Origin of the sequence: Vibrio sp. 1751, from assembly GCF_033339895.1 — a bacterium.
Taxonomy (GTDB): domain Bacteria; phylum Pseudomonadota; class Gammaproteobacteria; order Enterobacterales; family Vibrionaceae; genus Vibrio; species Vibrio alginolyticus.
Genome location: NZ_JAWOVM010000003.1, coordinates 1 through 57,671 on the forward strand (window position 1 = coordinate 1; position 57,671 = coordinate 57,671).

At 44.0% G+C, this 57,671-nt stretch carries 48 protein-coding genes and 1 riboswitch (1 of these 49 running past the window's edge); of the genes, 23 read left to right on the forward strand and 25 right to left on the reverse strand.

Features of this window, described 5'->3' with window-relative positions; genetic code table 11:
- Nucleotides 1-109 precede the first annotated feature (109 nt).
- On the reverse strand, nucleotides 110-1,657 hold the full coding sequence (locus tag R7041_RS01940) for a DUF3360 family protein (protein ID WP_005378441.1): 1,548 nt from the start codon (nucleotides 1,655-1,657) through the stop codon (nucleotides 110-112).
- A 454-nt stretch (nucleotides 1,658-2,111) separates the two neighbouring features.
- Between R7041_RS01940 and R7041_RS01945 the strand changes: the two genes are divergently transcribed.
- From R7041_RS01945 to R7041_RS01970, 6 genes are all read left to right on the forward strand, one after another.
- Nucleotides 2,112-3,587, forward strand: a complete 1,476-nt coding sequence (locus R7041_RS01945) for a hypothetical protein (RefSeq protein WP_017820023.1) — start codon at nucleotides 2,112-2,114, stop codon at nucleotides 3,585-3,587.
- Nucleotides 3,588-3,851: 264 nt separating this feature from the next.
- Entirely contained in the window at nucleotides 3,852-4,622 is a 771-nt protein-coding gene (locus R7041_RS01950) for an ABC transporter ATP-binding protein (protein WP_005378438.1), read from the forward strand.
- Between the two features lie 83 nt (nucleotides 4,623-4,705).
- On the forward strand, nucleotides 4,706-5,476 hold the full coding sequence (locus R7041_RS01955) for an ABC transporter substrate-binding protein (protein ID WP_005378437.1): 771 nt from the start codon (nucleotides 4,706-4,708) through the stop codon (nucleotides 5,474-5,476).
- A gap of 81 nt (nucleotides 5,477-5,557) precedes the next feature.
- On the forward strand, nucleotides 5,558-6,298 hold the full coding sequence (locus R7041_RS01960; RefSeq protein ID WP_005378436.1) for an ABC transporter permease: 741 nt from the start codon (nucleotides 5,558-5,560) through the stop codon (nucleotides 6,296-6,298).
- Nucleotides 6,299-6,301: 3 nt separating this feature from the next.
- Nucleotides 6,302-6,979 (forward strand): ABC transporter permease, encoded by a 678-nt coding sequence (locus tag R7041_RS01965; RefSeq protein WP_053303243.1) that lies wholly within the window; start codon nucleotides 6,302-6,304, stop codon nucleotides 6,977-6,979.
- A gap of 154 nt (nucleotides 6,980-7,133) precedes the next feature.
- Nucleotides 7,134-9,857 carry an ImpA family metalloprotease gene (locus R7041_RS01970; protein WP_064367977.1) on the forward strand — a complete coding sequence of 908 codons (2,724 nt, stop codon included), beginning with the start codon at nucleotides 7,134-7,136 and terminating at the stop codon, nucleotides 9,855-9,857.
- Between the two features lie 91 nt (nucleotides 9,858-9,948).
- Here R7041_RS01970 and xthA read toward each other — a convergent pair whose 3' ends face one another.
- The 5 genes from xthA to dinG all read right to left on the reverse strand — a co-directional run bounded on the left by xthA (nucleotide 9,949) and on the right by dinG (nucleotide 14,432).
- On the reverse strand, nucleotides 9,949-10,755 hold the full coding sequence (gene xthA / locus R7041_RS01975) for an exodeoxyribonuclease III (RefSeq protein WP_005378433.1): 807 nt from the start codon (nucleotides 10,753-10,755) through the stop codon (nucleotides 9,949-9,951).
- 95 nt (nucleotides 10,756-10,850) lie between these two features.
- Nucleotides 10,851-11,015, reverse strand: a complete 165-nt coding sequence (gene rsmS, locus R7041_RS01980) for a pleiotropic regulatory protein RsmS (protein WP_005378432.1) — start codon at nucleotides 11,013-11,015, stop codon at nucleotides 10,851-10,853.
- A complete protein-coding gene (locus R7041_RS01985) occupies nucleotides 11,015-11,560 on the reverse strand; it encodes a primosomal replication protein (protein ID WP_005378431.1) in 546 nt (181 codons plus the stop codon). Before R7041_RS01985 ends, rsmS begins: the two co-directional genes overlap by 1 nt.
- On the reverse strand, nucleotides 11,557-12,342 hold the full coding sequence (locus R7041_RS01990; protein ID WP_005387866.1) for a sulfite exporter TauE/SafE family protein: 786 nt from the start codon (nucleotides 12,340-12,342) through the stop codon (nucleotides 11,557-11,559). Before R7041_RS01990 ends, R7041_RS01985 begins: the two co-directional genes overlap by 4 nt.
- Nucleotides 12,343-12,356: 14 nt before the next feature.
- Complete coding sequence (gene dinG, locus R7041_RS01995; RefSeq protein ID WP_064367979.1) at nucleotides 12,357-14,432, reverse strand: ATP-dependent DNA helicase DinG; 2,076 nt, start codon at nucleotides 14,430-14,432, stop codon at nucleotides 12,357-12,359.
- Nucleotides 14,433-14,949: 517 nt separating this feature from the next.
- Between dinG and R7041_RS02000 the strand changes: the two genes are divergently transcribed.
- A complete protein-coding gene (locus R7041_RS02000) occupies nucleotides 14,950-16,029 on the forward strand; it encodes a porin (protein ID WP_005378424.1) in 1,080 nt (359 codons plus the stop codon).
- Between the two features lie 76 nt (nucleotides 16,030-16,105).
- Nucleotides 16,106-16,783 carry a DUF2057 family protein gene (locus R7041_RS02005; protein WP_017634732.1) on the forward strand — a complete coding sequence of 226 codons (678 nt, stop codon included), beginning with the start codon at nucleotides 16,106-16,108 and terminating at the stop codon, nucleotides 16,781-16,783.
- A gap of 85 nt (nucleotides 16,784-16,868) precedes the next feature.
- Here R7041_RS02005 and R7041_RS02010 read toward each other — a convergent pair whose 3' ends face one another.
- Entirely contained in the window at nucleotides 16,869-17,570 is a 702-nt protein-coding gene (locus R7041_RS02010; protein ID WP_064367982.1) for a pseudouridine synthase, read from the reverse strand.
- Nucleotides 17,571-17,881: 311 nt separating this feature from the next.
- Here R7041_RS02010 and R7041_RS02015 point away from each other — a divergent pair, with 311 nt between their 5' ends.
- Nucleotides 17,882-20,107 carry an NADP-dependent isocitrate dehydrogenase gene (locus R7041_RS02015; protein WP_064367983.1) on the forward strand — a complete coding sequence of 742 codons (2,226 nt, stop codon included), beginning with the start codon at nucleotides 17,882-17,884 and terminating at the stop codon, nucleotides 20,105-20,107.
- Between the two features lie 183 nt (nucleotides 20,108-20,290).
- Here the strand turns inward: R7041_RS02015 and cspD are convergent, their stop codons facing one another.
- Nucleotides 20,291-20,509, reverse strand: coding sequence for a cold shock domain-containing protein CspD (cspD, locus tag R7041_RS02020; RefSeq protein WP_005378407.1), 219 nt, complete (start codon nucleotides 20,507-20,509; stop codon nucleotides 20,291-20,293).
- Between the two features lie 704 nt (nucleotides 20,510-21,213).
- Between cspD and clpS the strand changes: the two genes are divergently transcribed.
- The gene (gene clpS, locus R7041_RS02025) at nucleotides 21,214-21,534 is read left to right on the forward strand and encodes an ATP-dependent Clp protease adapter ClpS (RefSeq protein WP_005378419.1); all 321 of its coding nucleotides are present in this window, start codon (nucleotides 21,214-21,216) and stop codon (nucleotides 21,532-21,534) included.
- A gap of 50 nt (nucleotides 21,535-21,584) precedes the next feature.
- The gene (gene clpA / locus R7041_RS02030) at nucleotides 21,585-23,852 is read left to right on the forward strand and encodes an ATP-dependent Clp protease ATP-binding subunit ClpA (protein ID WP_005387879.1); all 2,268 of its coding nucleotides are present in this window, start codon (nucleotides 21,585-21,587) and stop codon (nucleotides 23,850-23,852) included.
- 133 nt (nucleotides 23,853-23,985) lie between these two features.
- Here the strand turns inward: clpA and infA are convergent, their stop codons facing one another.
- The 3 genes from infA to aat form a co-directional block, all read right to left on the reverse strand.
- A complete protein-coding gene (gene infA / locus R7041_RS02035) occupies nucleotides 23,986-24,204 on the reverse strand; it encodes a translation initiation factor IF-1 (protein WP_001040192.1) in 219 nt (72 codons plus the stop codon).
- Nucleotides 24,205-24,285: 81 nt separating this feature from the next.
- On the reverse strand, nucleotides 24,286-24,987 hold the full coding sequence (locus tag R7041_RS02040; protein WP_005378346.1) for an arginyltransferase: 702 nt from the start codon (nucleotides 24,985-24,987) through the stop codon (nucleotides 24,286-24,288).
- Nucleotides 24,984-25,691: a leucyl/phenylalanyl-tRNA--protein transferase gene (aat, locus tag R7041_RS02045; protein WP_005387881.1), complete on the reverse strand. Its 708-nt coding sequence runs from the start codon at nucleotides 25,689-25,691 to the stop codon at nucleotides 24,984-24,986. The genes R7041_RS02040 and aat overlap by 4 nt, the downstream gene beginning before the upstream one ends.
- Nucleotides 25,692-25,730: 39 nt before the next feature.
- Here aat and R7041_RS02050 point away from each other — a divergent pair, with 39 nt between their 5' ends.
- Together R7041_RS02050 and aroA are read left to right on the forward strand one after the other, a co-directional pair.
- The gene (locus R7041_RS02050) at nucleotides 25,731-26,207 is read left to right on the forward strand and encodes a glycine zipper 2TM domain-containing protein (RefSeq protein WP_005378348.1); all 477 of its coding nucleotides are present in this window, start codon (nucleotides 25,731-25,733) and stop codon (nucleotides 26,205-26,207) included.
- 289 nt (nucleotides 26,208-26,496) lie between these two features.
- Complete coding sequence (gene aroA, locus R7041_RS02055) at nucleotides 26,497-27,777, forward strand: 3-phosphoshikimate 1-carboxyvinyltransferase (protein ID WP_005387883.1); 1,281 nt, start codon at nucleotides 26,497-26,499, stop codon at nucleotides 27,775-27,777.
- A gap of 63 nt (nucleotides 27,778-27,840) precedes the next feature.
- Here the strand turns inward: aroA and R7041_RS02060 are convergent, their stop codons facing one another.
- The gene (locus tag R7041_RS02060; RefSeq protein ID WP_005387884.1) at nucleotides 27,841-28,089 is read right to left on the reverse strand and encodes a YciN family protein; all 249 of its coding nucleotides are present in this window, start codon (nucleotides 28,087-28,089) and stop codon (nucleotides 27,841-27,843) included.
- 434 nt (nucleotides 28,090-28,523) lie between these two features.
- On the opposite strand from R7041_RS02060, the gene topA reads away from it, so the two are divergent.
- The 4 genes from topA to R7041_RS02080 all read left to right on the forward strand — a co-directional run bounded on the left by topA (nucleotide 28,524) and on the right by R7041_RS02080 (nucleotide 35,340).
- A complete protein-coding gene (gene topA, locus R7041_RS02065; RefSeq protein WP_005378351.1) occupies nucleotides 28,524-31,154 on the forward strand; it encodes a type I DNA topoisomerase in 2,631 nt (876 codons plus the stop codon).
- Nucleotides 31,155-31,762: 608 nt separating this feature from the next.
- Nucleotides 31,763-32,980 (forward strand): glucose-1-phosphate adenylyltransferase, encoded by a 1,218-nt coding sequence (gene glgC / locus R7041_RS02070; protein WP_017634726.1) that lies wholly within the window; start codon nucleotides 31,763-31,765, stop codon nucleotides 32,978-32,980.
- Nucleotides 32,970-34,427, forward strand: a complete 1,458-nt coding sequence (gene glgA / locus R7041_RS02075; protein ID WP_064367985.1) for a glycogen synthase GlgA — start codon at nucleotides 32,970-32,972, stop codon at nucleotides 34,425-34,427. Before glgC ends, glgA begins: the two co-directional genes overlap by 11 nt.
- Nucleotides 34,428-34,536: 109 nt before the next feature.
- Nucleotides 34,537-35,340 (forward strand): alpha/beta fold hydrolase, encoded by an 804-nt coding sequence (locus R7041_RS02080; protein ID WP_017820032.1) that lies wholly within the window; start codon nucleotides 34,537-34,539, stop codon nucleotides 35,338-35,340.
- A gap of 31 nt (nucleotides 35,341-35,371) precedes the next feature.
- Here R7041_RS02080 and R7041_RS02085 read toward each other — a convergent pair whose 3' ends face one another.
- The 5 genes from R7041_RS02085 to torD form a co-directional block, all read right to left on the reverse strand.
- Nucleotides 35,372-35,692, reverse strand: a complete 321-nt coding sequence (locus tag R7041_RS02085) for a DUF2007 domain-containing protein (RefSeq protein WP_017820033.1) — start codon at nucleotides 35,690-35,692, stop codon at nucleotides 35,372-35,374.
- A 20-nt stretch (nucleotides 35,693-35,712) separates the two neighbouring features.
- On the reverse strand, nucleotides 35,713-36,399 hold the full coding sequence (locus R7041_RS02090; RefSeq protein WP_005378366.1) for a TVP38/TMEM64 family protein: 687 nt from the start codon (nucleotides 36,397-36,399) through the stop codon (nucleotides 35,713-35,715).
- 114 nt (nucleotides 36,400-36,513) lie between these two features.
- Nucleotides 36,514-37,104: a TfoX/Sxy family DNA transformation protein gene (locus R7041_RS02095; RefSeq protein WP_005378367.1), complete on the reverse strand. Its 591-nt coding sequence runs from the start codon at nucleotides 37,102-37,104 to the stop codon at nucleotides 36,514-36,516.
- Nucleotides 37,105-37,220: 116 nt separating this feature from the next.
- A riboswitch (cyclic di-GMP riboswitch) is annotated at nucleotides 37,221-37,310 on the reverse strand.
- A gap of 287 nt (nucleotides 37,311-37,597) precedes the next feature.
- A complete protein-coding gene (gene purR / locus R7041_RS02100; protein WP_005378368.1) occupies nucleotides 37,598-38,602 on the reverse strand; it encodes an HTH-type transcriptional repressor PurR in 1,005 nt (334 codons plus the stop codon).
- A 468-nt stretch (nucleotides 38,603-39,070) separates the two neighbouring features.
- Nucleotides 39,071-39,718 (reverse strand): molecular chaperone TorD, encoded by a 648-nt coding sequence (gene torD, locus R7041_RS02105; RefSeq protein WP_206949124.1) that lies wholly within the window; start codon nucleotides 39,716-39,718, stop codon nucleotides 39,071-39,073.
- A 266-nt stretch (nucleotides 39,719-39,984) separates the two neighbouring features.
- Between torD and torR the strand changes: the two genes are divergently transcribed.
- Nucleotides 39,985-40,695 carry a two-component system response regulator TorR gene (gene torR / locus R7041_RS02110; protein WP_005378370.1) on the forward strand — a complete coding sequence of 237 codons (711 nt, stop codon included), beginning with the start codon at nucleotides 39,985-39,987 and terminating at the stop codon, nucleotides 40,693-40,695.
- A gap of 72 nt (nucleotides 40,696-40,767) precedes the next feature.
- Here torR and elyC read toward each other — a convergent pair whose 3' ends face one another.
- Nucleotides 40,768-41,553, reverse strand: a complete 786-nt coding sequence (elyC, locus tag R7041_RS02115) for an envelope biogenesis factor ElyC (RefSeq protein ID WP_005387893.1) — start codon at nucleotides 41,551-41,553, stop codon at nucleotides 40,768-40,770.
- Nucleotides 41,554-41,667: 114 nt separating this feature from the next.
- Between elyC and cmoM the strand changes: the two genes are divergently transcribed.
- The 4 genes from cmoM to mukB are packed head-to-tail and all read left to right on the forward strand — an operon-like array spanning nucleotide 41,668 to nucleotide 48,971.
- Nucleotides 41,668-42,459, forward strand: coding sequence for a tRNA uridine 5-oxyacetic acid(34) methyltransferase CmoM (gene cmoM, locus R7041_RS02120; protein ID WP_033905340.1), 792 nt, complete (start codon nucleotides 41,668-41,670; stop codon nucleotides 42,457-42,459).
- A 2-nt stretch (nucleotides 42,460-42,461) separates the two neighbouring features.
- Nucleotides 42,462-43,799, forward strand: coding sequence for a chromosome partition protein MukF (mukF, locus tag R7041_RS02125; RefSeq protein WP_005378378.1), 1,338 nt, complete (start codon nucleotides 42,462-42,464; stop codon nucleotides 43,797-43,799).
- Nucleotides 43,780-44,505 carry a chromosome partition protein MukE gene (mukE, locus tag R7041_RS02130; RefSeq protein WP_005378379.1) on the forward strand — a complete coding sequence of 242 codons (726 nt, stop codon included), beginning with the start codon at nucleotides 43,780-43,782 and terminating at the stop codon, nucleotides 44,503-44,505. The genes mukF and mukE overlap by 20 nt, the downstream gene beginning before the upstream one ends.
- A gap of 2 nt (nucleotides 44,506-44,507) precedes the next feature.
- Nucleotides 44,508-48,971 (forward strand): chromosome partition protein MukB, encoded by a 4,464-nt coding sequence (gene mukB, locus R7041_RS02135; protein WP_064369083.1) that lies wholly within the window; start codon nucleotides 44,508-44,510, stop codon nucleotides 48,969-48,971.
- A gap of 143 nt (nucleotides 48,972-49,114) precedes the next feature.
- On the opposite strand, the gene R7041_RS02140 is transcribed toward mukB, so the two are convergent.
- The 7 genes from R7041_RS02140 to R7041_RS02170 all read right to left on the reverse strand — a co-directional run bounded on the left by R7041_RS02140 (nucleotide 49,115) and on the right by R7041_RS02170 (nucleotide 55,724).
- A complete protein-coding gene (locus R7041_RS02140) occupies nucleotides 49,115-49,267 on the reverse strand; it encodes a hypothetical protein (protein WP_005378381.1) in 153 nt (50 codons plus the stop codon).
- 227 nt (nucleotides 49,268-49,494) lie between these two features.
- A complete protein-coding gene (locus R7041_RS02145) occupies nucleotides 49,495-50,463 on the reverse strand; it encodes an alpha-L-glutamate ligase-like protein (RefSeq protein ID WP_005378387.1) in 969 nt (322 codons plus the stop codon).
- 3 nt (nucleotides 50,464-50,466) lie between these two features.
- Nucleotides 50,467-51,972, reverse strand: a complete 1,506-nt coding sequence (locus R7041_RS02150) for an inactive transglutaminase family protein (RefSeq protein ID WP_005378389.1) — start codon at nucleotides 51,970-51,972, stop codon at nucleotides 50,467-50,469.
- Nucleotides 51,973-51,983: 11 nt separating this feature from the next.
- A complete protein-coding gene (locus R7041_RS02155; RefSeq protein WP_005378391.1) occupies nucleotides 51,984-52,730 on the reverse strand; it encodes an ATP-dependent zinc protease in 747 nt (248 codons plus the stop codon).
- Between the two features lie 276 nt (nucleotides 52,731-53,006).
- A complete protein-coding gene (cmoB, locus tag R7041_RS02160) occupies nucleotides 53,007-53,978 on the reverse strand; it encodes a tRNA 5-methoxyuridine(34)/uridine 5-oxyacetic acid(34) synthase CmoB (RefSeq protein ID WP_005387902.1) in 972 nt (323 codons plus the stop codon).
- Nucleotides 53,979-54,059: 81 nt separating this feature from the next.
- Nucleotides 54,060-54,797, reverse strand: coding sequence for a carboxy-S-adenosyl-L-methionine synthase CmoA (cmoA, locus tag R7041_RS02165; RefSeq protein WP_017635063.1), 738 nt, complete (start codon nucleotides 54,795-54,797; stop codon nucleotides 54,060-54,062).
- A gap of 93 nt (nucleotides 54,798-54,890) precedes the next feature.
- The gene (locus tag R7041_RS02170; RefSeq protein WP_225455363.1) at nucleotides 54,891-55,724 is read right to left on the reverse strand and encodes a DUF72 domain-containing protein; all 834 of its coding nucleotides are present in this window, start codon (nucleotides 55,722-55,724) and stop codon (nucleotides 54,891-54,893) included.
- Nucleotides 55,725-56,030: 306 nt separating this feature from the next.
- On the opposite strand from R7041_RS02170, the gene aspS reads away from it, so the two are divergent.
- A protein-coding gene (gene aspS, locus R7041_RS02175; RefSeq protein WP_064353747.1) for an aspartate--tRNA ligase crosses the window boundary here: on the forward strand, nucleotides 56,031-57,671 show its 5' portion. Its footprint extends 138 nt past the window's final position; 1,641 of the gene's 1,779 nt are visible here — the first part of the coding sequence; its start codon is at nucleotides 56,031-56,033; its stop codon lies off the right edge, out of view.

Here is a 57,671-nt window from a genome sequence, read left to right on the forward strand (position 1 = left end):
TTAAACTAAAATTTTTTTGCAAACCTTAAACTAAATCAATAAATCCTCAAAAATCTCGATAAAAATGGGGTAGCGACGAGCGCTACCCACAAATTTCTAGACTGCTAGCTTATAGCCAAGCTTGGATGCCATACTGGCCTTCAAGCATACCAACTGCAAGCATAGCAACTAAACAGATAACAAGTACGCTTACTGGGATCACAATCTTGTCTACAAATGATAGGCGAGACGCGCGCTCTTTATCTCCAATTAAACCGTTGTTATCTAAAAGCATAGTTAGTGCCCAAGCTAGAACTGGGTTAACAACGGCAGAACCAAAGATACAGATACCTGCTGCTTGTGAGTCTTTCGAGTCCTTCACCATCTGCATGCCAGCTTCAAGCAGTGGTAGAGATACACCAACGAGAAGAGCAACGCGCATAACTGGAGGCCATACTGCAACGTCCATAGGAAAACCAAGGATTGCAACAATAATACATAGAGAGCCTAGTAAGATGGCACCAGCAGGAATAGGGCGTTTCGCGATTGCAGCAGGGATCATGTAAGTCCCCCAAGATGATGTGATGTTACCACCACCCACTGCAGTACCGACCATTTGGCGAACGGAACACATTGTCATTGTGTCATCAACGTCCATCAGCACTTTCTCACTCTTACGTGGGTAGTTCATCTCTTGGAAGATACGGTGACCCAAGAAGTCAGGTGACCACATTGCTACCGCAAGAATGGCGAATGGTAGTGAAGCGATGAAGTGTTCCATATTAGGAAGACCAAGCATCCAACCTTCTTCTGTTGAACCCCACCAGTAGATTGGATTTAGGTTTGGAAGGCCTGTCTCGGTTACGAATTTAATATCGAAGCCTGCGCCAAGAGCCAGTGCGATTGCAAGCCCAGTGAAGGCACAAACAGGGATCGCTAGCCAGCGTTTGTTCACTTTAGCAAGGAACGCGTATAAGCCAATGGTAACCGCAAGAACAATCAGACCGATGTAACCCATGCTACCAGCGGCAACCGTATCGGATTGCAAACCAACAGCCCAAGCTTGAATAGAGTTAATTTGGCTCATGGTTCCGGTTAAACCTAGGAAAATAAGAAGGCCACCAGCCGTACCTTCAGAGGTGAGGTTAACCAGTTTTGACCCACCTTTTAAGAGGCTCAAAATCAAACCAAACACACCAATGAGAATTGCTAATGCAAGAGGGTGAGCACCAGCAAGAGCGATGGTACCAATAAGAGGGATCATTGGGCCGTGGTTGCCTGCTAGGTTGGCTTTAGGGTTAATAAAACCAGAGGCAAGTACACAGAAAAGAAGTGCAGGGATGAGCATTTCTACACGCGCAACTTCGATAGCAAAGTCCTTGCCTAAGTTTACGTGGTCCCATGCTGCAGTAAGACCTTCAGCCCAAGACATCATTACCGCAGAGTACATTGCGATAATACCGATAGTACCAGCAAGTGCTGGAACAAGGTCTTCAAGCTCAAAGCGGAAGTCACGACCTGGTAAGTTCAAGCCAAAACGACGTGGCTTCATGATTTGTAGTTCGTGGTCTAGGTAGTCTGAACGGCTTGCGAACTCAGATGCTGGACGATGAAGCTCACGGTAGCTCTTGGTCTCGATATCTGAATCAGAGTGCGTTTTGTTAACTGCGTCTGACATAGATTCCTCATATATTTAAAAGTTATGAATTCTTCATTCAATTGTGTTAATCCGCATCCTGCGGGCACGCTTATGCTAGCTATTGTTAGATTTGTTACACGTCGACACTGTGCCTAAGCATAGCTAATAACTTATTGTGTTGAGGCACAAAAAAAGCCTCATCTTTTGGCAGGAGTCTAGCAAGATAGCCATTTAGGGTGATTGATTTAGATCACTTTAAGAATGGTTGTGAAATAAAACTACAGAAAGTTTCTGGCATGCGAATGAGATGCGGAGATCTTGTGTAATTTCATTACACAAGTTGCATAAAATTAGAACTTTTTGTCCTTTTGCACGAGATGCAGATTAAATGTCAATATTCACGATGATTATATAAAGCTGGCTTTATTCTTGCTTTGGACAGAGCAAAGACAATTTTTTGGCTAATCATTGCCGCTCAGTTTAGGAAAAAGACATGAAACAGCTTAAAGTACTGCCACTAGTGGCAATCATCTCAGGGTTAATGGTCGGTTGCGGCGGCGGTGGCGGCGGTGGCGGTGGTGCAGCGCCGAAAACTGCGTTTACTTTTGATTTTGCTATACCAGCAACAATGACTGAAAGTGAAGCAACTACGAAAGGTTGTACTGTATATGACCACAAAACTGAGCTGAACGGCGATAAAACGGTTTTAACCTATAGTGCAGCGTCAAAAGAGCAAGTGACCAACTATGTTATCGGTTACTACTCTGATGCCGATGGCAAAAGATCCGGAGACATTATCAAACCTACCACTGATAACTTTAAGTTTTATCTTGAAGATATCCCTGACGGCGGCTTTGTAACGTTTCAAGCAATAGAATTTAACGGCAAAGAAGCTCGCGTAAACACGTTTTCAAAAGAGTTCTTGCAAGATAAGAAACTACGTAATGCTACTTTTGCACTAAACCGAGACTCTTTGAACAAATGCTTTACTGGCGGTAACTTAGCAAGCAATAAGTTTACTAACTTAGATTACCGAAACGCTGAATCAGGTGGCGGAGATTACAACTTTGTCTCGCAAACCGATATTTTCACGTCTCCGAACCCTGATATGTTGCCTACTGATGAACTGATGGGGCTTAAAGGTGAACCAACGGCATTGTTTCAGTATGAATCAGGTTCAAGCGACAAAGCGCTTTACCAATATGGTATTGGTTCGTGGGGAACTGGTGAGATAGCCTTAGTTAGAGCGGATAATACGTCAAACATTTATTCGTCTTCTGACTATACTTACGACTCGCTTAACATTGGCTTTGTTACTAACGGCTTTGCATATGACGCGTTGAAGCTGGATAAAACGGCCGTTGAATATAATCGCCCTAGTGCAACGAATAAAGAAACTTGGGTATACATGGCGTTCTCAGAGAATCAAGTTAATGGTTGGGAGTCTCTACTTAACGAAACGATCTCTGACGGATGGGATATTGACGTTGATCCGAGTGCTTACTTAAATATTGATAACCTGCCGAACACAAAACCAAGTGTATCAACGCAAGGAAGTGCAGAGTCCGTGATTGATCTGGACATGGGCTTAACATCGTCTACTGAAGGCTTTACTCGTGTCGCTTACTTTGCAACTTCAGGCGACTACAGAGTCACACATCGCATTTTCACAACAAGTGATAGTGATTCTGTTGTTGTTCCTGAATTGCATTACTACAACTTCCCAACATCGGCCGTTAACGGTTTGAAGGTTTCAGCTTCGGACGATTTTAATCGCACTGCTTTAGTAGTGAATGAAGATAGTAATATTGATTCTAAAGTTTTCATGAGCTTCTTCTCCAATGGTGAAGCGTCAGAGCCTGAACTAGATGAAGACCTAGATGGCATCATTACTTCTGAAAAAGAAGGCTTAGAAAATGAGGTGACATTACGTACTTCAAACTCGTTGGTAGTCAGTCGTTTTAATTAATTCATTGCGACCTCGAATAGGTTTCAATTAACACTTTTGTAAATTTATTAAGCCCCTTTGAAAGGGGCTTTTTTATATTTAATATTCAACTTTTGAAGAATATGTTGCTATATATTGCATATTAATTTGTCTATCGTATCTTTCTATTCGAATTATTTAGGTTAATAATTTGTTGCAAGTTTCAAGGGGCGGTGCTAATTTGTTCCGAATTAGAGAGGGCGGAGTCCCTTAATTGCAGTGACAAAAACACAGGGAGTAGGGCGCATGAATGATGTACCAGCGCTAGATATAAAAGACCTGCACAAAACATTTGGACAAAATGAAGTTTTAAAAGGCATTTCACTTGCCGCGCACAAAGGAGATGTTATCTCCATCATTGGCTCTTCCGGCTCAGGTAAGAGTACCTTTCTCAGATGTATCAACTTGCTAGAAACGCCTACCGCGGGCGAAATTTGGGTAAATGGTGAATTAATCCAAATGAAGAACAACAGAGCAGGTGAATCTGTTCCTGCTAATGAAAAGCAAGTCCAACGTATTCGTTCACGCCTGGCAATGGTTTTCCAAGGTTTCAACCTCTGGTCTCACCTAACCGTACTAGAAAACGTGATTGAGGCGCCTGTTCATGTCCTAGGCGTGCCAAAAGCTCAAGCGATTGAAAATGCAGAAGTCTTGCTTAAGAAAGTAGGCTTGTATGAGCGTAAAGATTATTACCCTGGGCACTTATCTGGCGGCCAGCAGCAACGTGCAGCTATTGCCCGTGCGCTAGCAGTTGACCCAGAGGTGATGTTGTTTGACGAGCCAACTTCTGCGCTTGACCCAGAACTTGTAGGAGAAGTTCTGGGGGTAATGAGAGATTTGGCAGATGAAGGGCGAACTATGCTGGTGGTCACGCACGAAATGGCGTTTGCACGTGACGTATCAAACCATGTGATGTTTTTACATCAAGGCTTAGTGGAAGAACAGGGAAATCCAGCTAAGCTATTTACAAACCCGGATTCAGAACGATTACAGCAGTTTATCTCATCCATTTACTAATATTTGTTAGGCGGCAGACTATTGCCTCCTAAGCCAACACAACAAACAAAACGAAATAAAATAGCAATCACAGGAGTATGGAAATGAAAAAGTGGTTATTAGCAGCAACGATTGCTGCAACGGCAGTATCAGGTGTTGCCCAAGCGAAAGAATGGAAAACAGTTCGCTTTGGTATCGAAGGTGCTTACCCTCCGTTTAGCTGGACAGAAACTGATGGCTCAATAAAAGGCTTTGACGTAGACATGGCAAATGCACTCTGTGAAGAGATGCAAGTGAAGTGCAAAATCGTCGCTCAAGATTGGGATGGTATTATTCCTTCTCTGCTTGCACGTAAGTACGATGCCATCATCGCAGCAATGTCTATCACTGAAGAGCGCAAGAAAAAAGTCGATTTCACTGGCAAGTACGCACAAATTCCAAATAAATTTATCGCTAAGAAAGGTGCGGGTCTAGATTTTGATAATCTTAAAGATGTCAAAATTGGCGTGCAACGTGCGACGACACATGACAAGTACTTAACTGACAACTACGGCGATGATGTTGAAATTGTGCGTTATGGCTCTTTTGATGAAGCGTATCTTGATCTAGAAAATGGTCGAATTGCTGCCGTTTTAGGTGATGCGTCTGCTCTAGAAGAGGGTGTGATCAACAAAGCAGGTGGCGAAGCTTATGAGTTTGTTGGACCGTCGTTAACCGATCCAAAATGGTTTGGTGAAGGTATGGGTATCGCTGTTCGTAAACAAGACAAAGATCTGACGAAGAAACTCGACGCAGCAATTATTTCACTACGTGAGAAAGGTGTTTACCAAGAAATTGCTGGTAAATACTTTAACTACGATGTGTACGGTGAATAAACCGTAATTAAGCGACCGTTGGCTTGTTCCTAGAAGTAGTCAACGGTCGATTTTTTGAGTTTAGGGATTAGGAACTCACCTATGCTAGATTTACAAGGATACGAAGCTTCGATTTTGAAAGGAGCTTTAGTAACAATAGAAGTTGCAGTGCTTTCACTCATTCTCGCCATGGTCTTAGGCATGCTTGGCGCATTAGCTAAGTTAGCACCTTACAAATGGGCAAGGGCGATTGCCACTCTTTACACCACCGTCATTCGCGGTATTCCAGATTTGGTTCTGATGATGCTGATTTTCTTTGGTGGACAAATACTTTTAAATAACAGCCTTTACTCCATTAACGAAACGCTCAACGAGTGGTTTGCCTCGAGTGATCCAAACCATGAATGGACGTCTTACTTACCTGATTATATTGATGTCAGCCCATTTATTGCTGGTGTACTCACGATTGGTTTTATCTTTGGCGCCTACATGGCGGAGACTTTTCGTGGAGCGATCATGGCGGTGGACAAGGGTGAATTAGAAGCGGCGAAAGCTTATGGGATGAGCTCTGCTTTATCGTTTAGAAGAATCTTGCTTCCTCAGATGATTCGTCATGCATTACCTGGATTTGGTAATAACTGGTTAGTGTTACTTAAGACCACTGCGTTAGTTTCCATTATTGGTCTGGATGACATGGTGAGAATGAGCTCATTGGCAGCAGGTACGACCAAAATGCCGTTCACCTTTTACATGGCTGTCGCGCTCATCTTTCTATTTTTTACCAGCGTTTCGACCGGGCTACTCAAGCTTGTTGAGCGTAAGTTCAGTATTCATGCGAGGTAAGTTATGGACTTTTCTTTGATTATTGAAAGCTTTCCAACTTATCTTCAGGGACTTTGGACAACAGTTTGGTTAGTGGGATTAGCGTTGGTTATTGGCTTGTGTGTCTCTATCCCATTAGCCGTGGCACGCAATAGTACCAATTACGCTCTAAGCTTACCTTCTTGGGGATTCATTTACTTTTTCCGTGGAACGCCGCTATTGGTTCAGCTGTATTTGATTTACTACGGCATGGATCAGTTTTTCCCTGTGAAAGATACCTTGTGGGAGAACGCTTGGTTCTGTGCTTTGGTCGCTTTTATTCTGAATACATCGGCTTACACCGCAGAAATTATTCGTGGTGCGATTAATGGTTTGCCGAAAGGTGAGGTGGAAGCTGCGAAAGCCTATGGCATGAGTAAGTTTATGACATACAGACGTATTATCTTGCCGAGTGCATTGCGTCGAGCATTACCAGCTTATTCCAACGAGGTCATATTTATGCTGCACGGAAGTGCAGTCGCGGGCATCGTTACCATCATGGATTTAACTGGTGCTGCGCGTCTAGTTAACTCGCGCTACTATGCACCATTTGAGTCTTTCCTGACGGCGGGGCTGTTCTACATGGCACTGACGTTTATGATTTTGTGGTGTTTCAAAGTGGCAGAGAGGCGTTTCTTAGCTTATCTACGTCCTTTAAGCTAATTATCAATAGAGGCAATAGCACCGGAATGGGTGCTATTGCTTTTGATAATTTTGTTATCTTCATTCCTATTTTTCCAGCCGATATAAAAGACTCTTTCTTATTATTCATTAACTTACATTAACATTCGGTAAACTCATTGTTTAGTAAGTAAAAATGAAAAAAACAACTCTATCGTTGGGCATTGCCGCCTTAGCCACAGGATGTGGTGGGGGAGAGGGAGAATCACAACCTAATGCTCAAGTAAAACCAACGCCAGCTCCAGTTCAACAAGCTCTGGAAACGGGTAATGCACTGCTCGTTTCTGACCCGAGCGATTTCATTCGTAAAAGTCATCAGGTTGTGGAAGCTCACAAGATGCAGTCGAATACGATCAAATCTGCAATTGCGAAAAGCCTTTCAGGTCTTTATTGGGATCCAACCCATGATGCCGCGATCTTGGCACCTCAGTATGGCTTCAACGACACCATCTTGATGACCAATAAGGCCATGGCAAGCGGTTACAAAGATCAAGCGCTGTCAATTGGCGTTGCCGGGGAAAAGTCTAATGGTCAACGTTACGCACTATTAGGTAGTAACCCATTTAGAACGGCACAACGTTTTCCCGACTCTTCCAACGCAGCGATGACGAAATGGTTAAGTAACCTGGTCACTTGGTTGTCGGGCGGAGTTACTTCAAACGTCGTCATCGCGCAAATGGATCAGTCTTATTACTTTCCGGATGAGCAAGCGACTCGGAATTGGCTGAAAGACAATGTTTCACAAGAGTTGGCGTTTAACGAGGCCAACCTATGCGATGGTTCGAAGCTACTTAGCTGCTTGCAAACCAATACTCCAAACTTATTGATCTTGTCACAGCATCTGCAATCTGGAGATACCAACAAACCAGTACTCGAAGCTTTGGAATACGCTAAGCAAGCCCAAATTCCTGTTCTATACCTGCATTGGGATGGAGGACTAACTGAACTTGGCCAAGACATTTTGGAAAAATTCCATGTTGATTATGTGGGAGATAACTATTGGCGTAAGTTAGGCTTGGTCGACTGGGAACCTTCATCGTTGATGAACGTTGTGCCGGACTCTGTCATCACACAACAAGCGCTGTTGTCTCGTTTTGAATCTCAAAATTTCAACGTTGACTTGTCAAAGTGTGATGACAAATCCTGCCCTGACACTGCGAATATGGACAGTCAATTTTATGCAGGGGCAAACAGCATTCGCCATTGGTTGCAAAAGCTTGATGAACAAAAAGTAGATTTGTTTAATCAAAACGGCTACCAATACGAAAAACTCATGGTATTGCTGGCCGATCATTATCGTCAAACGGTTGTCTTCCCGATGGACAAACAGTCAACCCAAACGACCGAATTCCTAAAGTCGTACTTTGCCGATTACGTGCAATACAACGGCCGAAGCGTAAACCCAAAACAACCAAATATGGGGAACTTCAGCCGTAGTGAGTTTAGCCCTGAAATAAAGAGAATCAGTGCAACGATTAATATGGAATCAAAGCGTAACTTCCGTTCGGCTGGTGTGTATGCGCTTCCTGGGGAAACCTTTACGGTTAAACGTAATGACAGCAATGATGTGGCGACTAAGATTGTCATCAACACTTTAAGAAGTGGTGCAACTCATGAGTTCAGCAAAGATGGATACACACGACCAAAACTGCTGACTTCATTCGGCTATGAAGTGAAGCCGGGTGAAACCATCACGCTGACTTCTCCTTATGGTGGTCCAGTACAGGTTCACTTTGACAAAAATGATGTTCCGGTTGAACTGAAATTTAATCATGTGGCACAGCATCCAGTTTGGAGAAGTGAGAAGGACAACGACGCTTTTATTCAACAGTTAGAAGCCAATTTATTCGATTGGGCTGAGCTGATCACTCCTGGGTTTGAAGTACACTCAAAGCGCGACAAAATGTTGGAGTCGGTCAACGATGAAATGTGGTCTACCCCTTCGGAAATGGCGCTTGCAACAGAAGAATATGTTCACAACTACCCGCATGTGCTGGCAGGTTTCCAAGGGCCGGGTATCGATGAGGTTCCGGAAATTATCCAGTATGCCAAAAATCAAGGTTGGGAAATCGCTAATATTGATATAGTTAAGCACATGAACGCTGACCAAGCGACGTGTGGTTATGGTTGTTCGGGTAACCCTTACGATGCTTACTGGTCATTCAGCCCACTCGGTCACGGTGATTTACATGAGCTTGGCCATGGTTTAGAAAAAGGTCGATTCCGATTTTCAGGCTGGGAAGGGCATTCAACGACCAATTACTACTCGTATTATAGTAAGTCTCGTTTCTTCCAGAATACGGGGAAAGTTTCAACTTGCCAAAGCTTGGATTTCAAAGGCCAGTTTGAATTATTGCAAGCTAGCCGAACTCAAGCGGATCCAAACGCATACATGGCTGCGCAAAATCAAACCAGTTGGGGTTGGGGCGCTCGTGTTTACATTCAAATGATGATGGCGGCGCAGCATGAAGGTGTGCTTAAAAATGGTTGGCATTTATTGGCGCGCTTGCACCTGATTGAACGTGAGTTTAACCGCTTAAAATCGGACGATGCGCTTTGGGATGAGAGACGATTGAGTATTGGTTTCGCCAACTACTCTCGGGAAGAAGCAAATAGCATCTCGAACAACGACTGGTTGCTTATTGCTCTGAGCTACATTTCTCAGCGAGATATGACTAACTATCTCGATATGTGGGGGTTCTCGTTCACAGAAAAAGCGAAACAGCAGGTTGTGGCGCTGAATCTACCGCCGATGCCGCTCACTTACTTTGCAAGTAGTAATACAGGCTACTGTCTGAACGAATTTGCTCAAACACCGATAACTATTGATGGTCAAACGGTTTGGCCGCTGAATCAGTGATTAACTGGTAATTTGTATGAAAAGGGAGACTGAGTCTCCCTTTTTATTGGACAAGCTTAGCGTTGAGTCTCGCTTATAGCTTTGCAATATATTACTTAAATGTTGACCAGATTGGTGCGTGATCTGAAGGCTTCTCGATACCACGAAGCTCATAGTCGATACCAGATTCAATACACTTTTCCGCTAGAGAAGGGGTTGCCAAAATGACATCAATTCGTAGGCCACGGTTATCATCAAAACCGCGAGAACGGTAGTCAAACCACGAAAATTGATCGTTCACCTCTGGGTATAGCTTACGGAAGGTGTCCACAAAGCCCCAGTCTAGTAAGGTTTTCAACCATTCGCGCTCTTCAGGTTGGAATGAACATTTACCTGTTTTTAGCCAACGTTTACGGTTTGGCTCGCCGATACCGATATCTGCATCAATAGGGCTGATGTTGATGTCACCCATAACAATCAATTGCTCGTCGTTATTGTGATGATCGTTTAGGTAGGTCATCAGATCTTTATAGAATTGGCGCTTGTATGGGAATTTGGTTTCGTGGCTGATGTTATCCCCTTGAGGGAAATAGCCGTTTAGCACAGTGACCTTTTCGCCGTTTTCATTTAAAAACGTTGCCATGATCATGCGCTTTTGATGTTCCTCGTTATCCGTCGGGAACCCTTTTTGTACGTGTAGAGGCTCTTGCTTACAAAGCATTGCTACGCCGTAATGTGCTTTTTGACCATGAAAATACACTTTGTAGCCCATGGCTTCGACAGCTTCAATCGGGAATGCTTCATCGTGAACTTTAATTTCCTGAAGACCAATCACATCAGGTTGGTGTTTGTCGATTAGCGCTTGGAGTTGGTGCAGTCGCGCACGTAGTCCATTGATGTTAAAGCTGATTACTTTCATTATTTATCCTTTTTGGGGCGTACTTTTGTATGAATAGTATCATTGTGTAAGAGCACTGAAAACGAGTCTCGGTGAAAGGAGTGAAACGCTCTGAGCTACTTTGCTTTTAATTTGTTTTCTAAGTCGTTTTGCACGATCTTTAAAGCGTTAAGCGCAACTTCTGGATCTATCTCATTGCTCTCAAGCAAATAGATTAAATCGACAGCCAGTTTGATCTCTTCAGGTGCGTCATCTAAAGGCGAGGTTGGTTGATCAGCCATTATTGATGTTTTTCCCTATGTGTAATTTGGTTCTCTAGCTTAAGAAGTGCTGCTTCACAACGCGCTAAACGTTGCTCGGTTGCTAGTAATACTTTTTGAGCGTCGGCACGCATAAAACTAGGAGCGCTTTCGACAGCACGTTCTTTTTCTAACACCATCTCGCGCAAGCGTCTTGCCCACTCTTGATGTTGAGCGAGCTCCTGATAAAGCACGTTGATAGGCTTACGGAAATGGCTGCTATGTTTGATTTCATTCTTACGAATTTTAGTGGTAGAAATCTCGCGTTGAATCGCACCGATTTGCGCCACTAACCGTTCAGTGAGGTACTCAGCACGCAAAGCGGTGAGCTTACCTTCATTTTGCTCACGCACAATCGCATCCAGCGTGGCTTTTGCTTCTTTTACGCAAGGAGTAAGTAAGCGAGAGCGGCAACCAAATAAACGCTCATCAAAAAGCGGAACATGATGTTCGCCTCTTTGACGGTCAAGAACAGCGGCTTGCTTCGCCATTTGTTCTAGATTTTCCTGGAGTTGAGAAATGTTCATGACAAACCTACAAACCATGCGTCATAAGCCAATTTAATAGCTAGTATGCTGACGACAGTAACAAATACAGGACGAATGAATTTAGAACCAAATCTAATAGCGGAGTGCGCGCCAACAAAAGCACCAGCCATTAAACATACTCCCATTGTTAAGCCTAGCACCCAGTTGATATGTCCGAGGAATGCAAAAGTGATCAAAGAGGTAAAGTTACTGGTAAAGTTCATTGCTTTTGCTAAGCCAGAGGCGAGCAAGATATTCAGCCGGTACAGGGCCATTGAACTTACTGTCCAAAAAGCCCCAGTTCCAGGCCCTGCGAGTCCGTCGTAGAATCCTATGGATAAGCCTTGCATGTACTGTTTTTTATGAAGTTTTGGGCAAGGCTCGGGTATTGGACTTTGATGAGCAGAGTGGGGTGTTTTATGAAAAACGGTATACAACGCTGCCGCCAAAATAACAAGCGGCAATCCTTTTTCCAGCCAATCCGTACTAATCGCATCTACAAATAGCGTACCTAATGTCGCTCCGACGAGTGTTGCCACGAATGCACGCCGCCAGCATTGAGGTTTGAATAGACGTTTTTTGTAGTACGTAAATGCTGCAGTAGAAGAAGCAAAGGTAGCGGCAAGTTTATTGGTGCCTAGTGCAATATGAGGCGGCAAGCCTAGCGAAAGTAGAGCAGGTACGGTAAGCATGCCACCACCACCGGCAACTGCATCAATAAATCCTGCGACAAAAGCGACAAGCGCCAACACCAACAGCATGGTTGGCTCAATCATTTCCATAAATGGTGATTCTTCTAATATTCTATTTTACGTTTAAATGGAGGTAGTGAGTCGATTAAGGCTTGTCCGTATCGCTTAGTGACTAGGCGTCGATCAAGAATCGTTACTCTACCAGAATCTCTCTCTTTACGCAGTAAGCGACCTACGCTCTGGATCAGCTTTTTGCTTGCGTCTGGTACAGTTATTTGCATAAACGGGTTTCCTCCTTTTTTCTCAATGTATTCGGAATGAGCCTGCTCAACAGGGGAGGTTGGAACGCCAAATGGAATTTTTGTAATCACCAAGTTTTCAAGTAATTCGCCAGGTAAGTCTAGTCCCTCAGAGAAACTGCCAGTACCAAATAAGACGCTGGTTTTATTTGATTCTATTAGCTTTTTATGTTTTTTTAGAATTTCTTGACGTGAGCTTTCACCTTGAACTTGCAACGCCCAGCCTTTTTTTATGAACTCCGAAGAGAGTGCCTTCGCGACTTGGTTCATCTGCCAATAGGATGAGAATAATACTAAGTTGGCTTTCTTGTCTTCCAAGTACTTAGGCAAGATCTCAATAAGATATTCAGTAAATTGAGGCGCTGGTGGTTCATATTTCATCGCAGGGATGAGTAATTCTGCCTGGTTTTGGTAATCGAATGGTGACGCAAGCGCTAAAAACTGAGTGCCTGATTCTGGTTTTCCATCAATACCAACCTGATGGCAAAAGTAATGGAAAGAGTTTAATGCACGCATCGTTGCGGAAACCAAAATGGCGCCAATACATCTGCTCCAAATCTGTTGGTCGAGTTGCCATCCAATTTCAAGTGGCGAAACACTCACAATGAAATCACCCTCGCGATCGGGGTGGGTTTCTAACCAGCGAGCTAAAGGCGCACCTTTTTCACGAGTTGGTTCTGCCATTAAATGCCATACTTGCGCTAGGTTTTCTAACCTTTGAATGTAGAAACCGAGCTCTGCAAGCGCTGGTTCAGCCAACCTTGTCGCAAGCTCCCCGTCTTTTACTCTTTCCGCAATAAGGTCGGCAATTTTTGCCACGCTCTGATTTGCTTTTTTACTGAACTGTTTTAGTTCTTTGGATTGGTTCTCTAGCCACTCAGGTAGTTCACCGTGTTCGAAGCGGTAGACACCCTCTTCAAATTGAGCTGGGTCGAACTGTTTGGGCAATTGAGTCAGTGCCGGTATCAAGTTCTGAACCGAGTCTTGAAGGTCGTTGCGAAATCGAGCTACGCGTTTCTCGTCTGCGAGTGATGAAAACTTACTAATCGACTGATTTAACTTCTCAAGCCATGCTGCCGCGCCTTTTAAACTCGCAGATGCTGAAGCATGGTCACGAGCGACGTGAGGTAAGTGATGTGCCTCGTCGAAGACGTATATTGTATTTTCTGGCTCAGGTAAAATCACGCCGCCACCTAAATCTGCGTCTGCCATGACGAGAGAGTGGTTAGCAATGATGACATCGTTTTTATCCAACTCTGAGCGCGCTTTTTGGAATGGGCAGCCGCGGTGGCCAGGTAAACTGTTATTGCAACTGTGTTTATCACTGACAATCAGTTGCCAAAGCTTATCGTCGATGGGTTTAGGCCAAGAATCACGGTCACCGTCCCATTTACCTTGCGCAAGAGAGCGATGCATTGTTTCTAACAGCTCTATATCTTTTTGCTTAGGTTTGGTTTCAAACATGGCTAACTGGCCACCATCAGCACCGCTAGCAGTCGCGAGCTTTTCTGTACAACAATAGCGTTGACGGCCTTTTGCCAAAATAAAAGAAAACTCTCGGTCGGTAATCCGACGAAAAAGAGGGAGGTCTTTATTTATGAGCTGCTCTTGCAGAGCGACGGTCGCCGTTGAGATAACCACTTTTCTATTGTTATGTACAGCCACGGGAATGGTCGCCATTAGATAGGAGAGCGATTTACCAATTCCAGTCCCTGCTTCTGCAACGAGTATTCGGTTAGATTTGTGATACTGACCGCACAGCGTTTTTGCAATCTCTGCAACAAGGTAGTTTTGTGCTCTTCTAGGCACAAAGTTATCAAGTTGATCTTGAAGGTTTTGATAGCTATTACGAATCGATTTTTGAATGTTACTGGTCAGCATACGGGCCTCAAATGCGTTGGAGGCGAATAGTAGCACACATCACTAGTTGTACAGTAGTTCACAAAACGGAATGCTTTTATAAGGAATGTAGATCTCCTTCACAAAAAAATATTGAACCTAATCTTAATGAAATTAATTTCATTATGTGAAAAATATAAAACTCCAACTTGGTCTGATTTGTGGGTTTTTATTCTTTTTTTTTTGTTTTTTTAAATTTACTTATTGGATTAAAAAACCATTTGTTAATAATTTTGTAAATTACAAATAATAATGGAGATTGGTTAGATGTTCGTCGAATAAATAAAGGTAAACTTATCAAGTTGTTGTTTTATAATGGTATTTTGTTTTTTTTACATTGGTATTTAGAAAATTTGACAGCCAGAATAATCTTTTGCACTCTTAGCTCCAGATTTTGAGGAGGTGCTGTATAACGTTTTGTTAACGCTCTACCTCAAACATATAAAAAAAGGGAACCGGACAAGGATATCCCGAACTAAGAAAAGGCAGTGGATTAATTATGAAAAAAACTCTATTAGCACTAGCTGTAGTTGCGTCTGCAACTTCAGTGAACGCAGCTGAAGTATTCAAATCTGAAGAAGGTTCTGTAGATTTCTACGGTCAGCTACGTCCAACTCTTCTATTCACAGAAAAAACTGATCACACAGCAGAGCTAAACACTAGCTCTTCTCGTACTGGTGTGAACGCGGTTTACGTTGTTGACGAAAGCCTAAAAGTTCTGGGTGAAGTTGAAATCGGTGTTGCTCTAGGTGACAACTACGACGCAGGTGCTGATTCAAGCGAGCGTACAGATGACTCTGTATACGTACGTCGCCACATCATCGGTTTTGATATGGGTGATATGGGTACTCTTCGCTTCGGTAAAGAAGGTACTTGGGCTGATGACGTATACTTCGCAGATTACTCTTACTTCTTCGGTGGTAACGCAGCGGAAACTGCATACGGTCACGCTTGGAACAACGATTCTCAAATCAAATACGCTTACGAAAATGACGCGTTCTGGCTAAAAGCTGGTTACGCGCTAGGCGAAAAAGATTCTAACGAAGAAGTACTAGAAGTATTCGTTGGTAAATCTTTCAACGACCTATCTCTACACGCTGGTGTACTTACTGCGAACAACGACATCAACGTAACTAAAGAGAAAAAACTAGTTCTTAATGGTGTAGAGCAAACAGTTTCTCACACAGAGCGTACTGATAACGAAAACCTATCTTTTGAAGTAACTGCTGAGTACGCACTAAACGAGCACACTCTAGGTGCTACGTACTACTACAACGAAAACGAAGATAAGCTAGGTAAATCAACAGTTGATTCACACTACATCGTTGTAGCTGGTATGTTCGCTGTTGCTCCTAAAACAACTCTATACTCTGGTTACGAGTACCTAGCTCAGTCTACTGACGAAGCAGGTAAAGTAGACGCAGACTCTTCTTGGTTCTACGCTGGTGTTGAATACAAGTTCTCTAAATGGGCACGTGTATTCGCAGAAGCGGGTTACACTTTCGAAGGTACTGACTTCGACAACAAAGACACAGACGACGCAACTAACTTCGGTGTTGGTGCTCGTTTCTACTGGTAATCAATACCCAGTTTGATATTGTAAGACCCAGCTATATGCTGGGTCTTTTACTATGAAGATAAGGATGAAAAATTCTATGCAGTTATCATTAAAAGTGGCAATGGCACTGTCTATTTTTGCCAGTACAAACCTCTACGCTGCAACGACTTTAGTGGTTCCAGAAGACGTGAAGTTATTGGCCGTCAACATGGAGAAGCCAGATCTAGAAGGTGGTCTTTTTTCTAGTGAGAAGACAATCGAACTACCTGACGGAACGAATCAAATTGTCTTCAAATATCAACCTACATTCGAAATTAACGAAAACCTTAAGACGGTTTACAGTGATGTAATCGTTGCTAAATTTGATGCTGAAAACGAAAAGCTAACGTTTGAACTGCCAGAGTTTAAAACTCTTCGCCAAGCGCAAAACAACATCTCGCCTCTAGATTGGCAATTACTGGATACCAAAGGCCAACCTATTGCTTTGGTCGAAGATGTATTAGAGTCAGATGGTGTTCAAATTGGTCGTAATTACCCTCAAGAATCTCGCAACTACAATATTGCTGGCGGTATCGCGAGTGTTGCCGTTAGTTATGTAACTGTGAATCAGCATCAACAATCAGTAAGTGATATCGAGCCTCGAGTTGAGACTAGTGATACCCGTTCAACAGCCGCATCGAACGACAGCCCAATGGTTGATGTATTAAAGACGATGTACCAGAAAGCGTCTCCGGCGGAAAAAGAGGCATTTAAAAACTGGCTTGCTGAGCAGTAATCCCTTAGTTCATTAGATAGGGCTTAACTGAAAAAGTACGAATCTAAAAAGCAGGCTTTAAGCCTGCTTTTATCTTTTCTGCTTATTAGAGAGAGATTTCTCTCCATTCACCAGGCATTAGGTTGTTAAGGACGATATCACCCATCGAATGACGAATGAGGCGCAAAGTAGGGAAGCCAATGTGCGCAGTCATGCGACGTACCTGACGATTTCTTCCTTCAATAATGGTAATGGCTAACCAAGTTGTAGGGATATTTGCTCGAAAACGGACCGGAGGGGTTCTGTCCCAGACTTGTGGTTCTGGAATTACTTCAACTTCGGCCGGTAGAGTCATACCATCTTTTAGCTCTACTCCCTTTCTCAATTTTTCAAGATCTTGCTCCTGAGGATCGCCATCAACTTGAACCCAATAAGTCTTCGGCGATTTTGACTTTGGCTGCGTTAGCTTCGCCTGCAAGATGCCATCGTTAGTGAGTACCATCAAACCTTCGCTGTCTCGGTCCAATCGGCCAGCCGCATAGACATTTTTGATTGGGATATAGTCCGCTAACGTTTTGCGACCATCGCCATCGGTAAATTGACTGAGCGTATCGTAAGGCTTATTGAAAATAATGACTTTACGATCTTTAGGGGCCACTTTTGGCTTTTGGCTTTTTGTTGGGCGATTAGGGCGGCGGTCTTGCTGAGTACGAGTCTTCGAGCCATTGCGAGCTCCTGAGTGTTTAAAATGGCCCGTTTTAGACTGGTTACGACTGCGACCTTTTTCCTGACCTGTACGAGATGACATGTTAACTACCCTGCAAAAATGTAAATGAACTGTGTTTGAAAGTTTTAAGTTTTCTCATGATCGGATATGATTTGCGCGCCTAAAACTAACAAACGCGCACAGAATGATAGACTAATTCGTGTTATTTGTTTAATTATATCAGTGCACTCATGGATTCAGAGCTTAGAGCTTCAAACTACAACAAAGAGTGCGAACCGCATGTGGCGTTAGTGAGGAGACATGTACTGCTAACGTGCAGCAATGCGTCAATTAAACCAACTCAGACGCTGAGTTGATCAGCCAACAAGTTGATTAAAAAATAGGGAAATTTCATGCCTACAGAAAAACCTACAATTATCTACACCATCACTGATGAAGCGCCGGCGCTAGCAACTTATTCATTACTACCAATCATTCAATCATTCACAGCATCGTCTGGCATCAATGTAGATACTCGTGATATTTCACTAGCAGGTCGAATTATCGCTAACTTCCCAGAGCATCTAAAAGAAGAACAGCGCATTGGCGATGCGTTGACTGAGCTTGGTGAACTAGCTCAAACTCCAGAAGCAAATATCATCAAGCTACCTAACATTTCAGCTTCAGTTCCTCAGCTTAAAGCGGCGATTAAAGAGCTTCAGGCGAAAGGTTACGATTTACCAAACTACCCAGAAGAGCCGAGCACGTACGAAGAGAAAGCGATTAAAGCGGCTTACGACAAAATCAAAGGTAGTGCGGTTAACCCAGTACTTCGTGAAGGTAACTCAGACCGTCGTGCTCCGACTTCGGTTAAGAACTACGCGAAGAAAAACCCACACTCAATGGGTGCATGGTCAGCAGAATCTAAGTCTCATGTTGCGAGCATGTCAGACAATGACTTCTTTGGTAGCGAAAAGTCTACAACTATCTCTGGTGCAACAGAGGTCAAAATCGAGTTTGTCGGTAATGATGGTACAGTTAAAGAGCTTAAGTCTGCGTTCCCATTACTAGATAAAGAAGTCATTGATACTTCAGTAATGAAGAAGAAGGCGTTGGTTGAATTTTTCGAGAAAGAGATTGCTGAAGCGAAAGCGCAAGACGTGCTGCTGTCTCTTCATATGAAAGCGACGATGATGAAAGTTTCTGACCCTGTCATTTTCGGCCATGCCGTAAAAGTTTACTACAAAGACGTTTTCGATAAGTACGGTAAGCTGTTTGAAGAGCTAGGCGTTGATGTAAACAATGGCATCGGTGATGTTTACTCAAAAATTGAGTCTCTACCTGAAGCGCAAAAAGCAGAAATTGAAGCGGCCATTCAAGCGGTTTACCAAACTCAACCAGAACTTGCGATGGTTGACTCTGATCGTGGTATCACAAACTTACATGTACCAAGTGACATTATTGTAGATGCTTCTATGCCAGCAATGCTTCGCTCTTCGGGTCAAATGTGGGGACCAGATGGTAAACAAAAAGACACCAAAGCGATGATTCCAGATCGTAGCTACGCAGGTATTTACCAAGCGGTTATTGATTTCTGTAAAGAGCACGGCGCATTTGATCCAACCACTATGGGTAGCGTACCTAACGTTGGTCTAATGGCTCAGAAAGCTGAAGAGTATGGTTCTCACGACAAGACATTCATTCTAGATGCTGCGGGTACTGTTCGCGTTGTTGATGCTTCAGATAACGTACTGTTAGAGCAAGCGGTTGAAGAAGGTGATATCTTCCGTATGTGTCAGGTTAAAGACGCACCAATCCAAGATTGGGTTAAACTAGCAGTGACTCGCGCACGTGCAACAGGTGTTCCAGCTGTATTCTGGCTAGATGAAAACCGTGCGCACGATGCTGAGCTCATCAAGAAAGTAAACGCCTACCTACCAGATCACGATACTGACGGTCTAGAGATTAAGGTCCTATCTCCTGTTGAAGCTTGTAAGTACTCACTAGAGCGTATGAAAGCGGGCCTAGATACTATCTCTGTTACAGGTAATGTTCTTCGTGACTACCTAACAGACTTGTTCCCAATTCTAGAGTTAGGTACGTCTGCTAAGATGCTATCTATTGTTCCATTGATGAATGGTGGTGGTCTATTTGAAACAGGCGCTGGTGGTTCTGCTCCTAAGCACGTTCAACAAGTAGAAAAAGAGAATCACCTTCGTTGGGATTCTTTGGGCGAGTTCCTAGCGCTTGCAGCTTCGTTAGAGCATTTAAGTGTAGCGACAAACAATCCTAAGGCTCAGGTTCTAGCAGATACACTAGATAAAGCGACCGGTGAGTTTTTAGACACCAACAAATCTCCGTCACGCAAAGTGGGTGAGCTAGATAACCGTGGAAGCCACTTCTATCTTGCACTTTACTGGGCGAAAGCGCTTTCAGAGCAAACGGATGATGCGGATCTTGCTGCTGAATTTGCACCAATTGCAAAAGCGCTGTCAGAGCAGGAAGAAACGATCGTTGCTGAGCTAAATAATGCGCAAGGCGTGAAAGGTGAGCTAGGAGGATACTACTTATTAGACGATGCATTGGTTTCTAAATTGATGCGTCCAAGCGAAACCTTTAACGCAATCATTAACAAGTAAGTTAGTGTAAAAACACGTCGTTTTCGGCGTGTTTCCTATCCTGTAAGTGCGTTGTAAGTGTTCCTTTTGTAACACGTGCTCTAAATAGTAAGAAACCCGCTATCTTGGCGGGTTTATTTTTCTCTTCAAAACATCAACGTGGCGTTTCGAGAGCAATATTTTTATATTTCGACAGCGCTCTAATTATTTGGCTTGGCCTTCAAGAGGCACGACGCTACTCGCGTGACAGCCTTTGGGACCTTTTTCAATCTCGTAAGAGACTTGTTGGCCTGCTTTCAGTGTACGATAACCGTCCATCTGGATAGTTGAGTAGTGGGCAAAGATATCTCCCTCTTCTTCATCTGAACAAATAAACCCAAATCCTTTGGCATTGTTAAACCACTTTACTGTACCTGTAGCCATGCTTTACATCCCTCATGCATTTTTTACTGATGTTGTTACTGCAACCAAGTTATACCTTTAACTTGGTACTACCATTGTCAGCGAATGCCAACAAACGTCAAATCAATGATAAGTCACATTCATCAAACCACTTAAAGAAGAGAGGTTTCAAAATGATGATTTATGCATCGACACTTTCCACTGTAGTCAATGAATTTCGACAGTCAATAGCAGTGAGCAACAAACAGAAACATAATTGAAAACAAATCACTTTTGAGATTAACAAATTTGCAAACAGTTTTTCGTATATACGCAGAAGTTTAGTCAATTTGCCTATGAAGTGGCTCATACTGAAAAAGCCATACTGTCCGTGTTGCTTATGGGAGAAGAATCCTCTGACTGAATAAAAAATGAAGTTTTCGTGATAATTACCGTATTCTCAATGAGGAAGTGTGATCCAGATAGAAGATGATGGGGTGGTTTGCAATAGTCCGAAAGCAATAAATAGAAAGTTCTTTTATAAGAAAAAATGTGTAACTTATCGACAAGCATCTTTTATTTGCGCCGTATCAAGACGTGCATTAGTCTCTATATTAGGTAGCAACTTTTATCGATCAAAGATCGAATTCGGTGCCATAACTCACTACACCGCGCTGCATGCTTGTGGTAGATTGTTTTTATAGGTCGAAAACATCAACCCTTTGATACGATATCTTTAGATTGCCATGAGTAAAAATTTTGAATGGGTCACTCCGGACTCTGATCTTCTGGAGCGAGAAAGTACGAAAGTCCAGCCACCTAAGCTGTACAATGTCGTACTCAATAATGATGACTATACACCTATGGATTTCGTCATAGAGGTGCTTGAGCGATTTTTCTCACATGATATTGATAAAGCAACTCAAATCATGCTTCAGGTCCACTATGAAGGAAAGGCAATCTGCGGCACATACAGCGCAGAAATTGCCGAAACAAAAGTAGCGCAAGTTACGATGTACGCAAGGGAAAATGAACATCCGCTACTTTGCACTATGGAGCAAGCGTAAACAAAGAAGACTTGCTCGAACAACCCCAGTTGTTTTTTCGGGAGGTACTTATGCTAAATAAAGAACTAGAGTCAAGCCTTAACGGTGCATTTGCTCGGGCGCGCGATAAACGCCACGAGTTTATGACTGTCGAACACCTCCTACTTGCATTGTTGGAAAATGATGCAGCTAAGGAAGCCCTTCTAGCTTGTAAGGCGGATCTTGACGCTTTACGCAACGAACTCGATATTTTCATCGATCAAACTACGCCTCTTATCCCAGATAGTGATGAGACGCGTGAAACGCAGCCGACTTTGAGTTTTCAACGTGTACTACAACGCGCCGTCTTTCATGTACAGTCGTCTGGTCGTAATGAAGTAACAGGCGCCAACGTGCTTGTTGCTATCTTCAGTGAACAAGAGTCGCATGCCGCTTACTTACTGAAGAAAAATGACATCTCCCGATTAGATATTGTTAACTTCATCTCCCACGGTATTACTAAAGCATCAGGTGCAGGTGAGGATTCATCATCAGACTCGTTTAGCTCAGAAAGTGTTGAAGAGCCTAATTCTGAAGAACGCCTAGAAAGCTTTGCGACGAATCTTAATCAAGTCGCTAAAGATGGAAACATCGACCCACTCATTGGACGTGATAAAGAGTTAGAGCGCACTATTCAGGTACTTTGTCGACGCCGCAAGAATAATCCACTACTAGTGGGTGAGGCAGGGGTTGGTAAAACAGCCATTGCGGAAGGTCTTGCATGGCGAATTGTCGAAGGGCAGGTCCCTGAGGTCATTCAAAACAGCGTGATTTATTCACTAGATATTGGCTCTTTGCTCGCTGGTACCAAATATCGCGGTGATTTTGAAAAGCGCTTCAAGGCGATTTTGAAACAACTTGAAAAAGAAGAAGATGCCATTTTGTTCATCGATGAAATACATACCATCATCGGTGCAGGCGCGGCATCTGGTGGTCAAGTCGATGCAGCAAATCTTATTAAGCCTCTTTTGAGTAGCGGTAAGTTGCGTTGTATTGGTTCGACGACATACCAAGAATACAGCAACATTTTCGAGAAAGAGCGTGCGTTGTCTCGCCGTTTCCAAAAGATAGACGTTGTAGAGCCTTCATTAGATGACACAACTAAAATCTTGATGGGCTTGAAGCCGAAGTACGAAGCTCACCATGAAGTACGTTATACCAATAAAGCACTGCGTGCCGCGGTAGAACTGTCGGCTAAATACATTAATGAACGCCATCTACCAGATAAGGCCATTGATGTCATTGATGAAGCTGGTGCGCGTAGTCGTCTTGCTCCTGCAAGCCGTCGTAAAAAAACGGTCGGAGTGGCTGATATCGAATCAATGGTTGCCAAAATGGCGCGAATTCCAGAGAAGTCGGTTTCTTCTTCAGATAAAGACATTTTGAAAAACTTAGATAGCAAAATGAAGATGTTGGTATTTGGTCAAGATAATGCGATTGATGCATTGTCCGAGGCGATCAAGCTGACACGTGCAGGTTTGGGTGTAGACAACAAACCTGTTGGTTCATTTTTGTTTGCAGGCCCAACAGGGGTTGGTAAAACAGAGGTGACAGTGCAGTTATCTAAGCTTCTAGGTATCGAGCTACTTCGTTTTGATATGTCTGAGTATGGTGAGCGTCACTCCGTAAGTCGCTTAATTGGTGCGCCTCCTGGTTATGTCGGTTATGACCAAGGTGGTTTGCTAACTGATGCTGTTATTAAGCACCCACATTCAGTCGTATTACTTGATGAGATTGAAAAAGCGCACCCTGATATCTTTAACCTGCTGTTGCAAGTCATGGATAACGGTACGCTAACGGACAACAATGGTCGCAAAGCAGACTTCCGTAATGTCATTCTTGTTATGACAACTAACGCAGGTGTGGCGGAAACCGAGAAGAAATCAATTGGTTTGATTCAACAAGACAACAGTCACGATGCAATGGCGGAAATTAAGAAGGTGTTTACTCCTGAGTTCCGTAACCGTCTTGATAACATCATCTGGTTTAACAGCCTTGATGAAAGCGTTATCCATCAAGTGGTTGATAAGTTCATTGTTGAACTGCAAGTGCAACTTGATGCGAGAGGCGTTTCAATGGAAGTATCGCAAGACGCTCGCCATTGGTTAGCACATAAAGGTTATGACAAAGCTATGGGGGCTCGCCCAATGGGGCGTGTTATCCAAGAACAGCTTAAGAAGCCTTTAGCTAACGAACTGTTGTTTGGATCTTTAGTTGACGGCGGTACAGTGAAAGTAACGCTGGTCAACGATACGCTTGAGTTTGAATACTTAAGTGAGAAAGAGACAGCGATGCATTAATCGTTATTCGGTAACAAACGCAAAAGCGCACGAGAAGATCGTGCGCTTTTTTATCTGAACTAAATCGGAAAAAATTGTGCAATAAAAAACGGAGCAGCTTGCTCCGTTTTTTATTGCATCCGAAAATCAGAGATTAACGAGCGCGGAAGACGATGCGGCCTTTTGACAGGTCGTATGGAGTCATCTCTACAGTTACTTTGTCACCCGTTAGGATACGGATGTAGTTCTTACGCATCTTGCCAGAGATGTGAGCAGTCACAACGTGACCGTTTTCAAGTTCAACACGGAACATAGTGTTTGGTAGAGTGTCAAGGACTGTGCCTTGCATCTCGATTACGTCTTCTTTAGCCATTTAATCCTCTTTAGAAATTAGGCAATATTAGCGGGCTATATTCTGCCGCTAAATAGTAATTATGTAAAGTTGAGGCGTATTCTACCCTCGCCAACGCTGATTTACTAGCCTTTGGTGGCGTTGAAAGCGTGTTTTGTAGCTCATTGCTGGGCACTCATCAATCTGATATCCCAAATATAGCCACTGTTGTTTGTTTTCTTGGCAGTATTTAATTTGATAAAGCACTGCTAACGTACCAAGAGATAACTCGTAGTCAGGGTCAAAGAAAGTATAAAAAGCACTCGAGCATTGTGGCATCAAATCTGTCACTGCAATGGCGAGCAATTGATCTGATTCATCGTAAATGTGTAAAAACGACGTTGTCAGCCAGCTGGTTTGAGCAAATCGAGCAAACTCATCACGCTTTGGTGGGTACATAGTGCCGTTTTTATGCCGTTTGCAGATGTACCGACTGTAAAGCTCAAACCATTCCTCATCCATTTCAGGTTTCATTTCCCAGCGTAAAGACTGTGCTTTATTAAGCAGCCTCTTCTGACTTTTTGATAGTCTAACGTCTGGAATCGAGACTCGAATTGGCTGGCAAGCGGTGCAATGCTCGCAATGCGGTTTATATATGGTATCTCCGCTACGACGAAAACCGTTAGCCATGAGCAACTGGTAATTTTCTTCAGTATGCAGCCTTTCATCAAGCGCCACCGCAACCCGCTCTTGCCGTTCAGGCAAATAACTACAAGGGTGATTATTCGTCAACCCTATTCGAATATGTTGTATATCCGTACTCATACTGAATCCTGCAAAACTTGGGGCTGATAGGCATCAAATAGTGTTTGCTTTTCTCTTAAAGATAGTAGTTTTTGCATAAATTCGTCACGCTCAAGTTCAAATGCGCCAAGTGATGCCAAGTGAGAATTCATAACTTGGCAATCGATTAATTGACCTTGCTTTGACGCCAAATGGTTGCATAAGTACCACAATGCAATTTTGGATGCGTTATCTTTTAGACTAAACATCGACTCTCCGCAAAAAAGTTGGCCCACGCAGATGCCATATAGTCCGCCAATCAGGTTGTTGTCATGCCATACTTCTACAGAGTGACAGTGACCAAGTTTGGCTAACTCAATGTAGGAAGCTTGCATTTCCTCGTTGAGCCATGTTTCCTCTGCAGGGCGTGTTGAAGAACATAGTCTAATCACTTCTTCTGTCGCGAAATTGAGTGTTACTTTATAGTTATGTTTACGCTGAAATTTTTTGAGACTTTTAGATGGCTTAAACTGTAATGGGTCAAACACGGCGCGCGGAGAAGGGCTCCACCATAAAATAGGTTCACCAGGACCATACCAAGGGAAAATGCCTTGATAGTAACCATTGAGGATTCTCATGGGGTTTAAGTCACCACCAAAAGCCAGCAAACCATTGGGGTCGCTGAGTGCTTTATAGGGTGAGGGAAAGTTGAACGTTTCATCGAGTTCAGTTAAATAAATAGCCATAAGAAGTCGTTACCAACATTGGAGTCAGAGGAGTTTATGATGACCTGGTTAAGAAATATCGTAAAAGTATGGCTTGGGATCATACTGTTTTTACCACTTGTCGCCAACGCAGCCTATGAAAGAAATGTTGCCAAGCCAGTTAATGAAGTAGTTTACGGGAAGATTGACTCTGTCCGTTATATTACTCAACAAGAGGTTGTTCAATCGAAAAGTAACGGTTGGAAGACACTACTTGGTGCCACTATCGGTGGTTTAGTCGGTAATCAATTTGGTGGCGGTACGGGAAGAGAAGTCGCGACGGCAGTGGGTGCGCTTGCTGGTGCCGCAGTTGCTCAAAACCAAAGTAATTACCAATACACGGTTGAATATAAGTTAGTTGAGCTACTCATCAAAGTGAAGGGTGATAAGCTAATTAATGTCATCCAAGATGTTGATAAAAATATGTTATTTAGTCGAGGGGATGAAGTTCGTATTTTATATTTTGATGATGGAGTCAGGGTTGATATCACTTATTAACCCTAGGTTGTTTTAGTCTAACGAAGCCTAATCAGGCATGTACAGTCGGGCTGGCTTATAGTCAAATAAAGTCGAAATAGTTTGCTGTTTCGCCGTGCTTCTTTCGCTCTGATTTACATCGCTGGCAATGCCTTTAATTCTGTATCTTTAGGCTACTTGAGGATATTCATAAATTAGCGCCGATTTACTCTGGTTTTGTCGTGTTTTTTTGGGTAGTCTGAATTCACGAAGAATTGTTTAGCCCTCATAAAAATCGTATGTTGAGGGCACAAAGGATTATCAACTTTTAATGGAAAGCCTAACGTTACAACCTATCAATAAAATTCAAGGGGAAGTGAACCTTCCTGGCTCTAAAAGCGTTTCTAATCGAGCTCTTTTACTTGCTGCTCTTGCTAAAGGCAGAACTCGCCTTACTAATCTCCTCGACAGTGATGATATTCGTCATATGCTGAATGCGCTGACTAAACTAGGCGTTCAATACCAACTTTCCGAAGATAAAACAGAATGTCTCGTTGAAGGCCTTGGGCGTCCGTTTTCTGTCTCAGAGCCGGTAGAGTTATTTCTCGGCAATGCTGGCACTGCGATGCGACCATTAGCTGCGGCTCTTTGTCTTGGAGAAGGGGAGTATGTACTGACGGGCGAACCTCGTATGAAAGAGCGTCCAATTGGTCACCTTGTCACGGCACTGAAAGATGCTGGTGCGAACGTTGAGTACATGGAAAACGAGAACTTTCCACCTCTCAAAATAATTGGTACTGGCCTAAAAGCAGGTACAGTTTCTATCGATGGGTCCATTTCAAGTCAGTTCTTGACCGCTTTCTTAATGTCTGCGCCATTGGCTGAAGGTGAAATTCGCATCAACATCGAAGGCGATTTGGTTTCTAAGCCTTATATCGATATCACCCTGCATATTATGAAGCAGTTTGGGGTCGATGTGATCAACAACGACTATCAAGAGTTTGTGATTCCAGCCGGTCAGCAATACATCGCTCCAGGTGATTTCTTGGTTGAAGGTGACGCGTCTTCTGCTTCTTACTTCTTGGCGGCGGCAGCCATCAAAGGTGGAGAAGTTAAAGTAACGGGTATCGGTAAAAACAGCATTCAAGGTGATATTCAATTTGCTGATGCGCTTGAAAAAATGGGTGCAGAAATTGAATGGGGTGATGACTACGTAATTTCACGTGTTGGTCAATTAAAAGGCATTGATATGGATTACAACCATATCCCTGATGCTGCAATGACCATCGCGACAACAGCGTTATTTGCCGAAGGCACTACCGCTATTCGTAACGTTTATAACTGGCGTGTAAAAGAAACAGACCGTTTGTCAGCTATGGCGACTGAGTTACGTAAAGTTGGTGCGGAAGTGGAAGAAGGGGAAGACTACATCATCGTCAAACCTGTTTCTCAGTTAAAGCATGCAGCGATTGATACTTACGATGATCATCGTATGGCGATGTGTTTTTCGCTGGTGGCACTTAGTGATACGCCTGTGACGATTAACGATCCAAAGTGTACGTCGAAAACGTTCCCTGACTACTTCGACAAACTTAAGGCTTTAAGTTGCTAAATATTCTGACCTAAAACAGGAAAGCCAGAGTGAATAACACTCTGGCTTTTTTGTTTCCCAATACTATTTAACCAGCGTAAATTCCTTAGAAAGGTGATGCGCTAAGTATTTGAACATATTGAATACTGCAGTCGTATTTGAAGTTGGTAAACCTTTGTCATCAAGGAAGTATTCACCTTTAAAAACTAAAACACCTTCTTTTTCTTCTACGCTTGTTGCTCGCATCCCCTCGATGTAATCATCGTGCTCTTGGATGATTTGGTTAGCGATCAAAAGAAGGTCGAACTCTTCGATAAACGTTCTATCAGACATATTCTTTCTACCATCCTATTCAGTTAAGAACGCTGAGTATACCTACAACTAAAATGGGTTTGCATGATTAATTCAGTCAATCGTTCAGTAAGACTAAACAGATCAATTTTTAGAGTATAAGCATGATGCGGAGGAAGATGGCAGAGCATTGAACCAAACTATTTTGTGATGGGTAACAAAATTTATTGCATTGGATTAGCGGATGCTAAGTTTGCCTGTTTAGATATGCCGCTCAATACCTTTCAGAACCCTGTCTCTTTGAAGTATAAAGACGATGAATTGTCAACCAATCGGATCTGAATTTCAAAAAAGCAGTTGATCTTCTTTTCATCTCGCACAATAGTAAAAAAAGAAGCAATGAAATAGAACATTATGCGGGTGGCCTTTAAACAAGGTTTCTACCCGCATTATTATGAAGGACGTTAGAGTCAGTTATGGGTAAATCACTCGTTATAGTGGAGTCACCAGCCAAGGCAAAGACGATAAATAAGTACCTTGGTAAAGACTTTATTGTTAAGTCTAGTGTTGGTCATGTGCGTGATCTGCCTACGGCCGGTCAAAGCACTGGTGAGAAAAAAGCCGCAGCCATCTCAACTAAAGGGATGAGTCCGGAAGAGAAAGCGCGCGTTAAAAAAGAGAAAGACCGCAAAGCGTTGATCAAAAAGATGGGGATTAACCCATATCATGACTGGGAAGCGAATTACCAAATCCTTCCAGGCAAAGAAAAAGTTGTCAACGAACTACAAAAACTCGCCAAAGACGCAGATTGCGTTTATCTCGCAACCGATTTGGACCGCGAAGGAGAAGCAATCGCATGGCACCTTCGTGAGATCATCGGTGGCGATGAAGAGCGATACAAACGTGTAGTTTTTAACGAAATTACGAAAAACGCGATCCAACAAGCTTTCCAGACACCTGGCGAGCTGAACATGGATGGTGTAAATGCCCAACAAGCACGTCGCTTCATGGACCGTGTCGTTGGTTTTATGGTTTCACCTTTACTTTGGAAAAAAGTGGCTCGTGGTTTATCTGCTGGTCGCGTGCAGTCTGTTGCGGTGAAACTGTTAGTTGAGCGCGAGCGTGAGATTAACGCGTTTGTACCAGAAGAATTCTGGGACATTCATGCGAATACGAAAACGAAAGACAAAGCGGACTTTAAACTGCTTGTTGCTCAGAAAGACGGTTCTGCGTTTAAGCCAGTTAATGAGGCAGAAACCAAAGCAGCGATGTCTGTACTTGAGAATGCAAGTTACGAAGTATGTAAGCGTGAAGACCGCCCTACAAAGAGCAAGCCCTCAGCACCTTACATCACCTCTACGCTTCAACAGGCAGCAAGTACACGTCTGGGCTACGGCGTGAAAAAGACCATGATGCTAGCTCAGCGCCTCTATGAGGCCGGTTACATCACTTATATGCGTACTGACTCGACTAACCTAAGTGCCGAGGCTGTGGACGCTGTACGTGACTTTATTGGTTCTGAGTTTGGTGATAAGTACCTACCAGCGAAACCATTGACGTACGGTAGCAAAGAAGGAGCACAGGAAGCGCACGAAGCGATCCGTCCTTCAAATGTGGGTGTTAAGGCGGAAGACCTGCAAGGTGTCGATGCTGATGCGCACAAACTTTACGCTTTGATTTGGAATCAGTTTGTAGCGTGTCAAATGACGCCAGCAGAATACGATTCAACAACCATTAGCGTAAAAGCGGCAGAATACACGCTTAAAGCGAAAGGCCGTATCCTTAAATTTGACGGCTGGACTCGTGTACAGCGTCCAATGGGCAAAAACGAAGATACAATCCTTCCAGCGGTACAACTTGGCGATAAGCTAAGCTTAGAGTCACTTGACCCTAAACAGCACTTTACAAAGCCACCTGCGCGCTACACTGAAGCAGCACTGGTTAAAGAGCTGGAGAAACGAGGCATTGGTCGTCCGTCGACTTACGCATCGATCATTTCTACGATTCAAGATCGTGGCTACGTGAAAGTTGATCAGCGCCGTTTCTACGCTGAAAAAATGGGTGAAATTGTTACTGACCGCCTTGATGACAGCTTTAACGATTTGATGAACTACGACTTTACTGCGCGTATGGAACAGAAATTGGACCAAATCGCTGAAGGTGAAGTGAACTGGAAAGCTGTGTTAGACAACTTCTTTGCTGATTTTACTGGCGATCTTGAAAAAGCGGAGCTAGATGAGTCAGAAGGCGGTATGAAGTTAAATCACATCGTCATGACGGATATCGAGTGTCCGACGTGTAGCCGTCCAATGGGCATCCGTACTGCTTCGACAGGTGTGTTCTTAGGCTGTTCAGGTTACGCGTTACCACCAAAAGAGCGTTGTAAGACAACCATCAACTTGGGTGACGAAGAAGGTATTATTAACGTTCTAGAAGAAGACGTTGAAACCGCAGCTCTGCGCGCTAAAAAGCGTTGTCCGATCTGTGAAACAGCGATGGACGCATACCTGATTGATGACAAGCGTAAGATGCATGTTTGTGGTAATAACCCGAATTGTGAAGGCTACCTTGTTGAATACGGCGAGTTCAAAGTAAAAGGCTACGATGGTCCAGTTGTTGAATGTGACAAATGTGGCTCTGATATGGTGCTTAAGAACGGTCGCTTTGGTAAATACATGGATTGTACGAGCGAAACGTGTAAGAACACTCGTAAGATCTTGAAGAATGGCGAAGTCGCGCCCCCGAAAGAAGATCCTGTTCATTTCCCCGAGTTGCCATGTGAAAACTCAGATGCGTATTTCGTACTTCGTGATGGTGCTTCAGGTCTATTTATGGCGGCAAGCAACTTCCCGAAATCGCGCGAGACACGTGCTCCTTTGGTTGCTGAACTGGCACGTTTTGAAGAGCGTTTACCTGAGAAGTTCAAATACCTAGCGACCGCACCGCAAGAAGATCCTGATGGTCGTCCTGCAGTCGTACGCTTTAGTCGCAAAACAAAAGAGAACTACGTTCGTTCGGAAGAGAATGGCAAACCATCTGGTTGGACAGCGCTCTTTGTTGACGGTAAGTGGGAAGTCACTGATAAGCGTAAAAAAGCGAAAGCATAAAAACGTACGATCTAAGTAATGTAAAAAGGCAGCGATATCGCTGCCTTTTTTGCGTTTTGTTTTTGCGTAAAGGCCACTGTGTTGTTCGTATAGATCTTTGCTGCTTTGACTGAGTTTTGCTGACGCAAGAAGATCCCTGCATCAATATTTCGTAGTCGCTGATGTATTTTTTATGTAAAAAATATTCGTTGTAACTTTCATTTTGCATTCACATATTTGTTATACATTGGGCTAAAAAATCGGCGGTGTAGTGAATCCGTTCGTAAATTGTTTTCACAATGTAATCGTTTGCTTTTCCATGTGTGATCTAGATATCGTCTTGAGTACGCAAGAGCTGTATGGTACACAGAATGGCGTATTAAAAATTGTAATTTAGAACCCGCTTAGATAATTTATTACAAAAATTAGTGCAACTGTGTGCATTGTTTGCGTCAAAAAATAAGGAAAGAGTGGACGTTGCATACTGGAAGTGCCGTAGCTTTTTTATCCGTGTTGTAAGAGTTCACAGAAACTCAGAGACGGTTGCTAAATGTATTCGCTTGACTCCCCGAGTATGACTCATTCAAGCGAGTACCAAATCCAAGCTATAACGATATGGAGAACAACAAATGGCTGGTGTTTTGGGAATGATTCTTGCTGGCGGTGAAGGCTCTCGTTTGAGACCTTTAACGGAATCTCGCAGTAAACCTTCGGTACCGTTTGGTGGTAGTTATCGATTGATCGATTTTGCTCTAAACAATTTTGTTAATGCGGATCTGATGCGCATTTACGTCCTAACCCAATTTAAATCTCAATCTTTATTCCATCACTTAAAAAAGGGGTGGAACATCAACGGCATTACAGACCGCTTTATCGATCCTATTCCCGCTCAAATGCGTACTGGTAAACGTTGGTACGAAGGGACGGCGGACGCGATCTATCAAAACCTGCGTTTTATGGAGTTAGAGGAACCAGAGCAAGTTTGTATTTTTGGCTCTGACCATATCTATAAGATGGATATCAAACAAATGCTGAACTTCCACTCAGAAAAGCAGGCTTCTCTGACGGTATCTGCATTGCGCATGCCACTAAAAGAGGCGTCGCAATTTGGGGTTATCGAAGTGGATAGCGAAGGCCGTATGATTGGCTTTGAAGAAAAACCAGCAAATCCGAAGTCGATTCCTGGTGACCCTGATTACGCTTTAGTTTCAATGGGTAACTATGTTTTTGAAGCTCAGGTACTGTTCTCAGAGTTGGTCGAAGATGCGGATAATGAAGCTTCATCACATGATTTTGGAAAGGACATCATTCCAAAGATGTTCCCTAGAGGTGATGTGTTCGTGTATGACTTCAGTACCAACAAAATCAGTGGCGAAAAAGAAGAGGTGTACTGGCGTGATGTCGGAACTATTGATGCGTACTGGCAAGCGCATATGGATCTGCTAGAAAAAGATGCACCATTTTCGCTGTACAACCGTAAATGGCCATTGCATACCTACTACCCACCATTGCCACCTGCGACATTTACCGACTCTGATAATGGTCGTGTGCAGATAATCGATAGTTTAGTGTGTAATGGCAGCTATGTTAGAGGCTCAAGAATCGAAAAGTCGGTGCTTGGTTTTCGCAGTAATATTGCTTCTGCTTGCGATATCAGCGAATGTATACTTCTTGGTGACGTAAAAATTGGCGAAGGATGTGTTTTACGTCGTGTGATTGTCGACAAGGATGCCGATATTGCTCCTGGTACTCAGATTGGTGTGAATCTTCAAGAAGATAAAAAACACTTCCACGTGTCTGAGGAGGGCATTGTTGTTATTCCGAAAGGAGCTCGAGTTGGCTACTAACAACTTATCTATTCTGTTTGTAGCTTCTGAGGTTGAAGGCCTCATTAAAAGTGGTGGCTTGGCAGATGTTGCCAAGGCACTACCGGAAGCCCTTCAAAACCTACAGCAAGACGTAAGAATTACCATCCCTGCGTACAGCAGTATTGATAAACTCGCAGACGCAGAAGTTGTATTAGAAACAGAATTAACATCATGGCCGCATACGGAGTATCGAGTTTTGCGGTTCATGTTAGGTCAAAATCCTGTTTACCTGATTGATTGTCCGCCGTATTTCAATCGACCATCAATGTATGCGGAGAACAACCAAGCGTATACTGATAACGGCGAGCGCTTTGCGTTTTTTAGTGCAGCATGTCTCGACATGTTACCCAAGCTCGCCTTTCAACCTAATATCATACACGCGAACGATTGGCACACAGGTCTTGTTCCATTTTTGCTCAAGCACAGGTATGGCAATGATCCGTTTTTTGCTCATACTAAAAGCGTCATTTCAATTCACAATGCGGTCTTTAAAGGCGTATTTAGTTATGAAGACGTGCAGTGTTTGCCAGAGTTTCATTGTAGAAACGTTCCCGATGCTGCGGTGAGTGCAACGCATATTACGATGCTTAAAGCTGGTGTAATGAATGCAGATAAGATAAACGCGGTTAGCCCTACGTACGCAGAGGAACTAAAAACAGAGCTTGGCAGTCACGGCATGGCTTGGGAGTTTCAGCAACGCGCGCAGGACTTAGTCGGCATCTTGAATGGTTGTGATTACAGTGCTTGGAATCCGGAAACTGATACCTACTTGCCGGTTAATTACTGCGCCGACCAGCAAAGTATGTCGCAAGGGAAGAAAGCTTGTAAAAAAGCATTACAACAACGACTAAATTTGCCCGAAAAAAATGTAGCTATGTTCGGTATGGTTTGTCGGTTGACCCAGCAGAAAGGCGTTCATTACTTGTTGCCTGCTTTGGCCGATTTTTTAAAGCACGATGTTCAGCTAGTTGTCGTTGGGACCGGAGACCCTGTTCTTGCCGCTCAGTTACGAGAGGTTGCCGCGCAGTTTTCTAGCAAATTTGCCTTTGTAGAAGCGTATGACAATGAACTTGCGCATATCGTTGAAGCTGGTTCTGATTTCTTCTTGATGCCTTCTGAGTTTGAACCATGTGGCTTAAACCAAATCTATAGTATGGCTTATGGGACATTACCGATAGTACGCGGTGTTGGTGGCTTAAAGGACAGCGTTAGCGATTATGATGTAAACCCATCTGAAGCAACGGGGTTTGTTTTTTTCGAACCGACACCGCAGGCATTGTTGTTAACGATGCTAAGGGCACTGTTGCTCTACGCTCAAAACGAGCCTGAAGTGAATAAAGTACAGTTGCACGCGATGCAACAAGACTTTTGTTGGCAAAAGGCCGCAGAATCTTATTTGCAGCTTTACCACTCAGCGTTAGTTTGACTTAAAATTGTAACGAAAGGCACCGAATGAGGTGCCTTTATTATCTTGAGTAAGGGGAGTGTGGTAGGATGGCTTTTTACTCAATAGCACGATCTTTTTGATACTCAATATGACCCAGCCGCTACTTTTTCATAAAACCTATTTGCACCCTACTAGTAATGAGTGGGTTGTATTTGTGCACGGTGCTGGTGGTAGCTCTTCTATCTGGTTCAAGCAAATTAAAGCTTACAAGCAACACTTTAACTTATTGCTGATCGATTTAAGAGGTCATGGAAAGTCAAATCAGTTACTTAAAGAGCTCATTGCTAGCCGTTATACCTTTACGGAAGTTACCCAAGATATTTTGAAAGTATTGGACCATTTAAAGATCCAATCCGCTCATTTTGTCGGTATGTCGCTTGGTACTATTATTGTTCGAAACCTTGCTGAATTGTCATCAGAGCGCGTACGTTCGATGGTGCTCGGCGGTGCTGTCACAAGGCTTAACACTCGTTCTCAGATATTGGTGAAATTAGGTAATTTTTGTAAGCATATCCTACCGTACATGTGGCTCTACAAACTGTTCGCTTATATTGTTATGCCTCAAAGAAGCCAACGAGAATCTCGCCACCTTTTTATTCGCGAAGCCAAGAAGCTTTGCCAAAAAGAATTTAAACGTTGGTTTATTCTTGCCGCTGATGTAAATCCGTTAATGAAATATTTTAAAGATCGAGAGTTACCCATTCCGACTCTTTACTTAATGGGCGACAGGGATTACATGTTTATTAAACCTGTCAAAGAAATGGTTGCAGCACATAAGCTCAGCATTCTACGAGAAATCCCGAATTGTGGTCATGTATGCAATGTAGAGCGTCCAGAAGACTTCAATCAACACTCCATCGAGTTTATTAAACAGCAAGCTGTATGTGCTTAAAACTGAGTGCATCCACTGAATAGGAGAGCCGCTATAGCTCTCCTAGTTGATATCCACATTGCCAACATGCACCAAATTGCCCTTCGTTTATTTCATGACATTTTGGGCATTGCCAATCTTGATACTCATGCCTATCGGATTGTTTTCGATATGCTTTTACTATTTCTTCAGCTTTCATCTTTTGTGCAGTGTCAAAAAGCCACACATAAGGATCGGTATCATCACCAAACGGCAGTTCTCCTTTTAAGCCGAAAATACCTTCTCCACGAACTTCACAGTAAATTTGTTCCACTTTAAGCAGCTCACATACAATGTGTGCTTCTGCTGGGTTTTTAGCGATAAATATTTTCATCAAAATACCCACTTCACCAATTACGAGTTTTGCTGACTTGGTGTCGGCCTTACTTTATTCATAACCCATTTAGTGATGATTGGAAATAGTCCCAATAGCGCAAAAGACGCTAATACTGCGGGTGAAACAATGCCCGATAGGCTTTCAATTGTTGCTAATTGAGTACCTGCATTCAGATATACGGCTGTGCCTGGCAGCATACCTATTTGGCTAGTGAGATAAAATCTACCTACAGACATCGGCGTTAAGCCCATCAGTAAGTTGATTAGAAAGAAAGGGAATACAGGGATTAGACGCAAGGAAAATAGATAAAAAGCTCCGTCTTTTTCGACACCTTGATTAATTGCGTTGAGTTTATTTCCGAATTTGTTTTGTACCCAGTCACGCAATAAGTATCGGCTGCTCAAGAAGGCCAGTGTTGCCCCCATAGTGCTAGCGAAAGAAACCAGCAGCAAGCTTGTCCAAAAACCAAATAAGGCTGCACCAAGTAAGGTGACTACTGCCGCTCCTGGGATAGAAAAAGCGGTAATTGCAATGTAGGTAAAAAAGTAAATCGCAGCCGAGAATACAAAATTCTGATCGATGTATGTAGTTAGTGCTTCTTGTTGGGCTTTTGCATTCTCTAAGGTTAAATACTGGCCAAAGTTAATACCTAAAAAGACGATAGCCGCTAGTAGGATGAGACCTAAAATCAGTTTCTTATTCATAATTTTGATTCCAATTTGGGATATATGTAATAAGACAGTAGGAAAACCGAAAAAATTTCACAAAAAAACCGCAGATTAGACTGCGGTTTTACAAGATAGCTTTTAGGCCGACTTTTATTGGAGGCCGTTCATCAACTCATCTCGGCGAGCTTGAGGTACCACACTCCAATGAGTGCCGTTGATAGCACCTTCTAGTGCCCATAGCAACTCAATGTTGACGGTTGCAGAGTGCGTATCTCTTATCGCTTTATAGGCGTTAAGCGCACCTTCCTCTTCAAGCTTCTCTACGGATTCGATGCCGGCTTTTTTTAGCATGCGCTCGGTAGCCAGTCGTAAGTTAGGCAAATCTTTCAAACGGTTAGGCTTTGTACTTGCTTGCTGTTCTTTCTCAAGCTTTGCCTTTTTCAATGATTGATTCGCTACTTCGATTAAGCGTTCGCTTGATTCCCATAAATCGCTGGAAATAGCGTAGTACTTTGTAACGACTGGAAAGCCACGTTTTTTATAAACGTAAGGCTTTAGCCCTTGTTTCTCGAAGTCAGATGAAGTTTTTTGGTCTGCTCTGATATGAAGCTGATTATTTACCACTAGTGCAAACATTGTTTCATCAGCGAATAGTCCGAAGCCACCAAACATTGAGCGCGACTTGATATTACCAAGTGCCTCAAATAGCTTCATAGAGTCTTTGAGTATCGGTTTATCCATGTTTTGTTATCTCGGTGTAATTAATATTACGCCACCAAAAGTCAGGTCCGAGAGAGTAGCAAACATGCGTAAAAACAATGTCATTACAGAGTAAAGTCATTGCTTACACACTTGCCATCGGTAACCCCGCTACCTTCCATATCGCAATATGGTTCAGGCCGGAGGCTTTGCGTCCCACTCTTTCGAATGGTTTGCCCTGTGCGTGACACAATGAGCATACTTCTTATATTGAATTAACATCACGGTTTAGCGTTAAAAGTGTGATTTTGGTTCAATAAAAATGATAGATTGAATGCTCTATTTTGCATATGGAAAGGTGCAAATTGGCCTTTGAAAAGGAGTTCTTAATATATATTACATTTATATAAAACAGGGAGTTAACGTTAGTCAATTGTTATTAGAGCGGTGTGAAGTATTAGAGAATGCTTAATTTTCCCAAAAAAATAAGCGCCCCTGTAGAGCGCTTATTTAACACGGTTAAATACAGTGAAATTTAGTTCATTTTTTTCACAGTATTTCGAATTACAAGCTCAGGTTGCATTTCGAAAATTCGTTTTTCGTGTTCTTTATCTTTGATACGCTCAAGTAGAATTTCGAATGCATTTTTACCAACACGACGTTTAGGTTGGTGGATAGTCGTTAGCGGTGGAGAGAAGTATTCCGCAAGCTCGATGTTGTCGTAGCCGATCACTGAAATATCTTCAGGAATTTTGATCCCGTTTTGTTGCAAGCGGCTCATTAGGCCTAGAGCCATTGTGTCGTTAAAACAGAATACCGCCGTCGGGCGCTTGTCCATTGCGGTAATTTTATCTGCAACTAATACGGCCGTATCACATTCAAAGTTACCTTCAAGGATCCAGTCTTCATTTACAGCTAGGTTCGCTTCGCTCATTGCGCGACGGAAACCTGCAATGCGCTCTTGGCAAGCAAGCTTTTCAAAATGACCGCTTAGACAAGCGATATCCGTATGGCCATTGTCAATCAGATGTTTGGTTGCAATGTAGCCACCTTCTTCTGAGTTATCCATGATCTTGTCTGCTTGTGAGCTCTCTGGGCCCCAATCCATGACCACTTTAGGAATGTCCGCATGACGGTCAAGCATCTCTTTTAGTTCTTCGGTTAAGTCAGAACACATCACTAGGATGCCATCAACGCGCTTTTCAGCCAGCATACGAATGTAATCGCGTTGTTTTTCGTAAATCCCGCCTGTGTTACATAAAATCAGAGTATAGCCTTGGCGGTAACAGTAGCTCTCAACGCCATCAATCACTTCTGAGAAAAATAGGTTAGTTGATTGAGTTACTAACATGCCAATCGTACGAGTTGAGTTGCATTTTAGGCTGCGTGCAACGGCACTTGGCGCGTAATTTAGCTCGTCAACGGCTTTCATTACTTTTTCTTGCGTTGCTTCTGCAACGAAACGCGTTTTATTGATAACGTGCGAAACTGTCGTAGTGGAAACGCCGGCTAAGCGAGCAACGTCTTTTATCGTGGCCATAAATGGTGTCCTGTATCGAGCTACTGAAATATGTCGTATTGGATGTACCTGATGCTCTAATGGTTTCACACCTAGCAATCTAAAATTGGCGCTAAGTGTCTCGGCAGCGGTTGATCCAAGTGCGACAAAAGGGTGCGTAGCAGCATCGGTCGATGAATTTTATCTTTTTTCTATCTGATGAGAAATTGCCATCAACCTGTTAAGAAAACACAAAAACCGCTATATTTCAGCGGTTTACATATAAATCATATTTAATCGTTTGCGCTCACATTTTAGCCCTATGTGGACTGACTAGCAATGTTTTCAGCAAGAGATTTGTGTATTTGAAGTCACATTTTGACTGCTAAATAACCAAGCGTCTTTGCGCTAAGTTAAGGCAAACGAATATTATACCCAAGTTACTTACAATCGGTCACTTTCAGGCATACAGGAAGCCCGATAGGCAGGCTCCCTAAAAATAGGCGGCAATTATTCACCAAGAAGGTAGGCGCTGTCTAGCTTACAAAATGCAACTAATAGTTTCGCGACACTCGAGTAAAATCCAAATTCGTCGAATTTTTTACATTTGTCTGAAAATTGAGGTAACCAAGACATCAATTGTTGCTGGATAAAGTTGTTTTGTTTAACGAAGGCTTCTTCCATGTGTTTTTCTTGTTCAAGCTCGTTTGAGCGGATAATCATGTTCCCGAGAAAGTCGAGCTCAACGGCTAAGTGATCCGCAGGTTCCTTTAGGTTTTCGTCTACTTGAACGCCAAATTCAGCCATCAACTTTTCCATTTCCTCAGCTGGCTTGTCATTCAGTAAACCTGATTCACCAATGTACATGGATGCGTAAGGAAGAGCGCCGTATTTTTCTGTCTTCAAAAACAGTTCACAAAAGTCAGCTGCAAGCTCTAGTTGTGCATCTTCACGATCTTGTAACCGATTCAGCGCATCAACTAGGCTATCAACGGCTGGTTTTAGCGACTCATTTTCACCTAAACCTGCGAGAAAACTGCGAATTTCAACACTGTGATAGGCTTCCAATTCTTTCTCTGTTAGTTCTTTTGCGAACAAGCTCGAAAACCACCAGTAAATTTCAGCGCGTTTTTCATTAAAAGCTTTCACTTCTTGCATTTTGGGCTCCTGAATGATGCTTCAAGTCATGCATCACAAAGTCAATTAGGGATATCCCCTAAGTGTAATCAATTAAAATGAATAGCAGTAACTATAATTGTTATGTTTTATGGTCAAAAATGACCGTTTATTAATAGCAATGGGCAAGCTTGTTTTGAATCAATAAAAACGCTAAATCTTGCGTTTTAATGTATCTATGACTAGAAATGTTACTAGTTATGAATAGAATACGTCTTGGATAATAAGAAGACAGAAAAGTGGTGTAAATGAGCTATCACGTATTAGTCGTAGAAGATGATGTTGTAACTCGTAGTAAGCTTGCGGGGTATTTCCAAAATGAGGGCTACCAAGTCAGCGAAGCAGAGAGTGGCGCAGAAATGCGTGAAGTTTTGCAAGCGGGCGATGTAGACCTGATCATGCTGGATATTAACCTGCCTGGTGAAGACGGCCTGATGCTTACTCGTGAGTTACGTAGCCAATCGGATATTGGTATCATATTAGTAACAGGACGCACGGATAGCATTGATAAAATCGTAGGCCTAGAAATGGGTGCTGACGATTATGTGACAAAACCTTTTGAACTGAGAGAGCTGTTAGTTCGCGTTAAAAACTTGCTGTGGCGTATTTCAGCAGCGCGCAGTGGCAGCTCGAAAGCGAATGAAACCAGTGAAGAGCACATTGTGCGCTTTGGGGAGTGGACATTCGACATTCAACGTCGCGCACTTAGCCGCAACGGTGAGCCAGTAAAACTAACTAAAGCAGAGTATGAACTTTTGGTGGCATTATCGTCTTACCCTAACCAGGTGTTAAGTCGTGAGCGTATTTTGAACATGATCAGCCATCGAGTGGATGCGCCGAATGACCGCACCATTGATGTTCTTATTCGACGTATGCGCGCAAAAATGGAGTTCGATCCTAAGAACCCACAGATTTTTGTAACGGTACACGGCGAGGGCTATATGTTTGCTGGTGACTAGTTTGAACATAACTCAATCGTAAAAAGAAAAAGGAGAGCTTCGGCTCTCCTTTTTTGTGGCTTCAAGATAATACTAGTTTGCTTCAACCATTGGTGTTTGGCCGACAGTATCACGCAACCTTTGCCAAATACTGCCCAAGTACTCATGCCAATAAAGCTCTGTTTGTTCTAAGTAACGCGCTTTAGGTGAGTATTTATCCCAAGGTTGACTTATCTCGCTAATAGCTAAGAAGTTGGTCGGGGCTGGGATTGGTTTAATGCCTGCTGCGTTGAACTCATACAATGCACGGCTCATGTGACTCGCAGAAGTGACTAACACAATCTCCTTTTGTTGGACGAATGCAGCCGCTTGACGCGCCTCTTCCCACGTATCTTTCGCATCTTCTAATAAAATGATATCGGATTTCGCGACTCCCAACGCAAGGGCAACGTTCGCCATCATTCGCGCGTGGCTAATTTCAGATCCGCCAGCATAGCCGGATAAGATTAATTTCGCGCCTGGATACATTCTTAAAATACGAATGCCCTCAGTTAAGCGCATTAATGCTGCACGGCTTAACTGCGAGGTGGGTGGAATTTCGTCATCGATAACATGACCATTCCCTAAAACCATCACGTAGTCGATGGTGCCAGAAACTGGCAAAAAGGCTTTATGCTCTCGCTCTAACGGCATAAGAAGCTTGGTTGAAACAGGTTGGAAGGCAACAAGAAAAATGCCAACAAAAGAGAATAGAACAACGAAGCAGCCAGTTTTACGTTTTGTAGTAAAACTAATGAGAGCAAGACCCAACAAGCCTATCAGCAGCAATGCCGGAAGGGGCATAAGCATGGCTGACACTACTTTTTTCAGCTCAAACATACATAAATAGTCCGAAAAAACATCAATTGATAATAAAAATGAGGGTATCCCTCTTTATTCCTGCTTTCCTTGTGCCAGAATAGCGGCACAATCCGTTATGATAACTCAGCAGAAGTGACAGAAGACCGCAATTTCGACGATATCGCCCACAAATTTGCAAAAAATATTTACGGCTCCGATAAAGGGGAGATCCGCCAAATCATTGTGTGGGAAGATTTTCTACAGATTCTAAGTGAATTAGATGCTGACCAGCAACCCCTAGAAGTGTTAGACGCTGGTGGTGGTTTGGCACAAATGTCGCAAAAGCTTGCTAAGCTCGGACATCGAATCGCTTTATGTGATCTATCTTCGGAAATGCTGCAGTTGGCTAAGCAGGATATTGAAAAAAACGGTTTGCTTGAGCAGTATCGCCTGATTCATTCGCCTGTCCAATCCATCGGTGAACATATGGATGTACAGGTCGATCTGGTTATGTTCCACGCTGTGATGGAGTGGCTGGTTGATCCTAAGGCCGCACTTGAAACAGTTCTAGAGCAAGTAAAACCGGGAGGCATCGCATCAGTCATGTTCTACAACCACCACGGTTTAGTCTATAAAAATGTGGTTTGTGGCAACATTCCTCATATTTTAGACGGCATGCCTCACCGGAAAAGATTTAAACTACAGCCACAGAAAGGCCTAAAACCCGAAGAGGTCTATCAATGGATAGAAGATTCTGGTTTTAGTATTTGTGGCAAATCTGGTATTCGTTCCTTCAGTGATTACATAGGCAATATGCAATACATGGGCGATTACGAGTTTGAAGATGTGTTGGCGCTAGAAAAACAACTTTGTCGACAAGAGCCATACCTCTCATTAGGCCGCTACATACACGTGTGGGCTAAGAAGAACGATAAACAGGAATAACGATGAGTGAGATGACTCTCAATGCTGCAGAGCAACCAATCGATGAGTTGGTTGGCTGGGTTAAGCAGCACGATTTCTCGTTGAACCTGACCACTGAGCGATTGGCATTTTTGATTGCTATCGCTGTACTAAGTAATGAAAGGTTCGATGAAGAATTGGGTGAAGGTGAATTGCACGACGCATTTGCCATCGTCACTCGACTTTTTGATGAGACCGGCGAAGCTTCGGCTTTCCGTGCGAACAATGCCATCAACGAGATGGTTAAGCAGCGTCTTATGAGCCGTTTTGTCAGTGAGATTACTGACGGAGCGAGCATTTACCGCTTGTCGCCATTAGCGATAGGAATTACCGACTACTACGTGCGTCATCGCGAGTTCTCGAAACTGCGTCTTTCTATCCAGCTATCGATGGTAGCGGATGAAATGGCAAAAGCGATTGAAGCTGCACAAAAGGGTGGCACTCCGGGCCACTGGAAGAAAAACGTTTACGGAATTTTGAAATATTCTGTAGGCGAGATCTTCGATCAAATCGACCTTAACCAACGTGTGATGGATGAGCAGCAACAGTCTGTTAAACAACAGATTGCTGATCTGCTTAACAAAGACTGGCGTGAAGCGATCAACAACTGTGAAGCGCTACTGTCAGAAACATCAAGCACGTTGCGTGAACTTCAAGATACGCTGCAAGCCGCCAGTGATGAACTGCAAACTCAGATCCTCGATATTCAAGAAATTGTTTACGGTGACCCTGAGCTGGAGTTTATCGAAGAAGCCTTGTTTGGTCTGCAAATGAAGCTGGACCGAATCACAAGCTGGGGCCAGCAAGCTATCGACCTTTGGATTGGTTACGACCGACACGTGCACAAGTTTATCCGTACTGCAATCGATATGGATAAGAATCGTGCGTTTAGCTCGCGTCTGCGTCAATCCGTCAAAGATTACTTCGATGCGCCTTGGTATCTGACTTATGCAGATGCGGAGAGGCTTTCCGACCTTCGTGATGAGGCCCTAGTACTGCGTGATGACGAGGTCACGGGTCAAGTTCCGATGGAAGTAGAATACGAAGAGTTTCAACAAGTCAATGATGAGTTGGCAGAGCGAATTGGTGACATGCTGAAAGCGCATAAAGATCAAGGCACACCAATCGATTTGAGTGTGGTACTGCGAGATTACCTTGCACAGCACCCTTACACTCATCATTTTGATTTAGCTCGCATTATCGTCGATCAAGCTGTACGTCTAGGGTATTCAGAATCGGATTACCAAGCGATTCAACCAGACTGGAAAGCAATCAACGAATTTGGGGCAAAGGTACAAGCGAATGTCATCGACCGATACTAATGAATACATGTCAGAGAATCTGGCAAAAGCAATTTCTAACCCTCTGTTCCCAGCGCTAGACAGCATGCTTCGAGCAGGGCGTCATATCTCAAGTGAAGATCTAGACAACCACGCGTTGCTGTCGGATTTCGAACTTGAGCTTTCTTCTTTCTACCAACGCTACAACACCGAATTGGTGAAAGCGCCAGAAGGTTTCTTCTATCTTCGTCCTCGTTCAACGTCTCTGATTGGCCGTAGTGTTCTTTCTGAACTGGATATGCTGGTGGGTAAGGTACTGTGTTTCCTTTACCTAAGCCCAGAGCGTCTTGCGCACGAAGGCATCTTCACTAACCAAGAGCTGTACGACGAACTGCTTGCTCTAGCAGATGAAAATAAGCTGATGAAGCTAGTGACGAACCGTGCTACCGGTTCTGACCTTGATAAAGAAAAGCTGTTTGAAAAAGTACGTACGTCACTTCGTCGTCTGCGTCGCCTAGGCATGATCATCAACATCGGTGAAACCGGTAAGTTCAGCATCAGTGAAGCGGTATTCCGCTTTGGTGCCGATGTACGTATTGGCGATGACATGCGTGAAGCGCAGCTGCGTCTGATCCGTGATGGTGAAGCGGTAGTGCACACCAAAGAGCCAAGCCAAGGCAGCTTATTGTCTGAAGAAGATCAAGACGACCAAGCCCAAGAAGAAACAACAGAAGAGGGTGAAGCATGAGCATGATTGAACGCGGTAAATACCAATCGCTGACCATGGTCAACTGGAACGGCTTCTTTGCCCGTACGTTTGACATCGATGGTCTGGTCACCACGCTATCAGGTGGTAACGGTGCAGGTAAATCAACCACAATGGCGGCGTTCATCACCGCATTGATTCCTGACCAAACGCTGCTGCACTTCCGTAACACGACAGAAGCAGGCAGCAGCCAATCGTCTCGCGACAAAGGTCTGTACGGTAAGCTACAGCCGGGCGCGTGTTATGCGGCGCTTGACGTGGTTAACTCACGTAACCAACGCCTATTGTTCGCAGTAAAACTGCAGCAAGTTGCAGGTCGTGATAAGAAAGTAGACATCAAACCGTTTGTTATCCAAGGTCTTCCAAGCCATGTGAAACCAACAGATATCTTGGTTGAAAGCGTATCTGCGACTCAAGCTCGTGTACGTCAAATCAATGAAGTAAAAGAATCAATCGCAGAATTTGAAGGCGTTCAATTTAAAGCCTTCTCTTCTATCGTGGATTACCACGCACAAATGTTTGAATTCGGTGTGATTCCGAAGAAACTGCGTAACTCTGGTGACCGTTCTAAATTCTACCGCCTGATCGAAGCATCGCTTTACGGTGGTATCTCAAGTGCGATTACCCGTTCGCTACGTGACTACCTTCTGCCACAAAACGGCGGCGTGAAGAAAGCGTTCCAAGATATGGAATCGGCGCTGCGTGAAAACCGCATGACGCTAGAAGCGATCAAAACTACGCAAGCAGACCGTGACTTGTTCAAACACTTGATCACAGAGTCGACTAACTACGTGGCAGCGGACTATATGCGCCATGCTAACGAGCGTCGTAAAAAACTAGAACAGACATTGTCTTTGCGTTCAGAGTTATTTGGTTCTCGCGAGACCTTGATTGAGCAAAACAATCTGCTTAATCGCGTTCAAGAAGAGCTGGAACTGCTGATCGAATCAGAATCTTCTTTAGAGCAAGACTACCAAGCGGCTTCTGATCACTTGCAACTGGTGCAAAACGCGCTGCGTCAGCAAGAGAAGATCGAACGCTACCAAGAAGATCTTGAAGAGCTGAGCGAGCGTCTTGAAGAACAAATGATGGTAGTGGAAGAAGCGCAAGAACGCGTGATGATGGCTGAAGAGCAAGCTACCGTTGCAGAAGAAGAGGTGGATAGCCTTAAGACGCAACTTGCTGATTACCAGCAAGCTCTTGACGTTCAGCAAACTCGCGCCCTTCAATATCAACAAGCAGTTCAAGCGCTGGAGAAAGCGAAGCAGCTACTTGGCGATGACAGCCTAACGGCGGAATCGGCTCAAGCGCTTGTCTCTGAGCTTAAGAGCAAAGAATCAGAACACACCAATGCGTTGCTATCGGTTAAGCACAAACTGGACATGTCCTCTGCAGCGGCAGAGCAGTTTGAAACCGCGCTTAAACTGGTACAAAGCATCGTTGGTCAAGTTGAGCGCAAAGACGCGTCTGAACATGCGAAAACTGCAATCGCGAAAGCGCGTGAGTCACAACAAATCGCACAAAACGAACAGCAATGGCGAGCACAACACCGTGATCTCGAACGCAGCCTTAACCAGCAGCGTCAAGCACGTGAACTGGTTGCTGAATACAAAAAGCAATATCACGTTGAACTAACCGATGAGGTTACGTTTGAACAAGAACGTGAACGTCATGCGACGCAAATCGAATCACTAGAGATAGCTCAAGAAGAAGTTCGTGATCAGCGTGGTGAACAGCGCCGTCTAGAGCAAAACGCGGTGGCAGAAATCAGTAAGCTTGAAGCAATAGCACCAGCTTGGATCGCGGCGAACGATGCGCTAGAGAAACTGAGAGAGCAGAGCGGTGAAGAGCTTGAGGATCGCCATGCGGTAATGAACCACATGCAAGTTGTCCTTGAACAAGAAAGGGAGCTGTCTTTAGCTAAAGATAAGCTTGCTGAGCGCCGTAGCCAGCTAGACTCTGAGATTGAGCGTCTTGCTTCTCCTGGTGGTTCAAATGACCCTCGCCTGAAAGGTTTGGCAGATACGCTGGGCGGTGTATTGCTGTCTGAGATCTACGATGACATCACGATTGATGACGCGCCTTATTTCAGTGCGATGTACGGTCCGGCTCGTCACGCTATCGTTGTTTCTGACTTGTCAGGCATCGAAGAGAAACTGGTAGAGCTAGACGACTGTCCAGAAGACTTGTACATCATTGAAGGTGACATCGATGCCTTTGATGACAGCTCGTTCGATGCAGAAGAGTTAGAGGGCGCGGTTTGCGTTCGTATGAACGATCGCCAAATGCGTTACTCTCGCTTGCCTGAGATCCCATTGTTTGGCCGTGCGGCACGTGAGCAGCGTCTAGAGTTGCTGCGTAACGAACGAGAAGAAGTGGTAGAGAAACACGCAAAAGCGGCGTTTGATTCTCAGAAAATGCAGCGCTTGTACCAAGCGTTTAACCTATTTGTGTCTAACCACATTCAGGTTGCTTTTGACGCCGATCCAGAACAAGCACTGGCAACTATTCGTGATAAGCGTAACCAAATTGCTCGCGTGTTGGCGGATCTGGATGCGAAAGAGCAACAACAACGTTCTCAGCTTCAAACCAGCAAGCAAGCGTTGTCTTCTCTGGACAAGCTAGCGTCACACATGGTGCTTGTTGAAGATGAGTCATTGCAAGCGCGTTTTGATGAGCTAGAAGAGAAAATCGCTCAGCTTGCAGAGGCGAAGAACTTCTTAAGCAACCATGCAAAAGCCGTCGCGCAATTAGAGAATATTGCGTCTGCGCTTGATGCTGACCCAGAGCAATTCGACGCGCTAGAAGCAGAATACAAAGCGGCAGACGAACAGCTACAAGATCTTAAGAAGCAAATCTTTGCACTCTCAGATCTCGTTGAGCGTCGCCACTACTTCGCTTACTCAGATTCAGTAGACCTACTGAACAAGAGCAGCGAACTGAGCGAGCAGCTAAAAGCAAAACTGGTTCAAGCTGAACAAATGCGTACACGCTCTCGTGAAGAGTTGAAACAGTCGCAAGGCCAAATGAACCAATACAACCAAGTATTGGCGTCATTGAAGAGTTCACACCAAGCGAAACTGGAAACGGTTCAAGAGTTCAAACAAGAACTTCAAGAGTTTGGCGTGAACGCGGACGAAGGTGCTGAAGAACGTGCAATGCGTCGTCGTGATGAATTGCATGAGCGTCTACACACGTCTCGTAGCCGTAAGAGCGAATACGAGCGCACAATCACCTCTACTGAACTAGAGATGAAAGGCTTGGCGAAACGTCTGAAGAAAGTTCAGAAAGAATACGTTGAGCTACGTACCTTTGTGGTTGCAGCGAAAGCTGGCTGGTGCTCTGTACTTCGTCTGGCGCGCGAGAACGATGTTGAACGTCGTCTACACAAGCGTGAACTGGCTTACATGTCAGCGGATGAACTGCGTTCGATGTCGGATAAATCACTGGGTGCGCTGCGTCTAGCGGTTGCGAACAATGACGACCTGCGTGATGCGCTGCGTCTATCAGAAGACAACGCTCGCCCAGAGCGTAAAGTTCTGTTCTATATTGCTGTATACCAACACCTTCGTGAGCGTATTCGTCAGGATATCATCCGTACTGATGACCCAGTTGAAGCAATCGAAGAGATGGAAGTCGAGCTGGCGCGTCTAACGGAAGAGCTAACGCAACGTGAAAACCGTCTAGCGATCAGCTCTGAGTCGGTAGCGAGCATCATCAAGAAGACGATTCAGCGTGAGCAAAACCGTATTCGTATGCTGAATCAAGGCTTGTCGAACATTTCGTTTGGTCAGGTGAAGGGCGTACGTCTAAACGTGAAGATCCGCGAAAGTCACGAAGTGCTACTGAACGGTCTAGCGACACAACAAGAGCAGCACAAAGACCTGTTTGAATCGACTCGCTTTACTTTCTCCGAAGCAATGGCGAAGCTGTTCCAACGTGTGAACCCACATATCGATATGGGTCAACGTTCTCCTCAGGTTTTGGGTGAAGAGCTACTGGATTACCGTAACTACCTAGAGCTAAGTGTAGAAGTGAACCGTGGTACAGATGGTTGGCTACAGGCTGAGTCTGGCGCGCTATCAACAGGTGAGGCGATCGGTACTGGTCAGTCAATCCTACTGATGGTTGTTCAAAGCTGGGAAGAAGAATCACGCCGCCTGCGCAGTAAAGACATTGTGCCTTGTCGTCTGCTGTTCTTAGATGAAGCAGCGCGTCTGGATGCGAAATCGATCGCGACATTGTTCGAATTGTGTGACCGTCTGGATATGCAGCTTCTTATCGCGGCACCAGAAAACATCAGCCCAGAGAAAGGTACGACCTACAAACTGGTGCGTAAGGTGTTTAAAGACCACGAACACGTACACGTAGTGGGTCTGCGCGGTTTTGGTCAAACGGATAAGCCTAAGACCGAAGCACAAGAGATGATTGAAGAGTTTGAATCGTAAACTTCGAATCTAACAAAACGCCCGCAATGAATGCGGGCGTTTTTGTATCTGTTTACGAGGCAGGCTTCGAAATACATAAGATAAGCCGAGACTGTAGGACGGCAGTCTCGGCTTATTAACGGAACTTAATGAGGAAGCGACGTTTATTCCTCTGGAATATCGTCCCTGACTTCGATCATTTCAGCAAGCTCTTCAAGTGCTTGGACAGAAAGCTCAGACAAGCGTTGTAGGTGTTGGTCTAAGCTCTCTTGTTCTTCAAGCTCTGGTTCATCATTATTTGTTTCTTTTATTAGCATTTCCCAACCTCTCAAGTTGAGTAAGGGGAGCTCTCATCATACTCAAAAGGCAAAGTAGAAAAGAAACGATCTATGTTGATTTTGTTAGCTCGATCATTGATTCAACTTATATATGAGAAGGATGTGTTTAATAAGGAGAGCAAGTGCAAGGTTTTTGGATGCGGGAACAAAAACGCCAGTAATCATGACAATTACTGGCGAGTAATAACGAACATTAGGTCGGAGGGTTAGAACAACGGCTTCACACCGAACTGCTCTGCTGCGTAAGCGACGCGTTCAATCGGTTTTGGATACTCAGCAGGTGTGCCAAGGCTCTCTATGTGTTTCAAACGAGGAAGCAAGCCTGCACCATTAGCGATTTGGATTGCCAGACCAGGGCGAGCGTTAAGCTCTAAAACCATAGGTCCTTCATCTTTATCCAGCACCATATCCGTACCCATGTATCCCAAACCTGTCATTTCCCAGGCACTTGACGCAAGCTCCAGCAAGCGCTCCCAATGCGGTACTTGAAGGGTCGAAAGGTCTTTACCTGTATCAGGGTGATGAGTCACTGGATGATCGAACTGCACCGCTCTGACGGCTTTACCTGTCGCGATGTCAATGCCTACTCCTACGGCACCTTGGTGAAGGTTTGCTTTGCCGTCGGAAGCCGCTGTAGAACAGCGCATCATCGCCATAACTGGATAACCTTTAAATACGATGATCCGAACATCTGGTACGCCTTCATAACTGAAGCCATCAAAACAGTCATCAAACTTGATTAAGTTTTCAACCACAGCAACGTCATTTTTACCACCAAGAGAGAAAAGGCCAGCAAGCGCATTACTAATGTGACGCTCGACCTCATCCCTACCAATTGTAGAGCCGGAGGGTTTGGTATATACCCCGTTTTTGTGAGACGTAACAACCAGAATGCCTTTACCGCCACTACCTTGTGCAGGTTTGATTACAAAACCAGGCCAGTTCTCAACCATTTTGTGGATAGTCTTAACTTCAGCTTGGTTATGAATGACACCGATCAGGGCAGGAACTGTTGCTCCTGCTGCCTGTGCAATAATTTTGGTCTTTAGCTTGTCATCGACAAGTGGGTATTTAGAACGATCATTGTAACGGCCAATATAGCTGTGGTTACGCTTGTTCATCCCCATAATGCCTTTATGGCGAAGCTTAGACGGCGAAGTAAAACTTTCGAACATCGTTTAGTCCTCCGCTAGTGGTTTGAAGCGTCGTAGCTCAGTGAGGCGGTAACCTGTGTAAGTACCTAGTAATAGAATACCGGCCAGAACAATCAACTGTAGACCAATGAAGTTAAAGGTTAAGTGTTGAATGTATGAGTTCGTCATTGCAAGGTAAACTAATACCGCTGTCAGCAATGAACCACCACCTTGCAGAGCAACTTCCTTCGCACCTTCTTCTTCCCATAGGATTGACATACGTTCAATCGTCCAAGACAAGATTATCATAGGGAAGAAGGTAATTGTTAGGCCTTCCGTTAAGCCCATCTTAAACGCAACAACGGTGAACACCGAGATGATCATGATAACGGTAATAATGACCGCAGATATCCTTGCTACCAGCAATAAGTTCAACCTAGACAAATAGCTTCGAATAATCAGGCCTGTACCTACAATTAGCAAGAAACCGACAATACCCGTTAATAGTTGAGTTTGAACAAAAGCAACGGCAATCAACACAGGCATGAAGGTACCGGATGTTTTCAGGCCGATAATCACACGCAAGAACACAACGATCAGAGCACCAATAGGGATGAGCATGATGGTTTTGAACATCGCTTGCTCTTCCAAAGGTAAGCTATGAATTGAAATATTCAGTAATCCATCTGCTTCTATTTTGTTGTTTGTAGCTTGTTGTGGTGTCATTTCTTGCTTAATCATCGAGAAATGCACTTGGCTATTTTTACCACCAACAAGGTCAAGTAAGGATACGTTTGATTCATCCCACACTAACAAGTTGGGTTTCACTGCTTTTTGTTCGGATTTTGGCGAAAACAGTACCCAATCTTTACCTGACCAAACCTGAACCATTGGTTGAATTGTTTGGCGTCGACGACCATCTTCTAGTTCGATAACACCGACGGTTTTGCTTTGTATACCTGCGGTAAGCAAAATATTATGCAGTGCATCAGTACGGCTGAAATCGTTCAGTAGTAGCGACGAGTTTTGGCTATCTGGGTCATTAAGCGCTTTGATAAGCTCACGAGTAAACGTCACATTATCGGCTGAGCGACTCATCGCACGTTCGATAAGGGCATTTGCCGCTGCTGCTTGTGGTGCTGATAGCGTTGGTGGCGTAATGTCTTCCGTTGGCGGTAAAGGAGTGACTTTAGCCTGAGGGTCTACTAAGAACTGGGCTTTGTAGTATATGGTTTGTGGCCCTTGAGCTTGGCGAATTGACCATTCTGCACGACGGCCTGAATCGTCATTGATGTAGGAAACGCCATAACCTGATGAGGAAGCAGATTCACCGATAAGTGTGTAACCACTTTGTGTATGAGGTGCTGCAAGTGACGCTTTTACTTCGTTGCCGTTAGCATTGAACTCAATACGAGCTTCTACATCCCATACCTGGCGAGTTTCGCCTGGCGTCCAAGGCACGCCGTAGTTTTCATGTCTGAAAACACTCAGAGCAATGCCCGCAATCACCAATAAGATGATAGAAAGGTAAAACGGTATTTTTGACGTCATAATCTACCTTATTATTTTTTATCTTCGTCCGTTTGGATATAGGTACGACTTACATCGACAAGTGCTATGTCGCGCATAAATTCTCTACCCAGTAAAATAGGATGGTTCATATGTGAGCGATCTGCCAACGTAAATTGCGCTTTTTCATGAATTTTTCCAACGCGCACCCAAAGTTCTACCACAGCGCGGCGTTCTAACTCTTCACTGGTAACCTGGCGGATTTTGACGTAGCGAATGACAGGAGCTTCGATCCAAGTACTTTTCTCTTCTTCGGATTTACTGGTGTCTGCTAAGTGGAATCGGACCCATTTTTTGCCATTTCTTTCGAACTCTTCAATATCAACGGCATTTAAAGACGACGTCGCGGCACCAGTGTCGATACGTGCATCAAAAGTTTGCTTAATCGACTCTACAGTGACCTTTTCGATAGAGCCAAGGACAATATCGTGAGTTGGGGTTGGTTCCACAGGAGCGGGAGATTGGACAATAATCGGCTCTTTCGGTTTTTTTACTTCTGCCATTGCTTCATCGCGAAATGTAAGAAGTTCAACCTGTAGTTTATCGACTTGTTCTTCAAGGCTGTCGATATAGTCCGATTGGTTGCTGAGCTGTAGCTCTAGGTTGGTAATGCGATTATTGACATTCGCTTCTGAATTTTGAATCGCCGCTAACGTTTCTTGGTGGTACTGTTCGCCTTTGGTTAGTGAGCATCCAGATAGTAAGGCGATGGCAACAATCGGGGTCAATCGTAATAACATTGAAAACCTTGGGATTGGATTAAGTTGTTTATTTTTTAGGAGTTTAGCTTATATCGATAAAGCCTCACAAGTAAGAATGTTTCTCTATTACTTATTGTTTGAGGAATAGTGATGAAAAGCCAAAAATCAAGGACATAAAAGCGCATCCTTATTTAGAGCGTGCTTATATTTTGACGTGAAAAATGGATTCAAAAATCAAACTCGCTCATTACGAGGAAAGAGGGTAATGTCTTAACTCGTAAAATGAGTTAAGACAATGTCAGGAATCTCAGCGAATTATGATTTGCGAGCGACAAGAACCGCGCGGCGAGGGGCAGGGTAGCCTTCTACAGTCTTGCTTGGGTCGTTCGGATCTAAGTAGTCAGGTAGAGAGTTATGCGTCATCCAATCTGTGGTACGTTGTTCATCTACGGATGTGATGTTTTCATCAACGATACGAACATCTTCAAAACCGACCAATTCTAACCACACTTTTAGGGCTTTTGCTGAAGGGAAGAAATAGACATTACGCATTTGCGCGTAACGAGAAGTCGGGACCAGTACTGCATTCTCATCACCTTCAATCACGAGTGTTTCCAATACGAGTTCACCTCCAGATACCAATTGATCTTTTAGTTGCACTAAATGATCGAGAGGCGAGCGGCGATGGTAAAGCACGCCCATGCTGAATACCGTATCGAACGCTTCTAACTTAGGTAGTTGTTCAATACCCAATGGCAATAGGTGTGCACGTTGGTCATCGCCCATTAGTTTACGAATTGCTTCGAACTGAATCAGGAACAGGTGAGATGGATCGATACCGACAGTTAAGCGTGCACCTTCGCCTAGCATGCGCCACATGTGGTATCCGTTACCACAACCTACATCGAGTACGCTGCGATTCTTTAATGGTGAAATATGCGGAAGCACGCGGTCCCATTTCCAATCACTGCGCCACTCAGTATCAATATGGATGCCGTGTACGTGGTATGGGCCTTTGCGCCAAGGATGGAATGTACGAAGTAAGCTTTCTAGCTTTTTAAGTTCCCCTTGAGGCATGGGCTCATTGTTTGAAATCGTGACAGAATCAACAATGTCGATGTTGTCCGGTCTACCCGCTGGGATTTTGTTCAGTGCTTTCAACCAGCGACCAAAGTCACCGTGCTCTGCATTTTGCCAATCCGTTAGCTGTTGCGGAAGCACATTAAGCCAAGGTTGAAGACGAGTGTCTTGGGCAATCAATTGGTAGAAATTTGCAAAGTTAAACATAGTTAGTCAATCGCTGAGTTGATGGGTATAAATTATTAACAAAAGCCGAAATCGGTATGGTTCAGGCTTGGTATGCATGGTCTATTTAATCGCGAACATGGAGCCGAAGTTAAAGCATTGGAACCAAACGTCGTAGCTAGAAAAGCCAATTTTAGCGAAACGCTCTTTATGTTCTTTCTTTGAATCTGGGCGCATTACGTTTTCTATCGCGCTACGCTTTTGGCTGATTTCTAGTTCGCTATAACCATTCGCACGTTTAAAGTCGTGGTGAAGGTCAATTAACAGTTCGTTCGACACTTCATCTTCGAAGACGAACTTCTCCGATAGAATCAAAATGCCGCCTGGACGCAGGCCTGCGTAAATTTTCTCGAGCAAGGAGTAACGATCTTCTGGAGAGAGGAATTGCAAAGTGAAGTTCAACACCACCACTGACGCGTTTTCAATTTCGATATTGCGAATGTCTGCTTCTACTACATCCACAGGAGTGTCACTGCGGTAAGCGTTGACGTGAAGTTTACAACGCTCAACCATCGCAGGAGAGTTGTCCACTGCGATGATTTGGCAACCTTCTTGTTTGATATGGCGACGCATAGACAATGTTGCAGCACCCAAAGAACAGCCAAGGTCATAGATGTTTGAGTGAGGTTTTACAAAACGCTCTGCCAGCATACCGATTGCAGAAATGATATTGCTGTAACCCGGTACCGATCGTTGAATCATGTCAGGAAATACTTCCGCTACGCGTTCATCGAACGTGAAATCCCCAATTTTATCGATTGGAGCCGAAAAAATAGTATCTGGATTGCTCTTAGGGTTCATAACTAAGTCTCTGCATACAAGCCGCCTGAAAATGTCAGGCACCAAAAAAGGCGCGTATTTTATGGGAATTTCGCGCCTCTGTCATGTGTTGCGTTAGAACATCTGTAACTGCGAGTTGCCATCGTCAGCTGGGAAAGGTGATAACTCAGGGAGTGTGATACGCTTTTGTATGTCTTTATATAGGTTTGCGGCCAACTCTGGCGCAATTATATTGTCTGCGGTATGGATCATGACATATGGCTGTTTACCTTCGGCAATCCATTGTGGCAACTTGTTGAGCCATGGTTTAAAAAACTCGTAATTTTGTTGTTCTTCTGGATGACCAATAAAGCGAATCAAAGGATGTGAAGCGGTAGCAATGGCGTGAACAGGGACTCGTGGTTTTTTCATTTGTGCATCAATAATCGCCTCATTGTCGGGCTTAGCGGCAAAGACTGGGCGGCTATCCATAATAATGCGGTCAATATTATTCTCTACTAACCATTGGTTAAGTGCTCGCTCTTCTTCGCCTTTGGAGAAAAATGCCATATGGCGAACCTCAACACCGAGAGGGAAGTTAGGTGGAAAGCTCGCGCAGAACTTTTTCAGTCGATCAAGGTGCTCAGGACCAAATGCGGCTGGTAATTGAATTGTCCATTGGCCTACACGGTCATGCAAAGGCTCCATGACTTTCATGAAGTCTCTCAGTTGTTCGCTGCAACCTCTTAGCATTTGCTCATGAGTAATGGCTTTAGGAAGTTTGAAAGTAAAGCGAAAATCATCGTGGGTTGCGGCTCTCCAGTTTTGCACTGTATTGAGCGTCGGTGTGGCATAAAATGTCGTGTTGCCTTCCACGGTATGAAACACTTGCGCATACCTTTCTAAACGTTCAGCGGGCTTTGTCCCGCTGCCGTAAAAACTTTGTTGCCATTGATTGTGCGACCACATTGTCAATCCAAGTCGAAGAGGTAAGTTATCCATTATTCTTTACTGCTTGCTACTCGTGTGAATACTTTACGAGAGTTTTGCTGAAATAGGTAATTTCACGCTATAATCCTCCCCAATTTTTTCGCTTTGGTGCGCTTTTGAACATTTGTTGTACTAAAAAGCACCAGTGAATGATAAAACACACGTAATTGTATGTTGAGTAGTCGATTTTCGTGGACATTCAGCGTATAACTGAATCTTTACTCTGCTTAGCAATGAGGCTGACAGAGCGTAGTTAACAACATTTGAGAGATTGGGAATTTCATTATGCGTACCCATTACTGTGGTCACCTGAACAAGTCCCTTGCAGGACAAACTGTAGAACTTTGCGGCTGGGTTAACCGTCGTCGTGATTTAGGCGGTCTTATTTTTATCGATATGCGAGATCGCGAAGGTATCGTTCAGGTAGTTGTTGATCCAGATATGGCAGATGCGTATGAAGTGGCTAACACACTTCGTAATGAATTCTGTATCAAGCTAACTGGTGAAGTTCGCGTTCGTCCAGAAAGCCAAGTAAACAAAGACATGGCAACAGGTGAAGTTGAGATCCTTGCGAAAGGTCTTGAAATCATCAACCGTTCTGATGTTCTGCCTCTAGACTTCAACCAAAAGAACTCTGAAGAGCAGCGCCTGAAGTATCGTTACCTAGATCTACGTCGTCCAGAAATGAGCGACCGCATCAAGCTACGTGCTAAAGCGTCTAGCTTTGTTCGTCGTTTCCTAGATGACAACGGCTTCCTAGACATCGAAACACCAGTACTAACAAAAGCGACACCAGAAGGCGCTCGTGACTACCTAGTACCTAGCCGTGTTCACAAAGGCAGCTTCTACGCGCTTCCTCAGTCTCCACAGCTATTCAAACAGCTTCTAATGATGTCTGGTTTTGACCGTTACTACCAAATCGTTAAGTGTTTCCGTGATGAAGACTTGCGTGCTGACCGTCAACCAGAATTCACTCAGATCGATATCGAAACGTCATTCATGACGGCTGACCAAGTTCGTGCAACGACTGAGAAAATGGTTCGTGAAATGTGGCAAGAGCTACTAAACGTTGACCTAGGTGAATTCCCAGTAATGCCGTTCAGCGAAGCGATTCGTCGTTTCGGTTCGGACAAGCCAGACCTACGTAACCCACTGGAACTAGTAGACGTTGCTGACCTAGTGAAAGATGTTGAGTTCAAAGTATTCTCTGGCCCAGCAAACGACGAAAAAGGCCGTGTTGCCGTTATTCGCGTTCCAGGTGGCGCTTCTCTGACTCGTAAGCAAATTGATGGCTACGGTGAATTCGTTGGCATCTACGGTGCGAAAGGTCTAGCTTGGATGAAGGTTAACGACCGTGCAGCGGGCATGGAAGGTATCCAATCTCCAGTCGCTAAGTTCCTAAATGAAGACGTGATCAACGGCATTCTAGATCGTACTCAAGCGGAATCTGGTGACATTATCCTATTTGGCGCTGATAAAGCGGGCATCGTTGCAGAAGCAATGGGTGCGCTACGTTTGAAACTAGGTAAAGACCTAGAGCTAACGGATGAGTCTGCATGGGCTCCACTATGGGTTGTTGACTTCCCAATGTTCGAAGAAGATGACGAAGGCAACCTACACGCGATGCACCACCCATTCACATCGCCTCTAGGTGTGACTGCAGAAGAGCTAAAAGCAAACCCTGCTGCGGCAAATTCTAACGCTTACGATATGGTTCTAAATGGCTACGAAGTGGGCGGCGGCTCTGTTCGTATCCACAACGCAGATATGCAAGAAGCCGTATTTGATATTCTAGGTATCACACCTGAAGAGCAACAGCTTAAGTTCGGCTTCCTGCTTGATGCGCTGAAATTCGGTACGCCTCCACATGCTGGTCTTGCATTTGGTCTAGACCGTCTAGTAATGCTGCTATGTGGCACAGAGAAC

Bases quoted from the DNA above. Each gene is read 5' to 3' on its own strand.
- R7041_RS01950 (WP_005378438.1), top strand. From the start codon at position 3,852: ATGAATGATGTACCAGCGCTAGATATAAAAGACCTGCACAAAACATTT.
- cspD (WP_005378407.1), bottom strand. From the start codon at position 20,509: ATGGCTACAGGTACAGTAAAGTGGTTTAACAATGCCAAAGGATTTGGG.
- clpS (WP_005378419.1), top strand. From the start codon at position 21,214: ATGAGTAAAAATTTTGAATGGGTCACTCCGGACTCTGATCTTCTGGAG.
- R7041_RS01970 (WP_064367977.1), top strand. From the start codon at position 7,134: ATGAAAAAAACAACTCTATCGTTGGGCATTGCCGCCTTAGCCACAGGA.
- mukB (WP_064369083.1), top strand. From the start codon at position 44,508: ATGATTGAACGCGGTAAATACCAATCGCTGACCATGGTCAACTGGAAC.
- R7041_RS02015 (WP_064367983.1), top strand. From the start codon at position 17,882: ATGCCTACAGAAAAACCTACAATTATCTACACCATCACTGATGAAGCG.
- clpA (WP_005387879.1), top strand. From the start codon at position 21,585: ATGCTAAATAAAGAACTAGAGTCAAGCCTTAACGGTGCATTTGCTCGG.
- elyC (WP_005387893.1), bottom strand. From the start codon at position 41,553: ATGTTTGAGCTGAAAAAAGTAGTGTCAGCCATGCTTATGCCCCTTCCG.
- glgC (WP_017634726.1), top strand. From the start codon at position 31,763: ATGGCTGGTGTTTTGGGAATGATTCTTGCTGGCGGTGAAGGCTCTCGT.
- R7041_RS01945 (WP_017820023.1), top strand. From the start codon at position 2,112: ATGAAACAGCTTAAAGTACTGCCACTAGTGGCAATCATCTCAGGGTTA.
- R7041_RS02170 (WP_225455363.1), bottom strand. From the start codon at position 55,724: ATGTGGTCGCACAATCAATGGCAACAAAGTTTTTACGGCAGCGGGACA.
- torD (WP_206949124.1), bottom strand. From the start codon at position 39,718: ATGCAAGAAGTGAAAGCTTTTAATGAAAAACGCGCTGAAATTTACTGG.
- mukF (WP_005378378.1), top strand. From the start codon at position 42,462: ATGAGTGAGATGACTCTCAATGCTGCAGAGCAACCAATCGATGAGTTG.
- R7041_RS02145 (WP_005378387.1), bottom strand. From the start codon at position 50,463: ATGTTCGAAAGTTTTACTTCGCCGTCTAAGCTTCGCCATAAAGGCATT.
- cmoA (WP_017635063.1), bottom strand. From the start codon at position 54,797: ATGAACCCTAAGAGCAATCCAGATACTATTTTTTCGGCTCCAATCGAT.
- aroA (WP_005387883.1), top strand. From the start codon at position 26,497: ATGGAAAGCCTAACGTTACAACCTATCAATAAAATTCAAGGGGAAGTG.
- cmoB (WP_005387902.1), bottom strand. From the start codon at position 53,978: ATGTTTAACTTTGCAAATTTCTACCAATTGATTGCCCAAGACACTCGT.
- R7041_RS02080 (WP_017820032.1), top strand. From the start codon at position 34,537: ATGACCCAGCCGCTACTTTTTCATAAAACCTATTTGCACCCTACTAGT.
- R7041_RS01990 (WP_005387866.1), bottom strand. From the start codon at position 12,342: ATGGAAATGATTGAGCCAACCATGCTGTTGGTGTTGGCGCTTGTCGCT.
- topA (WP_005378351.1), top strand. From the start codon at position 28,524: ATGGGTAAATCACTCGTTATAGTGGAGTCACCAGCCAAGGCAAAGACG.
- R7041_RS01955 (WP_005378437.1), top strand. From the start codon at position 4,706: ATGAAAAAGTGGTTATTAGCAGCAACGATTGCTGCAACGGCAGTATCA.
- R7041_RS01960 (WP_005378436.1), top strand. From the start codon at position 5,558: ATGCTAGATTTACAAGGATACGAAGCTTCGATTTTGAAAGGAGCTTTA.
- R7041_RS02000 (WP_005378424.1), top strand. From the start codon at position 14,950: ATGAAAAAAACTCTATTAGCACTAGCTGTAGTTGCGTCTGCAACTTCA.
- xthA (WP_005378433.1), bottom strand. From the start codon at position 10,755: ATGAAAGTAATCAGCTTTAACATCAATGGACTACGTGCGCGACTGCAC.
- R7041_RS02090 (WP_005378366.1), bottom strand. From the start codon at position 36,399: ATGAATAAGAAACTGATTTTAGGTCTCATCCTACTAGCGGCTATCGTC.
- R7041_RS01965 (WP_053303243.1), top strand. From the start codon at position 6,302: ATGGACTTTTCTTTGATTATTGAAAGCTTTCCAACTTATCTTCAGGGA.
- R7041_RS02040 (WP_005378346.1), bottom strand. From the start codon at position 24,987: ATGAGTACGGATATACAACATATTCGAATAGGGTTGACGAATAATCAC.
- aat (WP_005387881.1), bottom strand. From the start codon at position 25,691: ATGGCTATTTATTTAACTGAACTCGATGAAACGTTCAACTTTCCCTCA.
- R7041_RS02095 (WP_005378367.1), bottom strand. From the start codon at position 37,104: ATGGATAAACCGATACTCAAAGACTCTATGAAGCTATTTGAGGCACTT.
- mukE (WP_005378379.1), top strand. From the start codon at position 43,780: ATGTCATCGACCGATACTAATGAATACATGTCAGAGAATCTGGCAAAA.
- R7041_RS02150 (WP_005378389.1), bottom strand. From the start codon at position 51,972: ATGACGTCAAAAATACCGTTTTACCTTTCTATCATCTTATTGGTGATT.
- infA (WP_001040192.1), bottom strand. From the start codon at position 24,204: ATGGCTAAAGAAGACGTAATCGAGATGCAAGGCACAGTCCTTGACACT.
- R7041_RS02005 (WP_017634732.1), top strand. From the start codon at position 16,106: ATGCAGTTATCATTAAAAGTGGCAATGGCACTGTCTATTTTTGCCAGT.
- R7041_RS01940 (WP_005378441.1), bottom strand. From the start codon at position 1,657: ATGTCAGACGCAGTTAACAAAACGCACTCTGATTCAGATATCGAGACC.
- dinG (WP_064367979.1), bottom strand. From the start codon at position 14,432: ATGCTGACCAGTAACATTCAAAAATCGATTCGTAATAGCTATCAAAAC.
- R7041_RS02050 (WP_005378348.1), top strand. From the start codon at position 25,731: ATGACCTGGTTAAGAAATATCGTAAAAGTATGGCTTGGGATCATACTG.
- torR (WP_005378370.1), top strand. From the start codon at position 39,985: ATGAGCTATCACGTATTAGTCGTAGAAGATGATGTTGTAACTCGTAGT.
- R7041_RS02155 (WP_005378391.1), bottom strand. From the start codon at position 52,730: ATGTTATTACGATTGACCCCGATTGTTGCCATCGCCTTACTATCTGGA.
- R7041_RS02140 (WP_005378381.1), bottom strand. From the start codon at position 49,267: ATGCTAATAAAAGAAACAAATAATGATGAACCAGAGCTTGAAGAACAA.
- purR (WP_005378368.1), bottom strand. From the start codon at position 38,602: ATGGCCACGATAAAAGACGTTGCTCGCTTAGCCGGCGTTTCCACTACG.
- R7041_RS02010 (WP_064367982.1), bottom strand. From the start codon at position 17,570: ATGTCATCTCGTACAGGTCAGGAAAAAGGTCGCAGTCGTAACCAGTCT.
- R7041_RS01985 (WP_005378431.1), bottom strand. From the start codon at position 11,560: ATGAACATTTCTCAACTCCAGGAAAATCTAGAACAAATGGCGAAGCAA.
- rsmS (WP_005378432.1), bottom strand. From the start codon at position 11,015: ATGGCTGATCAACCAACCTCGCCTTTAGATGACGCACCTGAAGAGATC.
- R7041_RS02085 (WP_017820033.1), bottom strand. From the start codon at position 35,692: ATGAAAATATTTATCGCTAAAAACCCAGCAGAAGCACACATTGTATGT.
- R7041_RS02060 (WP_005387884.1), bottom strand. From the start codon at position 28,089: ATGTCTGATAGAACGTTTATCGAAGAGTTCGACCTTCTTTTGATCGCT.